Origin of the sequence: Streptomyces sp. HUAS 31, assembly GCF_028198125.1 — a bacterium.
Lineage (GTDB): Bacteria > Actinomycetota > Actinomycetes > Streptomycetales > Streptomycetaceae > Streptomyces > Streptomyces chartreusis.
Map to the genome: position 1 here is coordinate 744,632 of NZ_CP116353.1, position 57,671 is coordinate 802,302.

Sequence of the window (57,671 nt, forward strand, 5' to 3'; positions counted from 1 at the left end):
GTTCGATCCCATCGCCATCAGGGCCAGTCGTGCGTAGCGGTCGGCCTGTTCGGGGTCGTCCGCGATGAAGCAGGCCGACGCCATGGACAGATGGTCGAAGATCTTCGAACGCTCCCGCCCGTCGACGCGCAGGGCAAGGGCCTTCTCCGCGAAGTGCTGGGCGTGTGCGGCAGCGCCCGGCTCGTACTCGGCCAGCGTGCGGTAGGCCAGGGCCTGCATGCCGTACAGATCCTCGTCCTTGAAGGTCTGCATCCAGCTCGGCGGGGGCACGTCGCTCCGGTCGGAGACGAAGAGGTCCTCCGCGCGTCCGAGGGTGCGGCGCATGGCCTGGCCCTTGCCCATCGACGCCTGCGCCCAGGCCTCGATGGTGTGGAACATGGCCCTGGTGCGCGGCAGCACCTCGTCGCCGGAGCCGGACTGGGCGAGTTTCATGAGGTCGAGTGCGTCGTCTGGCCGGCCGAGGTGCACCATCTGGCGAGCCGCTCTGGAGAGCGCCTCCCCGGCGCGCGGCCGGTCGCCGCCCTCTCGGGCCGCATGGGCGGCGATGACGAAGTACTTCTGTGCCGTGGGCTCCAGGCCGACGTCGTGCGACATCCAGCCCGCGAGGACGGCGAGGTTGGCGGCGACGCCCCACAGGCGCCGCTGGAGATGTTCGGGGTGTCGGTAGGCGAGCATGCCGCCCACCTCGTTGAGCTGGCCCACGACTGCCTTGCGTTGCAGCCCGCCGCCGCGGGCCGCGTCCCAGGCCCGGAACACCTCCACCGAGCGCTCCAGTTCCTCGATCTCCTGCGACCCGATGGGGGCGGCCTCGTAGCGGTCGAACCCGGCGGGGTCGGCGTGCAGGGGGTCGTCGAACTGGGGGGCGTCGGCCTTGAGGGCCGGGTCGGAGTGCAGCCAGTCGTGCATGGCGCTGCTGAGTGCGGATCCCGCGGCGAGCGCGGCACCCGCGCCCACCAAGCCGCGTCGGTTGAGCATGAGGTCCATTCCCGTGAATTCGGTGAGGACCGCGGCGGTTCGCTCGGGCGCCCACGGCACACCGTCGGGATGCTCCACATTCCCGGCGTCCTGCCGTTTCCCCGTACGCCCGTGCCGGACCAGACCGAGGTCCTCGATGGTCACGACACGGCCGAGACGCTCGGTGAACAGAGTGGCCAGCACCCGCGGCACCGGATCGCGCGGGATCTCTCCCATGTCGATCCACCGCCGCACCCGCGAGGTGTCGGTCGACAGCTGGGGGTGGCCCATGGCCGCCGCCTGCCGGTTGACCAGCCTCGCGAGCTCGCCCTTGGACCAGCCGGCCAGGCCGAACAGGTCCGCCAGGCGGGTGTTGGGTTCTCCGCTCACGTCAAGCCCCCAGGTTCTCGGCTGAGTTGACAGTAGCCCGGTGAGAGTTGCCCCGGGACTATTCGCCAGGGTTCGCCAGGGTGCGCCAGATGGTGTGCCACTGGGCAACGGGTGTCAGGTAGGAACGCGCCACCCCGACCCGGTCGCCTTTGAACAACGGGCCGCACTCCCCAGGGTGCACCCGGGGGACCGGGCCGGGTAGCGCAATACGTCGAAGGCACACGAAGGGATCTGTTTCTCCCATGTACGCAGCATCGTCCTCCGTGTCCGCCCCACCCCGGTCGCTGCGTGCCCGCCCGGCGGGTGGCGGCCCCTACCTCGCCCCCGCGCGGCCGGCGGCCGCCCCCGTGCTCGGCGCGGGCCGACCGCTGCGCGCCGCGGGGCTCGGCACCCAACCGCTCAGCGGGAGACTCGACTTGTCCGGCCCCCAGGGCGCCCAGTTGCGTACGGCGATCGCGTCGGTGCACCGGATCTGCCCGGAGTTCGCGCCGGTGCAGGTGCTGCGCCGCAGCGGGCGGTCCGTACTCATGGTCGGCACGACCGGGCGCAGCACGGCCGTCGCCAAGTGTTTACTCGATCACTCGCCGGCCTGGGCCGAGCGGATCCGGCACGAGATAGCGGCATACCGCTCGTTCGTCCGGCACCGCCCCCCGGTGCGAGTGCCGAGACTGATCGCGGCGGATCCGGACAACTGCACGCTCGTGATCGAGCGGATGCCGGGCCGGGTGGCGGCACTCCAGCGGCACCCGACGGAGGTGCCGCCGCGTGCGGACATCAAGGCGGCACTCGGCGCGATCTGCCGGCTGAACGCCTGGCGGCCGCCGGCGGGCACGTTCGACGCGCCGCTGGACTACGCGGCCCGGATCTCCCGGTACCACGAGCTGGGGCTGCTCACCGACCGGGACATGGGTGATCTCCAGAAGCTGCTGCACGGCATCGCGGCGACCGCGGGTCGGCAGGGCATGGGCCAGTTCTGCCACGGCGACGCGTTGCTGTCGAACATCCTCCTTTCACCGGCCGGTCCAGTGCTGGTGGATTGGGAGCACGCGGGCTGGTACCTGCCGGGCTACGACCTGGCGACGCTGTGGGCGGTGCTCGGGGACGCACCGGTGGCACGTCGGCAGATCAGCCAGATCGCGCAGTCGGCGGGTCCGGCTTCCCGGGACGCGTTCCTGGTGAACCTGATGCTGGTGCTGACCCGCGAGATCCGTACGTACGAGACGGCCGTGCAGCGTTCGATGCACGACTCGACCCCGGCGGCATCGGGAGTGGCCCACCCGGGTGCTGCGCCGTCCGGCGAGGAACAGCGGCTGCTTCTGCGGCGGCTGCACGACGACTGCCAGCTGGCCCGGCGGGCCGTGCGTGCGGCGGTCGGCACTCGCTGACGGGGACGGTGGTCCGCGGTGCGCCCTGGAGACAGGCGTACCGCGGGCTTTCGTGCGTCCGGCTCCCTTCATGTGTCCGAGCGCTTTCATGTGTCCGAGCGCTTTCGTGCGTCCGAGCGCCCTCGTGTGTGGGGCCGCCTTCATGTGTCCGGACGATGGAGATCTGAGCGGGCCCTCGGTGTGCCCGGGCGCAGCCATTGGGGTACGCCTCTGACGCCCCGCAGGCCAGGGGGCCGGCGGCACGAAACTCCCGGGAATCCCGCTTGACAAGGGAATTCACGCAGCTCTTGGCATGATTGACGGATCGTCGGACAGCCGGTACCACAGACCCACGCCCGGCCCCGCACGGCTCATCGCGCCCGACCGTCCCAGGAGGCTGCATTGCGTGGATCCGTCACCGCCTTGGCCGCTGCGACACTGCTGTTCCCCTTGATCGGCGCGGCCCCGTCCGACTCACAGGGCTCGGAGCACGGCCTCCAGTCGGCCTTCACCTCCGCCGCCGCCCGGTACCACGTACCGCAGAGCGTCCTGCTCGGCGTCTCCTACCTCCAGTCCCGTTGGGACGCGCATGCCGGAGCGCCCAGCGTGACCGGCGGATACGGCCCGATGCATCTCACCGACGCCCGGACCGCGCTCGCCGAGTCCGGATCGCATCACGGCGACGGCGCGGAGGACGCGCGCGGCGACGGTGCCCGCAAGGCGCTGGCCCCGAAGGCGAAGCTGCCGAAGAGCTCCGAGATCCCGGCCCGCCTCAGGACGCTGCCCAGGGCGGCCGAGCTGACCGGGCTGAGCCGGGAGCGGCTGCGTACGGACCCGGCCGCCAATGTGGCCGGCGGTGCCGCGCTGCTCGCCGCCGCGCAGAAGGAGCTCGGCGAGCCGCTGAGCTCGGATCCGGCGGACTGGTATGCGGCGGTGGCCCGCTTCTCCGGTGCCGACGACACCGCGACGGCGGCGGCGTACGCGAACGATGTCTACGCCGTGCTGCGCGCCGGCCAGGAGCGTGAGACGGACGGGGGCCAGTTGGTGGCACTGGCCGCGCAGCCGGGCCTGTCCCCCGACACCGGGCAGCTGCGCCGGGCCGGCCTTCGCACGCTCAAGGCCGGGGAGACCGAGTGCCCGCCCACGGTGTCGTGCGAGTGGATCCCGGCGCCGTACGAGGAGTTCGGCGACGGTGACTACGGCAACCACGACATGGGCGGTCGTCCGACGACGCAGGACATCGACTACATCGTCGTCCATGACACGGAGGGCGCCTGGGAGGGTGTCCTCACCATGGTGCAGGACCCCACCTATGTGTCGTGGCAATACACATTGCGCTCCACGGACGGCCACATCGCCCAGCATGTGAAGGCGAAGGATGTGGCCTGGCACGCGGGCAACTGGTACGTCAACTCGAAGTCGATCGGTCTGGAGCACGAGGGTTTCCTCGCGCGGCCGGACGCCTGGTACACGGAGGCGATGTACCGGTCCTCGGCCCGCCTGGTGGCGTATCTCGCCAAGCAGTACGACATCCCGCTGGACCGGCAGCACATCCTCGGCCACGACACGGTGCCGGGCCCGACGGCGGCGAACGTCAGGGGCATGCACACCGACCCGGGCCCGTACTGGGACTGGCGGCACTACTTCGAGCTGCTCGGCCGGCCCATCGAGCCGAGCGCCGGCCCGAACGGCGGACTGGTGACGATCCGCCCCGACTACGCGGCCAACCGGCCCGAGTACACCGGCTGTGTGACCGCAGGTCAGGCCTGCGCGGACCACGGTTCGAGCGCGGTGCGGCTGTACTCCGGGCCCGGTGAGACGTATCCCCTGATCAAGGACCCCGGGCTGGGCTCGACCCCGACCAAGGGCGTCAACGACCTGTCCTCCCGGGTGTCGACCGGGCAGCAGTACGCGGTCGCCGGCCAGGAGGGTGGCTGGACGGCGATCTGGTACCTGGGCCAGAAGGCGTGGTTCAAGAACACGAAGGAGAGTCCGGCCGCGGTGAACGCGTCCGGTGACGTGGTGACACCGAAGGACGGCATGGCGAGTGTCCCGGTGTACGGACGCGCCTATCCCGAGTCCTCGGCCTATCCGGCGGACGTGCCCGTGCAGTCGGTGTCGCCGTTGCCGTACACCTTGCCGGCCGGCCAGCGGTACGCGGTGGGCGGCAAGGTGCCGGGCGAGTACTTCTACGCGGTGGACTTCGACCAGGCTTCGCACCGGGTGGTGGTCGGCAAGGACCTGTACTACGAGATCCAGTACGGCCACCGGGTGGCGTTCGTGCGGGCTGCGGATGTGGACCTCGTGGCTTCGGGTTCCTAGCGGATCGGTCCTGTGGCGGGCGTCAGTCCTGCCTTTCCCAGGTGTAGTGCCGCCCCGCCACCGCCCTGAAGGAGTGCTGTCCGGTCCCGAACAGGTCGCTGCGGACGGTGAGTTCACGGGTTCGGGACGCCTTCAGGGCGATGCGGGTCGCCCGGCCGTCGGTCCACTCGACGTCGAGGGTGGCGCCGCCGCGGGCGCGCAGACCGCGCACCGAGCCGGACGGCCAGGCGGTGGGCAGTGCGGGGAGCACCTCGATGATGTCGTGCTGGCTCTGGAGCAGCATCTCCACGACACCGGACGTGGCGCCGAAGTTGCCGTCGATCTGGAACGGCGGGTGGGTGTCCCAGAGGTTGGGCAGGGTCGAGGACTTGAGCTGTTCGCCGAGCATGGTGTGGGCGTGGTCGCCGTCGCGCAGCCGCGCCCAGAAGTTGATCTTCCAGGCCTTGGACCAGCCGGTGCCGCCGTCCCCGCGTGCGGTCAGGGAGACCTCGGCGGCCCGTGCCCATGCGCTGCCGGGTTGGATCTGCCGCCCTGGGTGGAGGGCGAACAGGTGCGAGACATGCCGATGGGTGTCGGCGGGGTCGTCCAAGTCCTGTTTCCACTCTTGGAGTTGACCCCAGGAGCCGATCCGCAGACCGGGGTCGAGCCGTTTCAGGGCGTCCTCGACACGGCGCCGGAAGTCGGGCGTGTCGCCCAGGGTGCGGGCGGCTTCGAGGGTGCTGGTGAACAGGTCGTGGACGATCTGCTGCGACATGGCGGCGCCGGCCGTGAAGTCGCCGTGCTCGGGTGAGTAGCTGGGGGTGACGACGAGGGTGCCGTCGCGCGGGTCGGTGCGCAGGTTGTCGAGCCAGAACTCGGCGGCCTCCTTCATCACCGGGTACGCGGTGGAGCGCAGGTAGTCGGTGGAGCCGCCGAATCTGTAGTGCTCGTACATCTGCTGGGTGAGCCAGGCGGCCGCCTCGGGGAACCAGAACGAGGTCGCCCAGTCGTGCACGCCGGTGAAGCCGTACGGGTTGGTCTCGTTGTGCACGACCCAGCCGCGCGAGCCGAACATCTCCTGTGCGCTGCGGCGTCCGGGTGCGCGCAGGGCCTCGACGAAGCGGTCGTAGGGCGCCGTCGTCTCGGCGAGGTTCGCGGCCTCGGCGGGCCAGTAGTTCATCTGGAGGTTGATGTTGACGTGGTAGTCGGCCGACCACGGGGGTGTGGTGCTGTTGTTCCAGAAGCCCTGGAGGTTGGCGGGCAGGGAACCGGGGCGTGAGGAGGCGATGAGCAGGTAGCGGCCGTACTGGAAGTACAGGGCTTCCAGGGCACGGTCCGTCGCGCTCGTGCCCCCGGTGTACGTGGACAGCAGCCGGTCCGTGGGAAGGTCGGCGGGGAGCGACTGGCCGATGTCGAGGGCGACTCGGGCGAAGAGGGCGCGGTGGTCGCGGACGTGCCGGTCGAGCAGGTTCTGGTGGTTCCGGCCCGCGCGTCGCACGGCTCGGGCGACGGCGGCGTGCGGGTCCGGGCCGCGGTAGTCGGGGTAGGTGTCGGCGTAGTCCGTACCCGCGGCCAGGACGAACCAGGCGCTGTCGGCGCCGGTCACGGTGAGGGTGCCGCCCGCCCCGGAGGTCACGGTGCCGCCCTCGGCGTACACCCGGACCTGTGCCTCGAAGCGCAGCCCGTTGTCGGCGAGGGCGCCCCGCACGGTCAGGGTCCCGTCGGCGGCGGTGGCGGTGAAGTCGGTGCGGGGCGAGGTGTGGCGCAACGTGAAGGTGACACTGCCGGGACGGTCGGCGCCGAGCCTTCCCACGATCACGCCATCGGGGTAGGACGCGAAGAACTCCCTTTGGTGGCGCACGCCTTGGTGGGTGTAGGAGACGGAGGCGATCGCGTTGTCGAGGTCGAGTTCTCTGCGGTAGTCCGGCGGGGGCGTGGCCGGTGCGGCGGGCAGGTCGAGGTGGAGGTCGCCGAAGGTCTGGTGGGCGCCGTAGCCGACCCGTGGCTGGCCGAGGCGGTCGGCGGCGGACTCGGGGTCGAGGGTGGTCCCCGTGTCGAGGTCGTCCTGTACGGCGGTGATCGCGCCGGGTCGGGGCGCGCGCCAGTTGCCGTGGTCGTAGCCCTGGGCGGAGCCGGGGCCGCCGGTCCACAGGGTCTTCTCGTTGAACTGGAGGTGTTCGGAGGCGAGGGTGCCGAACACCATGGCACCGAGTGCACCGTTGCCGATGGGTAGCGCCTCGCGCTCCCAGTCGGCGGCCGGGGCGGCGTACCAGAGCACGGACGGCACGCTCGACACATCGGAGGAATCGGCGGCACTGGCCTCTCCGACTCCTGCTCCCAGAGCGAGCCCTCCGGCTCCTCCGACCACCGCTGCTGCCTTCAGAGTCGTTCTTCGGGTGATCCCTTGCGGCTCATACGACATGACCCCTGACGCTAGAGATCCGATGACTCAGCGGCAAGGGTCATGACAAAGTCAAACAGGGGCCGGTCCGGCCGGGGAGGCGAGGGGAGACGATTCAGCCCTGCTGGAAGAGCTCCGCGGGCAGCGGCTTGAGCAGGGCGTACAGGTCGTCGGTGATGGGGCGGTCCCAGGCCGCGATGGTGACGAGCACATTGTCGCTGCGGTCGAACTGCACGCAGGAGATCCGGCTCTCGGAGAGCTTGAGGCGCCGCACGATCAGGAGGTTGTCGCCCTGCATCACCGGCACGTCCTCGCTGCCGACGACGGTGACCTCCTCTTCGTTCTCCAGCGCCAGCAGCAGCTGCGCGACCTCGAACGGGATCTCGTCCTGCTCCACCTCGCGGGCCGGGGAGCCCTCGGGCAGATTGCCGATGATCATCGCCGGACCGCGGCCGCCGAAGAGGTCGTAACGCAGGAAGACGCCCTGGCAGCTGCCGTCGGGGGCGGGCAGCAGCCCGGCGCCCAGGTTGCCGGGCCAGTCGCCCGGGTCCATGGCCAGTACGTCGAAGTCGGGCCCGGCGGGCGTGGCGCTGCGGCGGCGGAGGAACGACATGTCGCCATGGTACGTGGCCGAACCCGTTCCATGACGTGAGGGCAGCCGTTGGAGACGTGCGCCCCGGTACTTCGACCAGCGGGAGTTGGCCGCTGCATGTCCCCCTACTCCTCCGCCGGCGCGGGGGGTACCACCGCCACCGGGGCGGCGGCGTGGAGCAGGACCGCCTGGGTCACCGAGCCCATCATGCGGGCGGGCGCCAGAAGGCGGCGCCGGTGGCGGCCCACGACGACGAGGGCGGCGTCCCCGGAGGCGGCGACGAGGTGACCTGCCGCGTCGCCCGGGACCGCGTAGGACTCGGCGCGGACGTCCGGGTGGCGTTCGCGATGCGCGGCGAGGAGGCCCTCGGCGAGGGTGCGGGTCTCAGCCTCGACGGCATCCTGGTCGGCCAGCGGCGGCACGACCTCCGCGGCGACCGCGGACCACAGGTGCAGTGGCCAGGCGTAGGCGGCGACGGCCTGGACGCGGGCTCCGCGCCGGGCCGCCTCGGCGAAGGCGAAGGCCAGCGTGGCCTCGTCCGGACTGTCGACCTGGAGTCCGACGACGACCCGCGGACCCGGCTCGAGCGGCAGCGCGGCGTCGTCCACTTTCCGGCCCGGCTTCGGCACCACGACGACCGGGCACTCGGCGTCCCGCGCGGTGATCATCCCGCTGGAGCCGAGCAGCAAGCCGGCGAAGCCGCCGCGGCCCCGGCTGCCCAGGACCAGCAGCTGGGCGGTCGAGCCCAGTTCGGGCAGCACCGTGCCGGCCGCTCCCGCGAGGGCCGCGTACTCCGTGGCGGGCCGCTCGACGCGCCCCTCCAGATACCGGCGCACCCGGTCGAGCACCGGGTCGTTCTCGGAGGACGGCTGCCCGGACGGCATGGGCCCGGGCCCGTCCCAGGCGGCGTACTGCTGCACGTGGACCAGCCGCAGCGGTGCCTCGCGCAGCAGTGCGGTCTCGAAGGCCCAGTCCAGCGCGACGAGACTGTCGTCAGAACCGTCGACCGCCGCGACGACCGGCATGGTGCTCATGGATTCCTCGCCTCCGGAGTACGACCTTCCTGGTTCCGGGTCCAGCCTGACTCAGGCGTGGGCCCCGCAGGGGTTCTCAAGGTCGCGTGTCCGGGAAAACGGCAGGAACACCCCCGGATCGGCCCGAAGGCGGCCGGCGTGCGGGGCCACCGCCCGCCGGCTCATCCCGCCACGGTCCTCTCGCGGCACCGCCGCGTCAGGTCAGGTCGAACTCGCCCTCACGCGCGCCCGACACGAACGCGCCCCACTCGGCGGGTGTGAAGATCAGGGAAGGGCTCTCCGGGCGGCCGCTGTTGCGCATCGCGATGAACCCCTCCACAAAGGCGATCTGGACATCCCCCAGGCCACGGCTGCTCGAGTGCCAGTCGGCGGTGCTGAGGTCCAGTTCCGGCTTGTCCCAGCCCGTGAACGGCTGCTGCTGGATGGTGGTGCTCTCGGCCACGTCCGTGCTCCTCCCGATTCGCGTCGTCCGCGGGTCAGCCTAGCGATCGGTCCCGGGTGCCAACAGGCCACGTGAGGGGGACCTTTGCGGAGGCCTCTCCGCGGACGTCCGGGAGCTCGCTCAGGCGTCCGGGGGCTCGGCGCCCACGAGCCACATCGCGAAGAACTGCGACCCTCCGCCGTAGGCGTGCCCGAGCGCCCTGCGTGCCCCTTCCACCTGGTGTTCCCCGGCCTGGCCGCGCACCTGGAGGGCGGCTTCGGCGAAGCGGATCATGCCGGAGGCCCCGATGGGGTTGGTCGAAAGGACGCCGCCCGACATGTTGACGGGCAGATCGCCGTCCAGCTCGGTCACCCCGGCCTCGGTGAGCTTCCAGCCCTCGCCCTCGGCGGCGAAGCCGAGGTTCTCCAGCCACATGGGCTCGTACCAGGAGAACGGCACGTACATCTCGACGGCGTCGATGTCCCGGCGCGGGTCGGCGATGCCCGCCTGGCGGTACACGTCGGCCGCGCAGTCCTTGCCGGCCTGCGGAGACACGGCGTCCTTGCCGGCGAAGAGGGTGGGCTCGCTGCGCATCGCGCCGCCGAGCATCCACGCGGGCGGCCGGGGCGCGCGGGCGGCTCCGGCCCGGTCGGTGAGGACCATCGCGCAGGCCCCGTCGGAGGAGGGGCAGGTCTCCGAGTAGCGGATGGGGTCCCACAGCATGGGGGACGCCTGGACCTTCTCCAGGGTGATGTCGTGCTCGTGCAGATGGGCGTACGGGTTCTTCAGCGCGTTGCGCCGGTCCTTGTACGCGACCAGCGAGCCGATCGTGTCGGGCGCGCCGCTGCGCCGCATGTAGGCGCGCACGTGCGGGGCGAAGAACCCGCCGGCCCCGGCCAGCAGCGGCTGCTGGAAGGGGATGGGCAGGGACAGTCCCCACATGGCGTTGGACTCGGACTGTTTCTCGAAGGCCAGCGTCAGCACGGTGCCGTGGACGCGGGCGGCGACCAGGTTGGCGGCGACGAGTGCCGTCGATCCGCCGACCGAGCCTGCCGTGTGGACGCGGAGCATGGGCTTGCCGACCGCGCCGAGGGCGTCGGCGAGGTACAGCTCCGGCATCATCACGCCCTCGAAGAAGTCGGGCGCCTTGCCGATGACCACGGCGTCGATGTCCGCCCAGCTCAGCTCGGCGTCGTCGAGTGCGCTGCGGGCCGCCTCCCGGACGAGCCCGGCGATCGACACGTCCCGGCGTGCGGCGACGTGCTTGGTCTGTCCGATGCCTATGACGGCCACGGGCTCCTTGCTCATCGCGGATCCCCTTCGAGTACGGCGACCAGGTTCTGTTGCAGACAGGGGCCGGACGTGGCGTGTGCGAGCGCCCGGTCGGACTCGCCCCGGTGGATGCCGGCGGCGGCCTCGCCGATGCGGATGAGGCCGGCCGCCATGACGGGGTTGGCGGCGAGCGCCCCGCCGGACGGGTTGACGCGCACGCCGTCGCCGAGGCGCAGCGCCTTGCGCAGGACGACCTCCTGCGCGGTGAACGGCGCGTGCAACTCGGCGGTGTCGACGGGCCGTTCGAACACGCCGGCCTTCTCGGCGGCCAGGCGGGTGGACGGTGAGTCGGTGAGGTCGCGCACACCCAGGGCGTGGGCCTCGATGCGATGGTCCAGGCCGCGGATCCAGGCGGGCCGATCGCACAACTCGCGGGCCCGCTCCCCCGCCGCGAGGATGACGGCGGCGGCTCCGTCGCCGATGGGCGGGCAGTCGCCGGTACGCAGCGGTCGTACGAGGTAGTCCCCGTGCGGCACCGAACCGCGCAGCTGGGCATGGGAGTTGGCGGTGGCGTCGGCCCGGCTGCGGGCGGCGACCGCGGCGAGGGCGGGTTCGTCGGTGTCGCCGGCGTCGATGAGGGCCTGGGCCTGGAGGGCGGCGAGGGCGACGGAGTCGGGCCAGAGCGGGGCGACGTAGTACGGGTCGAGCTGGCGGGTGAGGACGTCGCGCAGCGGGCCGGGGGAGGACTTGCCGTAGGAGTAGACGAGCGCGGTGTCGGCGTCCCCGGTCAGCAGCTTGGTCCAGGCCTCGTACAGCGCCCAGGCGCCGTCCATCTCGACGTGCGACTCGGAGATCGGGGGCCAGGCGCCCACGCCGTCGAGGGCGAGGGTGAAGGAGAAGGCGCGCCCGGCGAGGTAGTCGCTGGAGCCGGAGCAGGTGAAGCCGATGTCGGCGGTCTTCAGGCCGGTCTGCGCCAGCACCTCGTGCAGGACGGGCATGAGCATCTCCACCTCGGAGAGCTCCTCGCTGGTGCGCCGGTGGTCGGTCTGCGCGAAGGCGACGACGGCGATCTCGCGGTTCACAGCAGCTCCCTGTAGGTGTCGTAGTCCGCGTCGGGCTCGCCCGTGGGCCGGTAGTGATCGGGGAAGCGGGAGTCCGCCGTCCACACGGGTTCGACCCGCAGGCCCATCCGCACCTGGTCGTAGGGGATGCCGCCGATCCGGGCGTGCAGGGCCAGGCCGGCGCCGTCGAGGGCTATGTGGGCGTAGACGTACGGCACTTCGATGTCGAGGTTCTTCGCCTTGATGTTGACGATGCAGAACGTGGTGACTGTGCCCCGGGGACCCACTTCGACCTGTTCCGATGTGGCGAGGCCACATGTGGGGCAGGCACCCCTCGGCGGCACGTACACCTTGCGGCAGGACGGGCAGCGTTCGCCGACGTTGCGGTGTTCGGCCAGGGCACCGAGGTAGGCGGACTGGGCGCGGCCGGGTGAGTAGGTGTAGTCGAGCCTGGCGCGGGCGACGATGCCGGTGATCGGGTCCGCGAACTCGCCGCTGTGGGCGGAGGGGTCAGCAGTGTCCCCGGCACCCTCGGTGCTGTCGTCGTACGGCTCGAAGCAGGCGATGTCGGTGATGGCGCCGGAGCGTTCCTCGGCCCAGCGGACGCGGACCCGCATGCCGGTGTGCACGGCGTCGGGCCCGGGGGCGTCGAGGGCGTGCAGGAGGGCGGTGTCGGCGCCGTCGAGGCGTACCAGGACCCAGGCGAAGGGGGTGTCGAGGGGCTGGTCGCGGCGTGGGGCGTGGTTCCAGGCCCACGTGGTGACGGTGCCCGTCGGGGCGACCTCGACCAGGTCGCGGATCTCCTCGGCGGTGACGGGGTCGTACTCGACGGGCGGGACGAGTGTGCGTCCGTCGCCGGTGCGCACCCCGAGCACGACGCGTTCGCGCAGGCCGGTGAGGAAGGCGCTCTGGACCGGTCCGACGGAGCGGGTGAAGGGGAACTCGACGGTCAGCGGCGCCTTGAGGACTTCGGGCATCGAGGGCGTGCCTCCTTCGGAGGTCGGGTGCGAGAGGGGCGCCCCGAAAGGGGCGCGAGGAACTGCGCGACCAGCCACATACGGCCCGCCGCTTCCAACCGGCCTGGGCCGGCGCAGCGCTACGCGCGCTTGTAGACGGGTGACCGCTTCTCCGCGAAGGCGCGGGCGCCTTCCTTGGCGTCGGCCGTGTCGAAGATCGGCCAGCCGCGCTTGAGTTCGGCGGCGAGGCCGTCGGTCTCGGTCATCTCGGCGGTGTCGTACACGGACGCCTTGACGGCCTCGACGGCCAGCGGACCGCAGGCGTTGATCTGTTCGGCGATCTCCAGGGCCTTGTCCAGTGCCGTGCCGTCGGGGACGACATGCCCGATCAGGCCGATGTCGGCGGCCTCACGGGCGCTGTAGGGGCGTCCGGTGAGCAGCATCTCCATGGCGTGGGTGCGTGGGATCTGCCGTTGCAGCCGGACCGTGGAGCCGCCGATCGGGAACAGGCCGCGCTTCACTTCGAAGAGCCCGAAGGTCGCCGACTCGCCCGCGACGCGGATGTCGGTGCCCTGGAGCATCTCGGTGCCGCCGGCGACGCAGTACCCCTCGACGGCGGCGATCACCGGCTTGCGGGGGCGGTGGTGGCGCAGCATCGCCTTCCAGTGCAGATCGGGGTCGGCCTTGAGCCGGTCCCGGTGGCGCTCGCCCTCCATGCCTTGACCTGCCAGGGCCTTGAGGTCCATGCCCGCGCAGAACGAGCCGCCCGCGCCCGTGAACACGACCGAGCGGATCGTGTCGTCCGCGTCGGCTTCCAGCCAGCCGTCGTACAGACCGACGAGCATCGCCAACGAGAGCGCGTTCTTGGCCTCCGGCCTGTTGAGCGTGAGCACCAGTGTGGCGCCTTCGCGCCGCACGGTGAGGTGTTCCGTCCCACTCATCGCCCGTCTCCCCTCTGAAAGAACGAGAACAGGTTGCAGGAGGCGCCGGGGCACTTCAAGGGTTTTCTGACAGGTAGTCAGATTTCTTGTGCGCGGACCCTTCACAGTTGTGCCGGGCTTTGCTCTGATGACCGGCAGCCGGTGGAGAGCCAGGGCAGGAGGAACGGTGGAGTACAACCTTGCCGACCTGTTCGAGTCGGTCGTCGACGCGGTCCCGGACCGCGAGGCGCTCGTGTACGTGGATCATCCGGGCTCGGGTGCGGAGCGCCGCCTCACCTATGCGGAGCTGGACGCGGCGGCCAACCGGATCGCCCACCATCTGCTCGACAGCGGGATACGTCCCGGCGAGCATCTGGGGCTCCATCTCTACAACGGCATCGAGTACCTCCAGACGGTGCTGGGCTGCCTCAAGGCGCGGATCGTCCCGGTCAACGTCAACTACCGCTATGTGGAAGAGGAGTTGGTGTACCTCTACCGGGACGCCGATCTGGTGGCCCTGGTCTTCGAGGCGGAGTTCACGGACCTGGTAGCGGCGGCGCTCCCCCGCGTGGACGGGCTGCGGCACCTGGTGCGGGTGGGAACCGTGGCTCCGGGTGCGGCCGAGGCACCGGTCGTGGCGGCCGAGACACCGGTCGTGCCGGCCGAGGCACCGGTCGTGCCGGCCGTGGCCTTCGCGGACGCCGAGGCCGCCGCGTCGCCCGAGCGGGGGTTCCCGGCACGGTCGGGGGACGACCAGTTCATCATCTACACCGGCGGCACGACCGGCATGCCCAAGGGCGTGATGTGGCGCCAGGAGGACCTGTTCTTCTCGGGGCTGGGCGGCGGCGCGCCGACGGGTGAGCCGGTGCAGAAGCCGGAGGAACTCGCCGAGCGCGTGGCGGCCGGCGGGGACGGCATCACCTTCTTCCCCACCGCCCCGCTGATGCACGGCACGTCCACGCTGACGGCCTTCATCGGCTTCAACTTCGGCCAGCGCATCGTGATCCACCGCAAGTACGCGCCGGAGGAAGTTCTGCGGACGATCGAGAAGGAGAAGGTCACCAGCGTCTCGCTGGTCGGCGACGCGATGCTGCGACCGCTGGTCGACGCTCTGAACGGGCCCATGAAGGGCACGGACTGCTCGTCGATGTTCAGCGTGTCCTCGTCCGGGGCGATCATGTCGGACACGGTGCGCCGGCAGTTCCAGGAGCTCGTCCCGAACGTGATGCTCCTGAACAACTTCGGCTCCTCGGAGTCCGGCTTCAACGGTACGGCGACCGAGGACTCAGGGCCTGAGCGCGGCTTCCGTATCCGGGTCAACTCCCGTACACAGGTGGTCGATCCGGCCACGTACGAGCCGGTCGCCGCGGGCGAGGTGGGCCGGGTCGCCCAGTGCGGCCATGTGCCGCTCGGCTACTACAACGACCCCCGGAAGACCGCCGAGACCTTCTTCCGGAAGGACGGCAAGCGGTGGGTGCTGCTCGGTGACATGGCCACGGTGGACGAGGACGGCATCGTCACCGTGCTCGGACGCGGCTCGCAGTGCATCAACACCGGCGGCGAGAAGGTGTACCCGGAGGAGGTCGAGCAGGCGCTCAAGTCCCACCCCGACGTGTACGACGCGCTGGTGGCCGGAGTGCCGGACGCGAAGTGGGGACACCACGTGGCGGCGGTGGTGCAGTTGCGCACGGGGGCGGTGCGGCCGACCCTGGCGGACATCCAGACGCACTGTCGTTCCCATCTCGCGGGGTACAAGATCCCCCGCCAGCTGGTGATCGCGGACTCGATCCGCCGCTCCCCCAGCGGCAAGGCGGACTACCGCTGGGCGCGCGAGGTGGCGGTGTCCGGGGACGGGTGAATCCCGCCGCGGGTTCGGTTGAACCTAAGGTGACGTGCGGACGTACTGATGGTGGCAGGCTCGGTCATCGACCGGTGTTTGCCATGCCATCGCAAGACCGCACGGAAGGACCGCCGAGTGTCGCTCTTCACTCGCTCCCGTCAGCCGCTCGACACCGCTGAGGGCGGGGCGGATTCGGAGGACGATACGGGCGGGGCGGGGGTGGCCGGAGAGGCGTCCGGGGCAACCGAAGCGGCCGGAACGGAATCGGATGAAGGTGCCGAGACGGCTTCGGGTCACGGTGCCGATTCGGCTTCGGGTCAAGGTGCCAGGACGGCTGAGGCCGTTGCCGGCGAGCGGGATGGGGGCACCGAGAAGGCCGACGGAACAGAGGAAGCGGCCGACCCTGCGGAGCGCTCCGACTCCCCTCCGCCGGGCTGGTTCGGCTGGCGGCGCCGCTACCCCCGTACCGCACGCGGCGTGACCATAGGCACGACCGTACTGGCCGGCGTGCTCGTGCTCTTCGCACTCCTCGTGCCGAACCGTCTCGAACGGCTCGGCCCGGAGGCGTTCTTCCGGCTGCCGGCCGAAGGGATCCTGCTCGCGGGCCTGCTGCTGGCGGTGCCGCCTCGGTCACGGCGGCTGATGTCGGTGGCCGCGGGCGCGCTGCTGGGTCTGCTCACCGTCCTGAAGTTCGTCGACATGGGCTTCTACTCGGTGCTGGCCCGCCCCTTCGACCTGGTCCTGGACTGGATCCTGCTGGACGACGCCGCGGAGTTCGTCCGGGAGTCCTTCGGCCGTACCGGGCAGGTGCTCGCGGTGGTCGGGGTGATCGTCCTGATCGTCGCGGTGCTCGTCCTGATGACGCTCGCGACGGTGCGGGTGACGAACCTGATGGTCGGCCATCGGGCCGTCGCCACGCGCACGACGCTGATCCTCGGCACCGCGTGGATCACCTGCATGACCCTGGGCATCCAGATCGGCGGGGTCCCGCTGGCCACCAAGGGCAACGCCGACTTCGTGAACAACCGGATCGAGCAGGTCCAGGCTGGCCTCAAGGACGGGCGGGTCTTCGAGAAGCAGGCCGCGGTCGACGCGTTCGCGAAGACGCCGCCGGACCAGCTGCTGACGGGGCTGCGCGGCAAGGACGTGCTGTTCACGTTCATCGAGAGCTACGGCCGCGTCGCGATCGACGACCCTGCGATGGCGCCGGAGATCGACTCGGTGCTGAAGGAGGGGACGAACTCCCTCAAGGCGGCCGGGTTCCAGTCGCGCAGCGCGTGGCTGAAGTCGCCGGTGACGGGAGCGGGCAGCTGGCTCGCCCACTCCACGTTCCTGTCCGGCCTCTGGATCAAGAACCAGCAGCGGTACCGCAGCCTGACCACCAGCGACCGGGCGACGCTGGGCAGCTACTTCAGGAAGACCGGCGCATGGCGGACGGTCGGCATCGTGCCGGGCGTGCGGCGGGCCTGGCCGGAGGGCAAGTTCTTCGCGCTCGACCACATCTACGACTCCGAGCACCTGGGATACAACGGCCCGTACTTCAGCTGGACCCCCGTGCCCGACCAGTTCAGCCTGGAGGCGTTCCAGCGTCTTGAGCACGGCAAGAAGAACCGCGACCCGATCATGGCGGAGATCATCCTGGCCTCCAGCCACAACCCCTGGTCCCCCATCGCCCGCATGACCGACTGGGACGAACTCGGCGACGGCTCGATCTTCAACCAGATCAAGAAGGAGGGCACCGACCCCAAGGAGGTCTGGAAGGACCCCGAGCGCGTCCGCACCGAGTACCGTCACGCCATCGAGTACTCGCTGCACAGCCTCACCGAGTGGGTCGAGCGGTACGGCACCGACGACACGGTCCTCGTCTTCCTCGGCGACCACCAGCCGGTCCCCACCGTCACCGCCGGCAGCACCAGCAAGGACGTTCCCGTGACGATCGTCGCCCGCGACCCGAAGGTCCTCGACAAGATCGCCGACTGGAACTGGACGGACGGCCTGAAGCCCGCCGAGAACGCCCCCACCTGGGGCATGGACCGCTTCCGGGACCGCTTCATGACCGCGTACGGGCCCCGAGGGGACTGAGCGGCGGCCGGCTGGGCCGTTCGAGGAACCCCGGGAGGAGCTCGAACGGCCTAGCACCGCGCGCTCGTGGGCCGGTGGCGTACCTACGGTCGCCTTGACGGTTGTCGATCGGCAGTCGTCGAGACCGCAGGACCGAGAGGCAACGCCCGTGAAGCGACGCGTCCACGCGATATGCACGACCGCGATCACCGTTCTCGCCGTCACCGGCCCGGCGTCGCACCTGGCTCACGCCCGGGGCGACATGGACTGCCGCGACTTCGTCTTCCAGGAGGACGCGCAGGCGGAGTTCAACCGCGACCCGCGCGACCCCAATCGTCTGGACGAGGACCAGGGCCGGGACGACGGCATCGCCTGCGAGGTCCTGCCGCGCCGCAGCACGATCGATTCACCGTTTCCCACGGTCTCGCCGCTTCCCACGATCACGCCGCTTCCCACATTCACCCCGCCCCCGACGAGCTCGCCGCGCCCCACGCAGGGCGTCCGGGGCGGGCTGGGCGGTGCCACCGGGCCCGCGGACTTCGAGCTGGTGCTCGGCGCCGGCCTGGCCGTCGGCGCGCTGGCGCTGGCCGCCGGTTATGTGGTGGTCAGGCGTCGACGCCATCGCTGATCACCGCTCGTGGTGACAGGCCGGTCGCCGGTCTGTGCGACGGCCGCGCCCGAGCCGCCCTGTCGGCCACTCCCTGAGCCGGCCACCCCCTGGGCCATCCCACGAGCCGGCCACCACATGAGCAACCCCGCTGAGCCACCCCGCTGAGCCACCCCGCTGGGCCACGCCCGAGCCGGCCGCCCCATGAGCCACCCTGGGGCCATCCCCGAACTGCCCCTGAGTTTTCCCGGGCCTCCCCCCTGACCTCTCCCGGACCTCCCCCTGACTCAGCCCTGATATGTGTCAGGAATCTTTGACAGGTCCTCGGAGCGACTGTCAGCGTTTTCTGACAGGTACGACGGAAAGGGGCCGCGATGCCCGAGGTCCCGCCTCCGGCACCGACGGGCGACGAGTTGCTGAAAGTGCTCTCCGCGCTCGGCAATCCGCACCGCATGCGGATCGTCGCGGCGCTCTTGGAGAGCCGTAACTACGTCAGCGCGCTGGCTCGTGAGATCGGCATGGGCCGCCCGCTGCTGCACATGCATCTTCAGCGCCTGGAGGCCGCCGGACTCGTCGTCGGCACGCTCGAGCTCTCGGAGGACGGCAAGGCGATGAAGTACTTCGACGTCACCCCCTTCTTCTTCGAGTTGACGCCCCACGTCATAGCCCGGGCGGCCGCGACGATCACCGCGACCGACGCTGACCGGACCGCGAAAGAGGAAGCGAAGTGAATGAGGAAGTGGTGACGCTGGCCGCCGGAGCCGACGAACTGGGCGTCCTGGTCGGCGCCGTGGGCGCGGCCGGATTTTTCAGTCTGCTCATCGTGATCGTCTGGCAGGGCGCCGCCACCTGGCGGGCCCGGATGCTGGCCGCCCGCGAGGAGCAGTACAAGCAGCTGGCGACCAAGTACGCGCAGCTCCTGGAGGACACGGTGGTGTTGCAGCGCCGCACGGCCGAAGAACAGCGGCAGACCCTGGACGAGCTCACCCGGACCCGGCTCTCGGTCGGCTCGATGGAGAAGATGATGCGCGAGGTCGAGTAGCGGGCGACCGCACGGCCGGGAGTACGCCGACTCCCGGCCGTGGTGAGGAACCCGGGCGGACGCGCTCGGTCCCGTCTCGACGTGATCGACGTCGGCGGATTCGCTCAGGACCGGCCGAGCACGTCCCTGCCGTCGACCGCGTCGTACGCCGGGTCCGCGGCCGCGTCCGTAGCCGACTCGGCCGGAGCTTCGCCGCCCTCGGGGGCGGCAGGGACCGCCGCCGCTGCCCGGCCCGTGCGCCACCGCGTGACGCGGGTCGCCAGCGGTTCGGTGTAGCGGGCGGTGAGCGGGCCCACGATCACCAGGATCAGAACGTAGGCGGTGGCCAGCGGGCCGAGCGACGGCTCGATGCCGGCGGTGACGGCGAGTCCCGCGATGACGATGGAGAACTCACCGCGAGCCACCAGGGTTCCACCCGCCCGCCAGCGGCCCTTGGCCGAGACTCCGGCGCGCTTGGCGGCCCAGTATCCGGTGGCGATCTTCGTGCACGCGGTGACGAGGGCCAGCGCGAGCGCGGGCAGCAGCACCGGCGGGATGCTCGCCGGGTCCGTGTGCAGACCGAAGAAGACGAAGAACACCGCGGCGAACAGATCCCGCAGGGGTGCCAGCAGGTTGTGCGCGCCTTCCGCCACCTCGCCGGACAGCGCGATGCCGACGAGGAACGCGCCGACGGCGGCCGACACCTGGAGCTGCTGGGCGAGTCCGGCCACGACCAGGGTGAGGCCGAGCACGACCAGGAGCAGCTTCTCCGGGTCGTCGCTGGAGACGAAGCGCGAGATGTGCCGGCCGTAGCGCACCGCGAGCAGCAGCACGAGCCCTGCGACACCGAGCGCGATGGCGAGGGTGGCGCTGCCCGCCGCGAGGCCGGCGCCCGCCAGGAGGGCGGTCACGATCGGCAGATAGACCGCCATGGAGAGGTCCTCCAGGACGAGGATGCTCAGGATGACCGGTGTCTCTCGATTGCCGAGCCGCCCGAGGTCGCCGAGGACCTTCGCGATGACACCGGAGGACGAGATCCAGGTGACGCCGGCCAGTACGACCGCGGCCACCGGGCCCCAGCCGAGCAGCAGCGCCATGACAGCGCCCGGCACCGCGTTGAGCGCGGCGTCGACGAGTCCGGCCGGGTACTGGGTCTTGAGATTGGAGACGAGGTCGCTGGCCGTGTACTCGAGACCGAGCATCAGCAACAGCAGGATCACGCCGATCTCGGCACCGATGGCGACGAACTCCTCGCTGGCGCCCAGCGGAAGCAGTCCGCCCTCGCCGAAGGCGAGTCCGGCAAGGAGGTAGAGGGGTATCGGTGAGAACTGGAACCGTCCGGCGAACCGGCCGAGCAGGCCCAGGCCGAGGATGATCGCGCCGAACTCTATGAGGAAAACCGCGGAGGAGTGCATCGCGGCTCACTCCCGCCCGAGTATCTCGGCGGCCGCATCCACACCCTCGCGGGTCCCGATCACAATCAGCGTGTCACCACCCGCCAACCTGAAGTCCGGCGTCGGTGAGGGGATGGCCTCGGCGCGGCGCAGCACGGCCACGATGGACACGCCCGTCTCGGTGCGCATCCGGGTATCGCCGAGCAGCCGTCCGTTCCAGTGCGAGGTGGCGGACAACTCGACGCGCTCGGCGACGAGGCCCAGCTCGGTGGTGGACAGCAGATTGGGGCTGTGGTGCGCGGGCATCAACGCGTCGATCAGCGTGGTCGCTTCGGCGGAGCTGAGCCGCACCGACAACGCGCAGGCGTCCGGATCGTCCTTTCTGTACGCGCTCAGCGTCCGCGATCCGTCCCGGTGGGCGACCACGGACAAGCGGCGCTGTTCACGTGTGGTGAGGTCGTAGCGGACTCCGATGCCGGGCAATGGCGTACTGCTCAGGCGCGGAGCACCCATAGCGGTCCCCCCTCAGTCAGGTGTCTCTTCCAGCAGTCTTTGACGAAACTTTAACGACCACAGGGCACCAAAGCCGAACTCAGCCCGTCCTTCGCCCGCTCTCGCCCAGGAACACGGCGACCCGCCGCACGAACCAGTCCGCGTCGTCGAGCCACGGATAGTGCCCGGCACCGGGCTGCACGGCGAACTCGCCGTTCGGGAAGACCTCAGCGGCACGACGGGCGAGCCCGGGGCATGGGCCGCCGTCGAGTTCACCGGCGAGCACGAGCACCGGGGCGGTGAACCGGGCGAGTTCGGAGCGGGTCGCGGGTGGGTCGTAGGCGCCGGCGGAGCCGTAGATGCCGGCAGCCTCGTCGTTGAACTCGTACTCGGCTCGTGCGTCGTGTTCCTGCGCCGCTTCGTCCCACCGCCCGTAGAAGAAGGGTGCGATCACGGGGTCGAAGCCGGCCGACCCGGCAAGCCATGCCTCAAATGCCGGAAATACACCCATAAACCACGATTCATCCGCCCTCAATCCGGCAGCGGCCAGCCGCTCTTCCGCCGCGACCGGCATCCCCAGCGCCCATGGGATCGCGGTGACGAGCGTGAGCTTCGCCACCCGCTCCGGATACCGGGCGGCGTACAGCATGGCCAGACTTCCGCCCGCCGAGTGCCCGAGCACATCCATGTGGGCCAGCCCCATGTGGTGGCGCAACATCTCCACGTCGTCCACCAGGCGATCGCAGCGGTATGTGGCCGGATCCGCCGGCACCGCGGAGTCCCCTGTGCCGCGCAGGTCGAGCAGCACGAGCTGCCGGTGTGCGGAGAGTCCACCCAGGTCGCCCAGGTAGGCGGAGGCGCGCATGGGCCCGCCGGGCAGGACGACGAGCGGTTCGCCCTCGCCCCGTAGGTGGTAGGCGATCTCGGTCCCGTCGGAGGCATGGAAGGTGGGCATACCGTCGATCTTGGTCGGCGGCGGCCGGCAGGCGCAATGGGGCTCCACGGACCAACGGATAACCGCAGGCCCCGGGCGCAGAAAGTGCGCCCCGCCCCCTTGCCTGATCATTCATCGCCTGAATTACTGATCCTGAGCAACGCAGACCGAATGATCGGTCGTCCGGATTGATGCGGTTGGCGAGGGAGAGCTCCTCATGGCGGACGCGACGGACCTGCTGGACTCGGGCGAACGGCTCGCCCCGGAGGCGCTGCGCGCGTTGCAGCTCGAGCGGTTGCAGAAGTCTCTGCGGCACGCCTACGACAACGTGCCCTTCTACCGGGAGTCCTTCGACAAGGCAGGCGTACGGCCGGAGGACTGCCGCTCGCTCGCCGACCTGGCGCGCTTCCCGTTCACGGTCAAGGCCGACCTGCGCGAGAACTACCCGTACGGGATGTTCGCCGTGCCCCAGGACCGTATCCGCCGCCTCCATGCCTCCAGCGGCACCACCGGCCGCCCCACGGTCGTCGGCTACACCGATGGCGACCTTTCCCTGTGGTCCGACATGGTGGCCCGCTCCATCAGGGCCGCGGGCGGACGTCCCGGGGACAAGGTGCATGTGGCGTACGGCTATGGGCTCTTCACCGGTGGTCTCGGCGCACACTACGGTGCCGAGCGACTGGGCTGTACGGTCATCCCCGCATCCGGCGGCATGACGGCCCGCCAGGTCCAGCTGATCCAGGACCTGCGGCCCGAGATCATCATGGTGACGCCGTCGTACATGCTCACCCTGCTCGACGAGTTCGAGCGCCAGGGCGTCGATCCGCGCGGAACGTCGCTGCGCGTGGGCATCTTCGGTGCCGAGCCCTGGACCGAGCAGATGCGCAGCGAGATCGAGGAACGTTTCGCGATCGACGCCGTCGACATATACGGGCTGTCCGAGGTGATCGGTCCCGGTGTGGCGCAGGAGTGTGTGGAGACCAAGGACGGGCTCCATGTGTGGGAGGACCACTTCTTCCCGGAGATCGTGGATCCGATCACCGGTGAGGTGCTGCCGGACGGTGAGGAGGGCGAGCTGGTGTTCACCTCGCTCACCAAGGAGGCCATGCCGATCATCCGGTACCGCACTCGGGACCTGACGCGGCTGCTGCCGGGGACCGCCCGGGTGTTCCGGCGGATGGAGAAGATCACCGGGCGCAGTGACGACATGGTCATCCTGCGCGGCGTGAATCTCTTCCCCACCCAGGTCGAGGAGATCGTGCTCCGCACGCCGGGCGTGGCGCCCCACTTCCAGCTGCGGCTCACCCGGGAGGGCCGCCTCGACGCCCTCACCGTCCGGGCGGAGGCCCGCCCCGACGCGTCCCCGCAGACCCGGGACGCCGCCGCGCGGTCCATCGCGGCGGCCGTGAAGGACGGCATCGGGGTCTCGGTCACCGTGGAGATCGTCGAACCCGAGTCGCTGGAGCGGTCGGTGGGCAAGATCCGACGGATCGTGGATCTCCGGCCCCGCTAGCCGCCGGCCCGCCGACTCGCCGACTCGCCCATTCGCCTATTCACCTATTCGCCTATTCGCCTATTCGCCTATTCGCCAGCGAACCGGTCCCGCAGCTCCCGCTTCAGGATCTTCCCGCTCGCGTTGCGCGGCAGCTCGTCCACGAACACCACCCGCTTCGGCGCCTTGAAGTGGGCGAGCTTCTCGCGCGCGTGGTCGATGAGTGCGGCCTCGCTCACCTCCCCGCGCGGCACGACGACCGCCGTGACGGCCTCGATCCACCGCTCGTCGGGCAGGCCGATCACGGCGACCTCGGCGACGCCTTCGTGGGTGTACAGGGCGTCCTCGACCTGTCGTGAGGCGACCAGTACGCCGCCGGAGTTGATGACGTCCTTCACCCGGTCGACGATGGTGAAGTAGCCGTGCGCGTCCCGCACCGCGAGGTCCCCGGAGCGGAACCAGCCGTCGCGGAACGCCTCGGCGGTCTCCTCGGGCTTGTCCCAGTAGCCCTCGCACAGCTGCGGGGAGCGGTAGACGATCTCGCCGGGCGTGCCGTCGGGGACGTCCTTGCCGTCCTCGTCGACCACGCGCGCGTCGACGAACAGCACGGACCGCCCGCAGGAGTCCATGCGGCCCTTGTGCTCGTCGGGGGCGAGGACGGTGGCGAGGGGACCGATCTCGCTCTGGCCGAAGCAGTTGTAGAAGCCGAGCCTCGGGAGCCGTTCGCGCAGGCGTTCCAGGACGGGCACGGGCATGATGGACGCGCCGTAGTACGCCTTGCGCAGGCCGCCGAGGTCGCGTTCGGCGAAGTCGGGGCGGTTGGCGAGGGCGATCCACACCGTGGGCGGGGCGAACAGGCTGTCCACGCGGCCGGCTTCGATCAGGTCGAAGAGCCGGTCGCCGTCGGGCGCGTCGAGGATGACGTTCGTGGCGCCGACCGCGAGGTACGGCAGCAGGAACACATGCATCTGCGCCGAGTGGTAGAGCGGCAGGGAGTGCGCCGGGCGGTCGCCCGCGCTGAGATCGAGGGCGGTGATGGCGCTCAGGTACTCGTGGACCAGGGCGCGGTGCGTCATCATCGCGCCCTTCGGGAGGGCGGTCGTGCCGGACGTGTACAGGAGCTGGACCAGGTCCTCGGCGCGCGGCTCGGGCCCGTCGTACACGGGCGCCGACTCGAGGCGCGCCAGGAGCGAGTCGTCGGCGTCGCGCAGGGGCAGCGTACGGACGTCCCCGGGCAGCCGGCCGGCGAGGCCGGGGTCGGCGAGGACCAGGGAGCTGCCGGACTGGCCGACGATGTAGGCGAGGTCGTCGCCGGTCAGGTTCTGGTTGACCGGGACGTGGACGAGGCCCGCGCGGGCGCAGGCGAGGAACGCGATCAGATAGGCGTCCGAGTTGTGGCCGTAGGCGCCCACCCGGTCGCCGGGAGCGAGTCCCCGGTCGAGCAGGACGCTCGCCGCGCGGGAGACCGCCTCGTCGAGTTCCTCGTACGTCCATGTGCGGTCGGCGTACTCCACCGCGGTCCGTGCCGGGGTCCGCCGCGCGCTGCGCCGCAGCACCCCGTCAACCGTGCTGCCCTGTCCCTGCGTCATGACTCATGATCCTCGGTCCGTCACCCGGGCGGGTCAAGCACCCCGGGGGCACGTTGGACAGACCAGTGGGTACGCTCAACCGCTCCTTCCCTCAATGACGTTGGGAGGCACGATGCGCACCACCCGCGTGAGACGACTGGCCGCCGGGGCAGCAGCCCTGCTCATGGCCTCGGCGGCGCTGCCGGCCGCCGCGGCCGAACGGCACGGTCGTCAGGAACATCCCTCGCACGGCGGCATGTCCGCCGTGATCCGCTACACCGAGTACGGCATTCCGCACATCGTCGGCAGGGACTACAAGTCACTCGGCTTCGGCACCGGTTGGGCACAGGCCGCCGACCAGGTGTGCACGCTCGCGGACGGGTTCGTGACCGTGCGCGGCGAGCGTTCGCGCTTCTTCGGACCGGACGCGGCGGCCGACTCCGCGCTCTCGTCGGCGACCAGCAACCTCTCCAGTGACCTGTACTTCCGGGGCGTACGCCAGACCGGCACGGTGGAGAAGCTGCTCGCCGAACCGGCGCCGCGCGGGCCCAGTCGCCAGGTCAAGGACCTGATGCGGGGCTTCGCGGCCGGGTACAACACATGGCTCGCGCAGAAGCGGATCACCGACCCCACATGTAGGGGCGCCACATGGGTACGGCCGATCACCACACAGGACGTGGCCGCACGCTTCTACGCCATCGCCGTGCTCGGCGGTCAGGGCGGCTCCGTGGACGACATCACCGCCGCCGAGCCGCCCACCGGGTCCGCCGCCGGCAGCAGCGGGGCCGCACCGGACGCCCAGGCGCTGATCGGAGCCGTGCGCGAGCGGACCGCGGACGCGAACATGGGGTCCAACGCGGTCGCGTTCCAGGGTGACACCACGGCGAACGGCCGCGGTCTGCTGCTGGGCAACCCGCACTACCCGTGGCACGGCGGGCGCCGCTTCTGGCAGGCGCAGCAGACGATCCCCGGCGAGCTGGACGTCGCCGGTGCGGCTCTGCTCGGGTCGCCGACCATCGCCATCGGTTACAACTCCCGTGTGGCGTGGAGCCACACCGTCTCGACCGGTGTTCCGTTCAGCCTGCACCAGCTCACCCTCGATCCGGCCGCCCCAACCGTGTACCTGGTCGACGGCAAACGGGAGCGGATGAAGAAACGAACTGTCACCGTCGCGGTCAAGGGCGCGGCACCGGTGACCCGTACCCAGTGGTGGACCCGGTACGGCCCCGTCGTGGCTTCCGAAGGGGGCGATCTCCCGCTGTCCTGGACGACGACCACGGCGTACGCGTTGAACGACCCCAACGCGGCCAACATGCGGTTCGGCGACACGTCGCTGGGCTTCAGCAAGGCGCGCGGCACGGCCGATGTGCTGGCGTCGCTCGCGCGGCATCAGGGCCTGCCGTGGGTGAACACGATCGCCGCGGACTCCTCGGGGCATTCCCTGTACACGCAGTCGCAGGTGCTGCCCCGGATCACCGACGACCTGGCGGCACGGTGCTCCACCGCTCTGGGCAAGGTCACCTACCCGGCGGCGGGCGTGGCGGTCCTCGACGGCTCCCGCGGCGACTGTGCGCTCGGCAGCGATCCGGACGCCGTGCAGCGCGGGACGTTCGGGCCGTCGCGCATGCCGACGCTGAAGGACGCGCCGTACGCGGAGAACTCCAACGACAGTGCGTGGCTGGCCAACGCCGACCGTCCGCTCAGCGGTTACGAGCGGATCTTCGGCAACATCGGCACCCAGCGTTCACTGCGCACCCGCGGTGCGATCGAGGACGTGGCGGCGATGGCGGAGCGGGGCGGTCTGACCGTCCGGGACCTGGAGCGCCAGGAGTTCAGGAACCGGGTTCCGGCGGCCGACCTGGCCGTGGCGGACACCGCGAAGGCGTGCGTGGCACTCCCGGGTGGCACGGCGACGGGCAGTGACGGCAAGGCGGTTGACGTCTCCGCGGCGTGTGCGGTGCTCGCGCACTGGGATCGCACCATGGACACCGGCAGCCGGGGCGCCCTGCTCTTCGACCGGTTCTGGCGGAAGCTGTCCGCGAAGGTGCCGGCCGCCCAGCGGTGGAAGGTGCCGTTCTCCGCGGCGGACCCGGTGCGTACGCCGAACACGCTCAACACCGGTGCGCCCGGCTTCGCCACGGCCCTCGCGGACGCGGTCGCCGAGCTCCGCGCCGCGGGCATCGCGCTCGACTCCCGTCTCGGTGAGCACCAGGTCGTCGTACGGAACGGTCAGCGCATCCCCGTGCCCGGCGGCACGGAGGGGATGGGCGTGTGGAACAAGATCGAGCCGGTGTGGGACCAGGCACGGGGCGGCTACACGGAGGTGACGACCGGCTCCAGCCACATCCAGGCGGTGGGCTGGGACGGCAGCCGCTGCCCGGTGGCCCGCACGCTGCTGACGTACTCGCAGTCCTCGAACCCGAACTCGCCCCACTTCAGCGACCAGACCCGGTTGTTCTCCGGTGAGAAGTGGGTGACCGCACGGTTCTGTGAGAAGGACATCCTGGCGTCACCCGAGTTGAGGGTGGTGTCGGTGCGCGAAGGCAGGTAACAGGGATGCGGTCCCGCCCCTTCCCACGGGCGGGACCGCATTTCGGCGCCACAAGAGTGACCCAGGCGAATTGTTTCTCTGCTTCTCTGTGCTTCTGTGCGCCCCCCTGCAGAAAGGATTCGCGAAGGCGAAAACCGATTGAACTGGGCAGGACATGTCTCAGGCGCCAACACGGTGGAACGTTCACCGACTTTCACGTGGCAATTGAGACAGGGGGCTTGCAATGAGTCACGTCGTGCCTGAAGCAGGACACGCCTGGAGGGTGGGGGTTGCGCCAGGCATATTCCCCACCGTATCCCACGGTATCGCTTTGTTTCGGCGGCCGCTGGATTTTCTGAATTCCTTACCCGCGCACGGGGATCTGGTCGAGGTGCGCCTGGGTCCCGTGCGCGCCTGGGTGGTCTGCCACCCGGAGCTGGTCCACCAGGTCCTCATGGACGCGCGCACCTTCGACAAGGGCGGCCCGCTCTACGACAGGCTGCGGACGCTCTTGGGCGACGGCGTCGGCACCTGCCGTCATCAGGCTCACCGGCGGCAGCGCAGGCTTCTGCAACCCGGCTTCCGCAAGGCCCGTGTCGCCGACCAGACGGGGCTGATGGGCGAGGAAGCGGAGTCGCTGTGCCGCGAGTGGCGGGCGGGGCAGGAGGTCGACGTCAGCGCGACGCTGCTGACGCTGTCGGCACGGGTGATCAACCGCCTCCTGTTCTCCGACTCGCTGGACGCCGCGACGGCCGCCGAGATGCACAGGTGCCTCGTCACCATCGTGCGCGGCCTGTTCCTGCGGACGGTGGTGCCGGTCGATGCCCTGTTCCGGGTTCCCACGCCCGCGAACCGGCGTTTCCGGCACGCTTCGACCCGTCTGAGCGCCATCGTCGACGCGGCCGTCGCCGATCGCCGACGGGGTGAGCCCGGAACTGACCGGGACGACCTGTTGGGAGTGCTGCTGACGGCCGCGCGCAGCAAGGACGAGGCGGAGGCGATCACCGAACGGGAAGTCCGCAGCCAGGTGTTCACACTGATGTTCGCCGGAGCCGAGAGCACTGCCCTGTGCCTCACCTCCGCCTTCGACCTCCTGGCCCGCCATCCCGAGGACGAACGCCGCCTCCACTCCGAGGTCGACGCCGTGCTGGCCGACGGACGGCCGCCCGGCCCGGACGAGCTGCCACGACTCGTCCACACCCAGCGCGTTCTCACCGAGACCCTTCGCCACCGTCCGCCGGGCTGGCTCTTCACCCGGGTCACCACCAAGGACACGGTGCTCGCCGGGCACCGCCTCCCGCGGGGCGCAACCGTCCTGTACAGCCCGTATCTCCTGCACCACGACCCCGCCTCGTTCCCCGAGCCCGACCGCTTCCTCCCCGACCGCTGGCTGCCGGGGCAGGCTCCGGCCGTCCCGCCCGGAGCGATGATTCCGTTCGCTGCGGGCACCCGGAAATGCATCGGCGAGACATTCGCGCTGACGGAGGCCACGGTGGCCATCGCGTTCATCGCCCGCCACTGGCGTCTTCGTCATCTTCCCGGACACGTCGAACGGCTCCGCCCCGCGGCGTCATTGGGGCCGAGGGATTTGGTGATGGTCTGCGAACCGCGGTCACAACGGCCGGCGGGCCCACCGCCCGAGGGGGCTCTCGTATCCAGGGCAATGCCGAACACCGAAGTCCACGAACCCCGAGCGGCAGGAGGCGACGATGTCCATGACGCATGAGGAAATCACGCTCGCCGCTCCGGCCGGAATTACCGCGGTCAATCTGCGGGAGCTGATCGACGCGAACCTCTACATGCCCTTCCCGTTCCAGAGCAATCCTCACGCGTCCCGAGCGGCAACCGGCGTCGAGAAATGGCTCAGCAAATGGGGCCTCACCGATGAACCGGAAGTGGCGGCCATGATCTCCCGTACACGCCCCGCCGAACTCGCCGCCTACAACAGCCCGGCCATGGATTCCGGCCTGCTCCAGATCATGGCCAACCAGATCGCCTACCAGTTCGTCTTCGACGACCGGGCCGAGGACGTCGGCCGGCACGAGCCCGGCCGACTGCTGCCCATGCTGTGCGAGAGCGTCGGGATACTGCGCGACGGTCAACCGCCGGACACCCTGCTCGGGGCCGCGCTGGCCGACCTCCATCGGCAGGTCCAGGAGCGGTGCACACCCGCTCAGGCCGAACGATGGGCCTGGACCAGCCGGGAGTACGTGCACGGTCTGCTGTACGAAGCGGTGAGCCAGACCGACTCCGTCCCCTTGGAGGGCGGCCTTTGCCGGTCCATACGTTCCCTCATCGCCGGTGTCGAGCCGTTCCACCCCCTGTGCGAGGCCCAGCAGCCGTTCGAGCTGGCGCCGCAGGAGATCCGTCACCCGGCCATGCGTCGCCTGGCACGACTGTCGGCCGACGCGGCCGTATGGATCGCTGATCTCTTCTCCGCGGTGAAGGAGCAGCGGACGGGTGGCATGGTCAATCTGGCCCTTGCCTATCAACGCGCACACCGGTGTTCTCTGCCGACGGCCATCACGCTGGCCATCCGGCGGATCAACGGCACCATCAGCGAGTTCGAGGAACTCTACGGCGAGATCAGGCCGGAGTTGAGCCCGGCCGGGGTCGGCTATGTGGAGGGCATGGCCGGCTGGATCCGCGGATGCTACTTCTGGTCCCGTACCGTGCCGAGGTATGCGGACACGACGGCGGCATCCGCGGTGCCCTGAGCCTCTGCCCGAGGTGCCCTGAGTCTCTGCCCGACCGGCACCCGCAGCACCGATGGGGCTTGGAGTCCGAGCGAAAACGGGTCAGTTTATCCCATGAGAGCCTGAACGCATCAACTCCGAGGAGAATTCACCCTTTCCTGCCGACCTCCTGTTTCAACCCGACCAAGGGGCGTCCGTGAGGGCGTACTCTCGCCCCCGTTCGGTGGGGAGCAACGACAGGAAGCGGTCGAACATGGCCCATGGGCTGCGGCAACCTCTGACCAAACACCGGCCACTACTCGAACGCGACCAGGAACTCCGGGCACTCGATGCCGCGCTGTCGGGCCTGCACGACACCGTCGACGGCGTGGCCCGAGTGCCACAGGGCGGGTTGCTCGCCTTCACCGGTGAGGCCGGGCTGGGCAAGACGACACTTCTCTCGGTGGCGCGGGCCCGTGCCACCGAGCTCGGATTCACGGTCGCGTCGGGCAGGGGCGGCGAGAAGGAGCAGGGTCTGGCGTTCCGTGTCGTACGCCAGGTCATGCAGCCCGCCCTGGCCGGCATGAGCGAACCGGAGCGCCGGGATTTCCTGGACAGTTGGTACGACATCGTCGGCGCCGCGCTCGGACTCAAGGCGACGGACGCCGCGCGGACGCCGGACCCGACCGGGGTGCGTGACGGCCTCGACTGGGTCATGACCCGCCTGACGCTGCGGAACGCACCGCTCGTCCTGCTCCTGGACGACCTGCACTGGGCCGATGCCGAATCCCTCGATTGGCTCGCCTCGTTCGCGCCCAGGGTCGCCGACCTCCCGCTCCTGATGGTCGTCGCCTATCGCCCCGACGACCTCCCGCCCGACGCGACCTCTTTCCGCACCCTCGTGGAGCGCAACGAGGAGCGCCCTCACGCGCTGTGGCCGCTCGGCAAGAGCGGTGTGGCGCGGATCGTCAGGAACGAAGTGGGCGAGGCGGCCGAGGACGAGTTCTGCGACGAGTGCTGGTCAGTCACCGGCGGCAGCCCGTTCGAGACCGTCGAGTTGGCCATCAGGCTCCGCGAACGGCAGTTGAGGGGCACCCAGGACGAACTGCATGTGGTCGGAGACGTCGCCGCGGCGCTCAAGGGCCCCGGACTGATCGAGCGCCTCCACCGGCTCGGCCCGAGCACCGTCCGCTTCGCCTGGGCCGCCGCCGTACTGGGCGGGTCCTTCTCCGCCGAACTCGCCGCCGGTATCGCGGTGGTCGGCAGCGAGGAAGCCGCCGAGGCGGCTCGGAAGCTGCGCGACTCCCGCATCCTCGCGGACGGCGACGGGCCCGGGCACAGCATGGAGTTCGTCCACCCGTCGATCGCCACGACGATCTACCGCGACATCCCGCCGGGCCTGCGCGTCGGCATGCACAACGCGGCCGCCGACGCCGCCCAGGCGGCCGGGTTCGGCCCCACGGCCGCCGCCCGGCATCTGCTGGAGGTGCCCTGCGACGGCCGGCCCGAAGCTGTCTCCGTCCTGCGCGCCGCCGCGCGTGAGTATCTCCGCGCCGGGGCACCTGAGGCCGCCCGGCGTGTGCTGACCCGAGCGCTGCGGGAACCACCCCCGGCTGAGGACCGCGCCGCGCTCCTGCACGAGCTCGCCGGTTCCACCTTCCTGATCGAGCCCACCGCCACCGTCTGCCACCTCCAGGAGGCACTGACGCAGCCGGACATCGACCCCGACCTGCGTGCCTCCATCGTCTACCGGCTGGCCCAGGCGCTGGCTCACACCGACCGGCTGACCGAAGCCGCGGCCGTGGCCGCCGACGAGGCACGACGTGCTCCCAACGCGCGTATCAAACTGCGTATGCAGGCCGACCACTTCGTATGGAGTGCGTTCCGCGCCGACGAGCCCGACTCGTCCGCCCGCTCGCGCCGGCTGGCACGGCTGGCCGACAAACTGCCCCGCCGCGGCCTGGAGGAGCGCTACATCCTCGGACTGCGAGCCTGGGACGCCCTGGTGCGCGGCGAACCGCGTCAGACCGCCCTCGATCACGCCGAGGAGGCACTGAACGGTGGAATGAGCTGGACCGACGAGAACCGCGGCTTCGAGGTGCCCGTCGCGGTCGCCCTGCTCTTCATGTACTGCGACCAGCCGTGGCGTGCCGAAGAACTGTTCAGCAGCGGTATGGCCGAGTGCGAGCACAAGGGGTGGCGCGGCTCCCACCTGGCGCAGGGGCAGACCCTCTCCGGCTACATCCGCTACCGTCGCGGCTGCCTCGCCGAGGCGGAGGAACTGGTCAGGGCCGGGCTGCGCACCGCCGAGCGCGTCGAAGGCGCGGTACCCGCCCAGTGGTTCGCCATCGGCATCATGATCCAGATCCTGCTGGCCCGGGGACGGACCGTCGACGCCCGTCGGCTCGCCGACGCGTACCACTACGGCGACGTGGTCCCGAACGCCGTCATCTTCCCCGATCCCCGCACGGTGTACGCCGAACTGCTGCTGGCCGAGGAGCGGTACTCCGAGGCGGCACGGCTGCTGTCCGCCGTCGGGAACTGGCTGGAGTCACGGCACTGGCACAACCCGGCCTGGTGCCCGTGGCAGCTGGACCTGGCCTCCGCTCTCGCCCACAGCGCGCCCGACCGGGCGGTCCGCCACGCCCAGGACGCCGTCAAGCGGGCACGGGACTTCGGCGCGGCCTCCGCGATCGGCCATGCGCTCCACATCGAGGCCGAGGTGACCGGCGGTCCAGCCTCGCTCGAACTGCACGCCGAGGCCGTCGAACACCTGGAGCGCTCACCCGCGTCTTACGAGTTGGCGCTCGCGCTCGTGGGGCACGGCGCCGCGCTGTCCCGCGAGGGACAGGTGCAGGAGGCCGCCCATCGGCTCTACCAGGGGCTGGAATGCGCCGTTCACTGCGGTGCCGAGGCCCTCGCCGCCCGGGCCAGGCAGGAGCTCTCGGCAGCCGGCCTGCGACCGCTCCCGCTGCGCTACGCACAGACGGACACCCTCACCGCGCAGGAACGGCAGACCGCCGAACTCACCGTCCAGGGCCGCCAGGAGGCGGTCATCGCGAAGGAACTGCGCCTCACCGAACAGGGCGTACGGCAACTGCTGTCCAGCGTGTATCGCAAGATCGGCACCGACGCGGCGGGCCTCGCCCGGGCGTTGAAGACCTTCCCGCACCCTCGGACGTGACCCGCGATCGCCCCGCGGCCGCGGTCAGACGGCCCGCGTACGCCCCTCCCAGTACGGGTCCCGCAGCCGCCGTTTGTACAGCTTGCCGTTGGGGTCTCGTGGCATCTCGGTGATGAAGTCGACGCTCTTGGGGCGCTTGTAGCCGGCGAGCCGGCCGGCGCAGTGGTCGAGGATCGTGGCGGCCAGGGCGGGACCCGGCTCGTGGCCCGGGGCCGCTTCGACGACGGCCTTGACCTCCTCGCCCCAGTCGTCGTGCGGGATGCCGAAGGCGGCGGCGTCGGCGACGGCCGGGTGGGCCAGCAGGGCGGACTCGATCTCGGCGGGGTAGATGTTGACCCCGCCGGAGATGATCATGTCGATCTTGCGGTCGCGGAGGAAGAGATACCCGTCCTCGTCGAGGTAGCCGAGGTCGCCGACGGTGAAGAAGTCGCCGATGCGGTTCTTCTTCGTCTTGGTCTCGTCCTTGTGGTAGGCGAAGCCACCGGTGTTCATCTTGAGGTAGACGGTGCCGAGTTCACCGGGTGAGAGCCGGTTGCCGTCGTCGTCGAAGATCGCGAGTTCGCTGATGGGCCATGCCTTTCCCACCGTGCCTGGCTTCTTCAGCCAGTCCTCGGCGGTCGCGAAGGCACCGCCGCCCTCGCTGGCGGCGTAGTACTCCTCCACACAGGGGCCCCACCAGTCCAGCATCGCCCGCTTCACATGGTCCGGGCAGGGGGCCGCACCGTGGATGGCGTGCCGCATGGAGGTGACGTCGTAGCGGGTCCGTATGCCTTCGGGCAAGGCCAGCAGGCGGTGGAACTGGGTCGGGACCATATGGGTGTGCGTGCACTTGTGTGTGTCGATGACACGCAGCATCTCCTCGGGTGTCCACTTGTCCATCAGCACCAGCCCGTGCCCTATGTGGAGGGACGCGCCCGCGAACTGGAGCACGGCGGTGTGGTAGAGCGGCGAGCAGACGAGGTGCACGTTGTCGTCGAACGGCTTGATGCCGAAGATGCCGAGGAAGCCGCCCAGGTACGCCTCCTCGGGTGGCTTGCCGGGCAGCGGGCGGCGGATGCCCCGGGGGCGGCCGGTGGTGCCGGACGTGTAGTTCATGACCCAGCCGAGCGTGCGGTCCTCGGGCGCCGAGTCCGGCTGTCCGTGGAGGAGTTCGGCGTAGGGGCGGAAGCCCTCGACCTGGCCGACGGCGTAGCGGTGGGTGGCCGGGAGTCCGGCCTCGTCGGCGGCCTCTCGGACCGGACCGGCGAAACGCTCGTGGGTGATGAGCACCTTGGCACCGGAGTCGGCGACGATCCAGGCGATCTCGGGGCCGACGAAGTGGTGGTTCACGGGGACCAGGTAGAAGCCTGCCTGGGAGGCGGCCAGGTACGCGGTGAAGAACTCGACTCCGTTGGGGAGGACGACCGCGAAGGCGTCGCCGCGTCGCAGGCCGGCCGCGCGCAGGCCGTGGACGAGACGGTTGGTGGCGGCGTGCAGGCGCCCGGCGGTCCACCGCTCGCCGTCGGGGGCGACGAGGACCTCGCGGTCGGGGTCGGCGGTGGCCTGGGCCCAGAAGCCGACGGGCGGGGTGCTCACGGCGTCTGCCGCGGGGGTGCTGGTCACTGGCCGCTCCTTCCGGCGATGCGGTTGATGCGGTCGACGGCCTGCTCGAAGCCGCGGGTGAGATCGTCGAAGACGGCCTGGACGCTGCGTTCGCTGTTCATCCGGCCCACGATCTGTCCGACGGGTGTGCCGAGCAGGGGCTCGACCTCGTACTTCTGGATGCGGGAGACGGCCTCGGCGACGAGCAGTCCCTGGAGGGGCATGGGGAGGGTGCCGGGCCCGTCCGGGTCGTCCCAGGCGTCGGTCCACTCGGTGCGCAGCTGGCGTGCGGGCTTCCCGGTCAGGGCGCGGGAGCGGACGGTGTCGCCGGAGCCTGCGGCGAGCAGCTTGGCGGTCAGCGCGGTCGAGTGCAGGTCCGCTTCCGTGGTGGTCAGCCACATGGAGCCCAGCCACACACCTTGAGCGCCGAGACTGAAGGCGGCAGCCACCTGTTGTCCGCTGCCGATGCCGCCGGCCGCGAGTACGGGCAGCGGGTCGACCGCCTCGACGACCTCCGGGGTGAGCACCATGGAGGCGATCTCCCCGGTGTGGCCGCCCGCCTCGTAGCCCTGGGCGACGACGATGTCGATGCCCGCCTCCTGGTGCTTGCGGGCGTGCCGGGCGCTGCCCGCGAGGGCGGCGACGAGTACACCGCGGTCGTGGGCGCGTTCCACGACGTCCGCGGGCGGTGAGCCGAGGGCGTTGGCGAGAAGCTTGATCGGGTAGTCGAAGGCGACGTCGAGCTGGCCTCGGGCGACCTGCTCCATCCAGCCGGTGATCCGCCAGCCGGCGGCCTCTCCCTCGGCCAGTTCGGGCACGCCGTACTTGGCGAGGGTGTCTCTGATGAACTGCCGGTGCCCTTCCGGGATCATCGCCTCGACGTCGGCCTCGGTGACGCCCTCGACCTTCTTCGCCGGCATGACGACGTCCAGGCCGTAGGGCCGGCCGTCGACATGTGCCTCGACCCAGTCGAGGTCGCGTTTGAGGTCGTCCGGGGCTGTGTAGCGGACCGCGCCGAGCACTCCGAAGCCGCCGGCCCGGCTGATGGCCGCGGCGACGGCGGGGAACGGCGTGAAGCCGAAAATGGCGTGCTCGACTCCCAGTTTCTTGCTCAGCTCCGTCTGCATGGGCGCAGGATGCCGCAGTCCTCCGGACGACGGAAGGCCTTTTCTGATACACCGTCAGATCTCTTGTGGTGAACGCACCGTTGACACCGCCCACGCCTGACACGAAAGTTTCACCACGCAAGGTGATCCCGGAAAGATACTTTCAGGCGGAGCGGCGGGAGGAACCTCGATGACCGAAGGCGGCAACAGACTGACCCGGCGTCAACTGGGCAGGACGGCTGTGGCTCTGGGCGGCGCCCTGGCCATCGCACCCTTCCCCGCCGGACCCGCGGCGGCGGCCACCGCCTCCTCGCGTCACCGCACCACACTGCGCCACGGCTCACCCGAACGGGCGGGCCTCCTCCCCGACCACCTGCGCCGGCTCGTCACCGACGCCGAGGCGTTCCTGGGCCCCTCCCCCAAGCACCCCTGGTACGCGGGCGCCGTGCTGCTCGCCGGCCGCGGCGGCACGGTGGCGCTGCACGAGCCGATCGGCATGGCGGTGCGCTATCGGTCGTACGACGAGAAGACCGACACCGGCGTCGAGTTCCCGGCCGACCAGCAGCTTCCGATGGCCGAGGACACCGTCTTCGACCTGGCCTCGGTCTCCAAGCTGTTCACCTCCATCCTCGCCGTGCAGCAGATCGAGCGCGGCGCCCTCGGCCTGGAGGCCACCGTCGCCTCCTACCTGCCCGACTTCGGCCGCGCGGGCAAGCAGGACATCACGCTCCGTCAGCTCCTCACCCACACCTCGGGGTTCCGCGCCTGGATCCCGCTGTACAGCGCGCCGACGTACGAGGGAAAACTCGAACTCATCTGGAACGAGGCGCCGCTGAACCCGCCGGGCACCAAGTACCTCTACTCGGATCTGAACCTGATCTCGCTCCAGCTGGTCCTGGAGAAGATCACCGGCCGGGCGCTCGACGTCCTCCTCCGCGACGAGATCACCGGCCCGCTCGGGATGCGCCGCACCCGCTACAACCCGCCAGCCGCCTGGAGACCCGGGATCGCGGCCACCGAGGACGCCCGCGCCCCCTGGTCCGGCCTGGATCGTGGGCTCGTATGGGGCGAGGTGCACGACGAGAACGCCTTCAGCCTCGGCGGGGTCGCGGGCCACGCCGGCGTGTTCTCGAACGCGTGGGATCTCGCGGTCCTCGGCCGGACGCTGCTCAACGGCGGCGCCTACGGCCGATCCCGCATCCTGGAGCCGGAATCGGTGGAGCTGATGTTCACCGACTTCAACACCGCCTTCCCCGGCGACGAGCACGGTCTCGGCTTCGAGCTCTACCAGCACTGGTACATGGGCGCGATGGCCACCCCGCGCACCGCGGGACACACCGGGTTCACCGGCACCTCGCTGGTGCTCGACCCGACGACCGACTCCTTCCTCGTCGTCCTCGGCAACTCGGTGCATCCGGTGCGAAGTTGGCGCTCCGGATCGGCCCCCCGGGTGGCGGCCGCGAACAACATGGCGCGCGCGGTCGCGGTTCGCCCACGCCACGGCCGTACGGCATGGTTCTCGGGCATGGCGGCGGACACGACCGCGACCCTCGCGCTCCCCGCGCTCGACACGTCGTCCGGCGACGCCGCGCTGTGCTGCGCCCTGTGGTGGGACACCGAACCCCAGGCCGACGTGCTCGCGCTGGAGGCGACGACGGACGGCGGGACCACCTGGCGGCCGCTGCCCTTCACCACGACCCGCCACGGCGGGGAGCCGCAGCCCCGTCCGGCCGGCACCGTCACCGGCTGGTCCGGCCGTGTGTGGCACCGGCTCACGGCGGAACTCCCCGCGCACCGGCAGCTGGGTATCCGCTGCCGGTACACCACCGACCGGCTGTACGTGGGCCGGGGCGCATACCTCGACGGCGTGCGCGTCGAGGCGGCTGACACCGTCCTGTTCGACGACGCCAGGCCGGCCGACGCGGCGCGGATCAGCGCGAGCGGCTGGGCCGCGTCGGCGGACTGAGGGTTCAGCCGGGGACGTCGAGGCGTTGCGTGCCGAGGACGGACAGCAGCCGTAGCGCCTCCTCCGACGGCGTCCCGGGCGTGGCGGTGTAGATGACGACCCGCTGGTCGCGGTCGGCGAGGTCGAGGACGTCGCAGTTGACGGTGACGGGGCCGACGACGGGGTGGTCGAAGGTCTTGACGAGCGTGGGAGCGGGCGCCACGTCGTGGGCCGCCCACAGCCGGGCGAAATCCGCGCTGCCGTCGAGGAGTTCGCGGATCAGCCCTTTCAGTTCCGGGTCGTCCGGATAGCGGGCTGCGGCGGCGCGCAGCTGCTGCGCCGAGTTGCGCGCGAACTCGGTCACGTCCGAGACGCCGTAGAGCCTGCGTCCGTCCCGGTGCGGGCCGAGGAAGGCGCGCCGGACGAGGTTCCGGTCGGCGCGCGGCAGGGCGTAGAAGTCCTCCATCAGGGCGGCCGCGAGGTCGTTCCAGGCGATGATCTCGAACGTCGCCGAGATCACCGTCGCCGCGGCGTTCGGGAGCCGGTGCAGCAGGTCGACGATGCTCTGGCGGACCTCGCGCGTCGGTCCCGGCGGCGGTCCCGGCGGGGCCCCGGCGAGGTGGTGGAGATGGGTTCGCTCGGCGTCGGACAGGCGTAGGGCGCGGGCCAGCTGGGCCAGCACCTCGCGGGAGGGGTGCGGGGCGCGGGCCTGTTCAAGGCGGGTGTAGTACTCGGTCGAGATGAAAGCCAGCTGCGCCACCTCCTCGCGGCGCAGACCCGGCGTACGCCTGCGCGAGCCGGCCGGCAGCCCCACGTCGGCGGGGGCGATGCGCTCCCGGCGGCTGCGGAGGAAGTCCGCCAGTTCTCTTCGGTCCACATCTCCAGTGTGCGCGCGACGCCGGGCGCCCAGCCAGGTACCGCCGGTGCCTGGCTGTGCCTCGCGGCCGGTCGCAGGCTCGACGGCATGAACACCACACCTGACATCTCGACCGGCATGACCAACACACCCGACATCTCGACCGGTCTCGATGACACACCCGTCACCGCGGCCGGCCTGCTCTCCGGCAAGGTCGCGTTCGTCACCGGTGCGGGCCGGGGCATCGGTGCTGCCGCCGCTCGGCTGTTCGCCCGGGAAGGGGCCCGGGTGCTGCTCGCGGCCCGTACCGAGGCGCAGCTCAAGGCGGTCGCCGAGGAGATCCGGACGGCCGGCGGCACCGCGGACCACGTGCTGTGCGACCTGGCCGACGCCGACAGTGTCCGGGCCGCCGTCGACCGGGCCGTGGAGCTTTACGGGCGGCTGGACGTCGCCTTCAACAATGGTGCGACGATCCAGCCGCCCGGCCCGATGGACCAGCTCTCGGACGCCGAGTTCGACCGCGTCGCCACCGTCAACCTCAGGGGACCGTGGCTGGCGATGAAGGCGGAGATCGCCGCGATCCGCGCGACCGCCGGACGCGGGGCGATCGTCAACAACTCCAGCGTCGGAAGCCTGGCGGCAAACCCCGAGCTGCCGGTGTACGGCGCGATGAAGCGGGCCGTGAACAGCCTGACCGCCTCGGCCGCGGCCACGTACGGCCGTGAGGGCATCCGCGTGAACGCCATCGCCCCCGGGCTCACCCTCACCGACATGGTCGACCAGTGGGAGACCCACTCCCCCGGCATCATCGACCGGATCACCGCGCAGAACCCGCTGGGCCGGGCCGCCGCCCCGGAGGAGATCGCCCAGGCCGCCGCGTGGCTCCTGAGCGACCGCGCCTCCTACGTCACCGGCGTGATCCTCCAGGTGGACGGCGGCACGCGCGCCTAGCCGGCGTCGAGGTGGACAGCGGCACACGCCCCCAATCGCCGTCCAAAGGAAAACGGCTCCCACGCCCAATCGCCGTCCAAGGGAAAGCAGCACCCACGCCCAACCGCCGTCCAGGGGAAAACGGCTCCCCCGCCTAGTCGCCGCTCTCCAGCACCGCCATGGCCGCGTTGTGGCCCGGCACCCCGCTCACCCCTCCGCCGCGCACCGCGCCCGCCCCGCACAGCAGCACGTTCGCGTGGCGGGTCTCCACGCCCCAGCGGCCGGTGCCCTCCTGGGCGTACGGCCAGGACAGGTCCCGGTGGAAGATGTTCCCGCCGGGCAGCCGCAGGTCGTGGTCCAGGTCCAGCGGGGTCTTCGCCTCGATGCACGGGCGGCCCTCCTCGTCCGTCGCCAGGCAGTCGGCGATCGGTTCGGCGAGGTGGGCGTCGAGCTGGGCCAGCGTCGACTTCAGCAGTTCCTCGCGTACGGCGTCGTTGTCGCGCGCGAAGAGCCGGGCCGGTGTGTGCAGGCCGAACAGGGTGAGGGTCTGGTAGCCCTGTTCGACGAGGTCGGGGCCGAGGATCGTCGGGTCCGTGAGCGAGTGGCAGTAGATCTCGGACGGCGGCGCGGCGGGGAGTTCACCGGCGGCGGCCTGGGCGTGGGCGCCGGCCAGCTGGTCGTAGCCCTCGGCGATGTGGAAGGTGCCGGCGAAGGCCTCGCGCGGGTCGACGGACCTGTCGCGCAGCCGGGGCAGCCGCTTGAGCAGCATGTTCACCTTGAGCTGGGCGCCCTCGGCGGGGGTGGGCGGCGTGTCGCCGGTGAGGGCGGCCAGTGCCTGCGGGGAGGCGTTGACCAGGACGTGGCCGGCGGCGGCGACCCCCTCGCCGTCCGCCGTGCGGTAGGTGACCTCGGCGTTACGGCCGTCCGTGTCGATCCGTACCGCCTCGTGCCCGGTGACGATGACCGCGCCCGCCTCGCGCGCCGCCGTGGCCAGGGCGTCGGTGAGGGCGCCCATGCCGCCGACGGGGACGTCCCAGTCACCGGTGCCGCCGCCGATCACGTGGTAGAGGAAGCAACGGTTCTGCTTCAGCGAGGTGTCGTGGGCGTCGGCGAAGGTGCCGATCAGGGCGTCCGTGAGGACCACGCCCCGCACCAGGTCGTCCGTGAACCGCTCCTCGATCGCGACGCCGACGGGCTCCTCGAAGAGCAGCCGCCAGGCCTCCTCGTCGTCCACCCGGCGGCGCAGTTCCTCGCGGCTCGGCAGGGGTTCGGTGAGCGTCGGGAACACCCGCCGGGCGACCTCGCCGGTCATGCCGTAGAAGCGCTGCCATGCCGCGTACTCGCGCTCGCCGCCGGTGAGGCGGGCGAACGCCTCCCGGGTGCGGGCCTCGCCGCCGCCCACCAGCAGTCCCGTCGGGCGCCCCGCCCGTTCCACGGGGGTGTACGAGGAGACGTCGCGCTTGCTCACCCGGAAGGTCAGGCCGAGGTCCCGCACGATCTTGTCGGGCAGCAGGCTGACCAGGTACGAGTAGCGGGACAGCCGTGCGTCGACACCGGCGAACGGCCGCGTGGACACGGCGGCGCCGCCGGTGTGGTCCAGCCGCTCCAGCACCAGCACGGACCGCCCGGCCCGGGCCAGGTAGGCGGCGGCGACCAGGCCGTTGTGGCCGCCGCCTACGATGACGACGTCGTACGTACCGTGTGCGCGGGTTCCCTCGTGTGCAGGCATGGTTCTTGGTAACACGCGATGATCTAGGTCGGCCATAGGTGGGACGACCGGGCGTCGGTCACTGCCCGCCGGTCGCCCGCTGCTGCCTCAGTACCGCCACCCTGCGGTACAGCTCGACCGCCTCCGCGCCGCGGCCGAGCTGTTCGAGGCAGTGGGCCTCGTCGTTGCGGCTGGCGAGGGTGTCCGGGTGGTCGGGGCCGAGGACGTGTTCGCGGGCGGCAGCCACCCTGCGGTACTCGGTGAGCGCGTCAGGCCAGCGGCCGAGCCAGCCGAGGCTCACGGCGACCTCGCGGCGGCTGACCAGGGTGTCGGGGTGGTCGGGGCCCAGCACCCGTTCCCGGATCGCGCACACGTCGCGGGACTCGGCGAGGGCCTCCTCCCAGTGCCCGAGACGGCCGAGGTTGACGCCGAGGCCGTGGCGGGCGCGCAGGGTCTCGGGGTGGGCGGGGCCGTGGACGCGGGTGCGGTCGTCGACGAGTTCGCGGTAGAGGCGGAACGCCTCCGCGCTGAGTCCGAGACGGCCGAGGCTGATGCCGACCTCGTAGCGGGCGGCGAGGGTGTCGGGGTGGTCGGGGCCGAGTGCCTGGGCGCGGGCCGCGGCGACCTCACGGTAGGTCTGGAGCGCCTCCGCCCAGCGCCCCAACTGGCCAAGTGCGTAGGCGACTTCGTATCGGGTTACCAGGGTGTCGGGGTGGTGCGGGCCGAGGATGCGGGCGCGAGCGGCGGCGACCTCGTCGGCCATGCGGTACGAGTCCTCCAGGCGCCCGAGTCTGCTGAGGCTGAAGGCGAGGTTGTGGCGGCAGCGCAGCGTGTCGGGGTGATCGGCGCCCATGGTCCGCTCGCGCGCCGCGAGCACCGACGTATAGACCTGGTGGGCGTCGAAGTGCCGCCCCAACTGGCCCAGTACGTACGCCATTTCTTGTCGCGCGGCGAGGGTCTCGGGATGGTCCGGGCCGAGCGCGAGGCTGCGGGCGCGGGCGACGTGCTTGTACTCGCGCAGGGCGTCGGCGGCGCGGCCGGTGCGGCTGAGGGTGAAGGCGACCTCGTAGCGACTGGCGAGGGTGTCCGGGTGGTCGGGGCCGAGGAGGTGCTCGCGCTCGGCGGCGACGGCCCGGTGCACCTCGCCCGCCTCGGTCCAGCGCCCCAGCCGGCCGAGGCTCAGCCCGGCGTTGTGCCTCCCGGCGAGCGCGGCGAGCGTCGCCGCGGACGGGGCGGGCCGCCCCTCGGGCACGGCGGTCTCCGCGGGCCCGCCGGTCGTGGGCCGGGGGATCCACTCGCCGGTGAGCCCGGCCCCGGCGTCCGGGGGTGTGGTCCGCAGTCCGGCGCCGGTGGCCTTGTGGCCGGTGGTCATACCGCGGGTCCAGGACGGCAGCCGGGGCTCGCGGGTGACGGGCTCCGGGGCCCTGAGGGCGGGCTGCGGGGTCACCACGGTCGGCACGTACGCGGGTGTCGTACGGCCCAGACCGATCCGGCGGCCCAACTCCCGCCCGTCGTGCGGACGTTCCTCGGGGCGCTTGGCCAGCAGGTCCAGGATGACCTGCTCGAAGAACTCGGGCAGCTCGGCGCGGTGGCTGCGCGGCGGGCGGGGCGGGGTGTCGCGGTGGCCGACGAGGATCGCCCACGGGTCGTCGAGGTCGAACGGCGGCACTCCGGTGGCGATCTCGTACAGCACGCACCCGAGCGAGTACAGGTCGCTGCGCTGGTCCACGTCCTCGCCGCCGATCTGTTCCGGCGACATGTAGTGCGGGGTGCCCATCGCGATGCCGGTGCCGGTCAGCCGGGAGGTGAAGCCGATGTCGTGGGCGAGACGCGCTATGCCGAAGTCGCAGATCTTCACCGTGCCGTCGGCGAGCCGCATGATGTTCGCCGGCTTCAGATCGCGGTGCACGATGCCCTGCTGGTGCGTGTAGGCGAGGGCGGCGGCGACCTGGTCGGCGATCTCGACGACGTCCGGGACGGGCAGCGGATGGTGCCTGTTGTCCTCCAGGAGCTGGCTGAGGTTGCGGCCCTGCAGCAGCTCCATGACCAGGAACAGTATGCCGTCGGACTCGCCGAAGTCGTGGACGACGGTGACGCCGCGGTGCTGGAGGGCCGCGGCCACCCGGGCCTCGCGGCGGAACCGCTCCCGCAGTACACGGGTGAAGGACTGGTCGTGGTGGGGTCCGAGCGGTTTGAGGCACTTCACGGCGACATGCCGGCCCAGCGACTCGTCGCGCGCACGCCACACCTCGCCCATGCCGCCGCGCCCGATCGGATCGAGCAGCCGGTACCGGCCCTGGATCAGCCTGCTGTCCCCCATCTACCGCGCTCGCCCCCCGTGCTGGTCCGCCCGCCCTCCCCCGACTCGTCCAGTATGGCGAGCTGTCGTCCGAGTTTGTACGGTGCCGGGCGCGAGCCGGGACCGAGCCGTGCCATGGCGCGCAGGATGTGTTTGGGCGGGAGTTGCCAGCGCAGACGTGCGGGAATGCAGCGCAGCAGGGTGCCCGTGGCACGCAACTGGCGGGTGACGGTGGCGGGTTCCGGGGCCGGTCTGCCGTACAGCTCGTGGGCGTATGGCGGCAGGGCGGCGTACGCCAGATTCGCCACGCGCCGCCACAGCACCTCGCGCGCCGGGACGAGCAGGGGGTGCGTCGGCGGGCGGAGCAGGAAGTCGTCCACAGCGCGTGCCTCGGGTCCGCACGCCAGCTCGGGGCGCACCTGCTCGAAGTACGCCGCCAGCTGCGCCCGGTTCGCCGGTACGGCGTCGGGGTCGAGGCCCACCAGGCGGGCACTCGCACGCTGTTCGGCTATGTACCGGTCGGCGTCGGCGTCGGTGAGACGGAAGCCGGAGCGGCGTCCGACCTGGAGGTAGGAGTCGATCTCCGCGCAGTGCACCCACAGCAGCAGTTCGGGTTCGTCGACGCCGTAGCGCTCTGCCGTGTCCGGGTCGGTGGCGCTCAGCATGCTGTGGATCCTCCGCACGCGCGCGCCGGCCTTCTCGGCGGCCTCGGTGGTGCCGTACGTGATCGTCCCGACGAAGTTCGCGGTGCGCAGCAGCCGACCCCAGGCGTCGTGCCGGAAGTCGGAGTTCTGCATGACGCCGCGCACCGCGCGCGGGTGCAGTGCCTGGAGATACAGCGCGCGGATCCCGGCGACCCACATCATGGGGTCGGCGTGCATCTGCCAGGTGACCGAGTTCGGGGTGAACAGCCCGGGATCGCCCATGCCCGAAGGCTAACGCCGGACCCGCGGCATCCCCAGACCGATCCACGAGATGATCTCGCGCTGGATCTCGTTGTTGCCGCCGCCGAAGGTGAAGATCACGGCGGAGCGGTAGCCGCGTTCCAGTTCGCCGTGGAGGACGGCGCCCGCCGAGCCCTCCTTCAGGGCTCCCGGTGCGGCGACGATCTCCATCAGCCAGGCGTAGGCGTCGCGGCGGGCCTCGGAGCCGTAGACCTTGACCGCGGAGGCGTCCTGCGGGGTGAGCGTGCCGTCCTGGACGGCGCTGACCATCTGCCAGTTGAGGAGCTTGAGCGCGTCGAGCTTCGCGTGGGTCTGCGCGAGGCGGCGGCGCACCCAGGGCAGGTCGATCACCCGGCGGCCGTCGGCGAGCTTGGTCTCCATGGCCCAGCGCTGGACGTCGTGCAGGGCGCGGATGGCCATGGTGCCGTGGGCGGCGAGGGTGACGCGCTCGTGGTTGAGCTGGTTGGTGATCAGTCGCCAGCCCTGGTTCTCGGCGCCGACGCGGCGGGAGACGGGGACGCGGATGTTCTCGTAGTAGCTGGCGGTGGTGTCGTGCGAGGCGAGGGTGTTGATGAGGGTGCAGGAGTAGCCGGGGTCGGTGGTGGGGACGAGGAGCATGGTGATGCCCTTGTGGGGCGGGGCGTCCGGGTCGGTGCGGGTCGCGAGCCAGACCCAGTCGGCCGTGTCGCCGTTGGTGGTCCAGATCTTCTGGCCGTTGACGACGTATTCGTCGCCGTCGCGTACCGCGCGCGTCTTCAGGGACGCCAGGTCGGTGCCCGCCTCGGGCTCGCTGTAGCCGATCGCGAAGTCGATCTCGCCGGAGAGGATCTTCGGCAGGAAGTACGACTTCTGCTCGTCCGTGCCGTACTGCATGATCGTCGGGCCGACGGTGTTGAGCGCCATCAGGGGTAGCGGTACGCCCGCCTGGGCGGCCTCGTCGAAGAAGATGAACTGTTCGATGGTGGTCAGGCCGCGCCCGCCGTACTCCTTGGGCCAGCCCACCCCGAGCCAGCCGTCACCGCCGAGCCGGCGGATCGTGCTGCGGTAGTGGCGCTTCTGCGCTGCCGGGTCGGTGAAGCGGGTCTGTGCGAGGTCCGGCACCAGTTCGGCGAAGTAGTCGCGCAGTTCGCTGCGCAGCCGCTGCTGCTCGGGTGTGTATTCCAGATGCACGGCGCCTCCAGGCTCCCCAAGGGCGGTCCTGACGGCGCACACCGTAGAACGTGTTCCAGAAATTGGGAACGGTCAGGCAAGGGTCCCCATGAACTCGGTACACGCCTTCGCGCACCTGCGGCACGCCTCGGCCGTCTCCGCGCCGCCGGGAAACGCGTCGAAAGCGTGCGCGCATTCGACGCACACGGAGCGGCACCACTCCAGCTGGGCGCGGATCGCGGCCTCGTCGAGGAGGTTCTGCTCGGACAGCACATGGCAGGTCGCGTCGCAGACCTCCGCGCACATGATGCCCTTGCGCCGCAGGACTTCCATCTCCCCGGTCCCGTCCGGATCCACCAGGCTCGCGCGCAGGGCACAGGCCCGGGCGCAGTCGGTGCAGGCCTGGGCGCAGGTGAAGCGGTCCTCCAGGAACTGGACGAGCTGTTGCTGGGATGTCGTCGTCGTCACACGGGCCGGGTAGCCGGAGGGGATGGGGCCAAACCCGGGTTCTTCGGGGCCCGCGCTTCACCCGCCCTGCGCAAACCTCCGCGCGAGGTCGCGATGGTGCTCCGCCGCCCGGCCCGCCTCCGCCCCCGTGACGACGGCGCCCGGCATCGCACCCAGCCGCTCGATCTGCTCGGCGAGGCGGACGTGCTGGTCGTGGCCGTGCTCGCGGCAGGTCAGACAGGTGACGCTCTCCGGCCGTGCGGAGGTCATCGCGTACGGCACCCGCAGCCCACAGCCGGTGGTGACCGTCTCCGGCAGGTCACCGACCAGGCCGAACGTACCGGCCAGCAGATTGCGCACCCGGGCGTCGTACTGGGACACACGTCGGTCGACGTGGATGTGTGGATCGGCACCGTCCATGAGCCCATCCTGCCCGGCCGCCGGTCGTCCGCCCATGTGCGGTCGTGATCGGTTGTCCGGGGTGCGGCACGCGTCGACGGTCAGTACGGTGCTGTTCGATGCTGTTCGGGTGTTCGAGTGTTCGGGGACGATGCGGGAGGCGGCATGAGCGACGGCAAGGCGGAGAAGCTGCCCCGCAAGCAGTACGAGAAGGAACTGCTGCGTCTCCAGACGGAGTTGGTGCGGCTTCAGGAGTGGGTGCGCGCGGCGGGCGCTCGGCTGGTCGTGATCTTCGAGGGGCGGGACGCGGCCGGCAAGGGCGGCACCATCAAGCGCGTCACGGAGCACCTCAACCCGCGCGTCGCCCGGATCGCGGCCCTGCCCAAGCCGACCGAGCGCGAGCGCACCCAGTGGTACTTCCAGCGGTACGTCGAGCATCTGCCGGCCGCCGGGGAGATCGTTCTGTTCGACCGCAGCTGGTACAACCGGGCCGGCGTCGAGAACGTCATGGGGTTCTGCACCAAGGAGGAGTACCAGCTCTTCCTGCGCCAGTGCCCCATCTTCGAGCGAATGCTGGTGGAGGACGGGATCCTGCTGCGCAAGTACTGGTTCTCGGTGAGCGACGAGGAGCAGCAGGAGCGTTTCCGCCGTCGGCTGGAGGACCCCCTGCGCCGCTGGAAGCTGTCCCCGATGGACCTTCAGTCCATCACCCACTGGGAGGACTACTCGCGGGCCAAGGACGAGATGCTGGTGCACACCGACGTGCGCGAGGCGCCCTGGTACGTCGTCGAGAGCGACGACAAGCGCCGGGCGCGGCTGAACATGATCGCCCATCTGCTGGGGTCGGTGCCGTACCAGGACGTGCCCCCTCCGGTCCTGGAACTCCCCGAACGTCCGGAGTCGACCGGCTACCGTCGACCGCCGCGCGAGCTCCAGAACTACGTCCCCGACCACGCGGCGAATCTCTGAGCCTCACGTCCCCTCGGTCCGCACCACGGCCACCGGGCACTCGGCGTGGTGGAGCACCGCCTGGCTGACCGAGCCCAGGAGCAGCCCGGCGAAGCCGCCCCGCCCGCGCGCCCCGACCACCACGAGACCGGCGTCCGCACTGGCCTCGATGAGGGAGTGCCGCACCCGTCCGCGCACCAGCCTGCGGACCACTTCGACGTCGGGGTACAGGTCGCCCAGCCCGCCCAGCGCCTCGGCGAGCACCCGCTCCTCCTCGTCACGCAGCCGGTCCTCGTCGTACGTCACGAAGGGCGGGTCGGCGGGGGCGCCGTACGCGCGCTCGTTCCGCACGCTCCAGGCGTGCAGCGCCTCCAGCCGTACGCCGTGCAGGGAAGCGTGGGCGAAGGCGTACTCGACCGCGCCGCGCGCCGCGGGCGAGCCGTCGACGGCCAGGAGGACGGGCCCGGCCGGGTTGGGCCTGCGGCGCACCACGAGCACCGGGCAGGCGGCGTGGGCGGCCATGTGTCCCGCGGTGGAGCCGAGCATCAGCGCGCCGAACCGGCTCAGACCCCGGCTGCCGACGACGGCGAGGGACGCGGTGCGCGACTCGATCTCCAGCACCGTGATGGGTTCTCCGACGACGACCTCGCGGGTGATGTCGACGCCGGGCCCGGTCTCGTGCGCCCGCTGCTGGGCCCTGGTGAGCGTGCCGTCGATCAGCTCGCGCAGCCCGGCGGCGCTGCTGGGTTCCCAGGGCCGTCCGCCGGGCGGGATGTGCGCGCCGGGCCGGCCGAAGGCGTGCACGAGCCGCAGCCCCACGCCCCGGAGCCCGGCCTCGCGCGCCGCGACCTCCACGGCCGCCATGCTCGACGACGAGCCGTCCACCCCTACGACAACCGGGCCGACCATCGCGTTCCCCTTTCCGGGCAGTCCGCGGACGCCGGGCGGCCCGCGCGGGCCGGCACCGGGGCGCGCCGGGATCCCGGAAGCGCCGTACGGCCGTTCCGCGCGGCGGCCGCTCCGGCCGAGCCCGCCGACCGCCACGCCGTCAGGCCGTTCCGCGTGGCGGCCGCTCCGGCCATGCCCGTCGACCGCCGTCCTCCCAGCCTCCCCCCACCCGCGGCATTCCGCACCGGCCCGGGCCGCCTGAACGAGACCGGCCGGGAGAGCGACGGCGGCAGCAGGCGGGGCCCACCTGGCGCGTCGGCGCTCCCGGCCCGCCCCCTCAGTCCGGCAGCACCAGCCGACCCTTCTCCCCCGGCTGGAGGGACACCTCCCGGTCCGGGAGGCGTACGTCGATGGGTGAGGCGTCGGAGGAGGGGACCTCGATCTCCAGCAGGCCGCGCTCCAGACGGAGCCGTACGCCCCAGTTGTGCTGGTAGCGCAGGGCGAAGCCGTAGGTGGACAGCTCGGGCATCGGCACGGGGTCGAGCCACAGGGCACCGCCCCGGGTCTCCAGACCGGTCAGCCCGCGCTGCACGAGGTCGAGGGTGCCCGCCATGGCGCCCAGGTGGATGCCCTCGCCGGTGGTGCCGCCCTGGACGTCGGCGATGTCGCCCTGGAGGGCCTCCTGGACGAACTTCCACGCCTCGCTGCGCCGGCAGCGGGCCAGCACCCAGCCGTGGACGAGGCCGCTGAGGGTGGAGCCGTGGCTGGTGCGGTGCATGTAGTAGTCGACGGTGCGCCGCCACATGTCCTCTTCCAGCCGGTGGCCCAACCGGCGGAACAGACCCCCCAGTTCGGCCGGTGCGAAGAGATAGCCGAGCATGAGGACGTCGGCCTGTTTGGAGGCCTTGTAGCGGTTGACGGTGTCGCCCTCCGCCTCCAGGATCCGGTCCAGCCGCCGGATGTCGCCGTACCGGCCCCGGTAGCCGTGCCAGTCGAGTTCGGACAGCTCGCCGTAGCCCTCGAACTGGCTGATGACGTCGTCGTGGAAGGGCACGTGCAGCGTGTGCGACACGTCCTCCCAGAGTTCGAGTTCGCCGGAGGTCAGGCCGGTGCGTTCGGAGAGTTCGCGCCGGCGGGGCTCGGGCAGGGTGTCCAGCAGTTCCAGGGTGCGGGCGAGCACCCAGGTCGCCGTGACGTTGGTGTAGGCGTTGTCGTCCAGGCCGGGCCCGTCGGCGTCCGGGTACGCCTCGTGGTACTCGTCGGGGCCGACGACGCCCTTGATGCGGTAGCGCCCCATGGCGTCGTCGTGGACGGCCTTGTCGCCCCAGAAGCGGGCGATCTGCAACAGCATCTCGGCCCCTTTGGTGTGCCGGAACTCCATGTCGCCGCTCGCCTCGCAGTACTGCCACACGTTGTAGGCGATCGCCGATCCCACATGGTGCTGGAGGTGGGAGTGGTCGGCCAGCCAGCGTCCCGAGCGCGGGTTGAGATGCAGCTGCTGGGTCTCCTCGCGCCCGTCGCTGCCGCTCTGCCAGGGGTACATCGCGCCCCGGTGGCCGGCTGCCGCGGCGGTGGTGCGGGCCTGTTCGAGGCGGCGGTGGCGGTAGCGGAGCAGCGCGCGGGAGACCTCCGGGAAGTGCAGATTGAGGTAGGGCAGCACGAACAGCTCGTCCCAGAAGACATGGCCGCGGTAGGCCTCGCCGTGCAGTCCCCGGGCGGGCACGCCCACGTCGAGGTCGGCGGTGTGCGGGGAGAGGGTCTGCAGGACGTGGAACAGGTGCAGGCGCAGGATCCGGCCCGACTCGCCGGGTACGTCGAGTTCGGCGCGGCGCCAGAGCTGGTCCCAGGCCGCGCGGTGCCACGCGGCGAGCGCGTCGAAGTCCGGGGACCGGCCCACCCGGTCGACGGCGGCGTGCAGCGGGTCGCTGATCGCCGGGTCGTGGGAGGTGTGCAGGGCGACGGTCTTGTCGACGGTGACGGTGCGGCCGGGCTCCAGGTCGATCGTCAACTGCTGGATGACACACGGCAGTTCATGGCGCACCACGGCCGGCGCGTCGGCGGTGAGACGGGCCGCGAGGCCGATCCGGACGTCCGAGGTGCGGGTGCGGCAGCGCAGCCAGACCGTGTCCGGGGCGGAGGTCCCGGTGTGGATGTGGGTCAGATGGCGGCCGTCGAGGTCCCGGTAGCGGGCCACGCCGGAGTTGGTGACCCCGCCGTCCAGTGCGGCCTCCACCTCCAGCCGGCCGGAGACCCCATCGACCGTGAACTCGGTACGGAGGGCGGCCACATGTGGGTCGGCCATATGCACCATGCGAAGCTGCCGTACCGTCAACACACGATTGTCGCCGAGGTCATAGCGCGTACGGCGCTCCAGCAGCCCTTCGGCCAGGAGCAGCATCTGCCGGTGTTCGAGTACGTCGGACGTGTCGGGGTCGATCCAGGGCCCCCCGGGGATACGGAAGCGCAGGGGCAGCCAGTTCGGGACGTTGACCATGTCCTCGTTCTCCACCTGGCGGCCCGACACGTCCGAGGTCAGCCGGTTGTAGATGCCGGCCACATAGGTCCCCGGGTAGTGGACATCGTCGGCGGTGCACTCGGGCAACGCGCCTCGGGTGGCGAAGTAGCCGTTGCCGAGCGTGCACAGCGACTCGCGCAGCCGCTCGTCGGCGGGTGTGTAGCCGGCGTACTCCCAGCTCCAGCCGTCCACTTCGACTTCCGTGCCCGGATCCATCGCCTCGGCCTCCCTGCCCGGATCGGTCACTTCGGCTCCCCTCCCGCACAGAGTTCTCCGAGGTCGCGTACGACGATGTCGGCGCCGTGCCGCAGCAGCCGCGCCCCCGTCTCGGCCCCGGCGGCCCGGTCCACGCCGATCACCAGGGCGAATCCGCCGCGTCTGCCGGCCTCCACGCCCGCCAGGGCGTCCTCGACGACGGCGGCGCGGTCGGCGGCCACTCCCAGCCGGCCCACCGCCTCCAGGAACAGGTCGGGCCGCGGCTTGCCCGCGAGGCCCAGCCGGGCCGCCTCGCCGCCGTCCACCAGGGCGTCGAACAGATCGAGCACACCCGCCCGGCTCAACAGCTCACCAGCATGCCGGGACGCGGAGGCGGCGGCTCGCGGCACTCCCGCAGCGCGCAGTGCCTGCACCAGCCGTACGGTGCCCGGGTAGGCGTCGACGACCTGATCGCGCAGCCGGGCCGTGAAGAGGCGCTCCTTGGCCTCCGCGACGGCCCGGACCGTCTCCTCCGACGTTTCGATGCCGCGCGCGGCGAGGAAGGCGGCGGCTCCGTCGAGGCGGGACTTGCCGTCCACGTGGCGCAGATAGTCGTCCCGCACGTCGAAGGGCTGTCGCCGGCCGGGGTCGGCGGGCGGATGGGCGCGCAGGTAGTCGTCGAAGGCGACCTTCCATGCGGCGGCGTGCACCTTCGCCGAGTCGGTGATCACCCCGTCGGTGTCGAAGACGACGGCACGCACATCCCGCAGGACGGGCGCGAGCGGTGTCGCGGAAGGGTCGGGGTTGACCCGGGATTCGCCTGCGCCGGAGGGCCGCCGCACGGTCACGACCGCCGGGGCGGGCCGGGGCGCGCTCGGCGCACGGGGCGCCGTCGCGCGGCTACGGCGTCCGGGGGACGTCCGGCCGCGTCGGCACCATGGAATGCGAGGCGCACGGCCTCCCCACCTCCACTCGACGGTTCACCCGCGCCGGGCGGGATCCGCTCATGGGTACCCGTCCCGCCCATGTTGTCACCTTTGTGCCCTCATGAAGGGACGAACGGGCCCTGGCGTACCCGCCGCCGGCATGGTGTGCTGGAGGTGACGGGAAGGACCCGGACAGGCGCGGGGAAGCGGTTCACGGCCGCGCACCGCGCAATCAGGATCCGCGAGAAGTGGATGGGGCCCTTCCCGCCCCCATGTGCCGTGTCGGTCCCCGCCCCGCCCCGCCCCGCGTGCGTGTCGGTCCCCGCCCTCGTGTGTGACGTGTCAGTCGCCCCGGTACAGGGCCGTCAGCAGCTCGATCGCCGCCTGCGCGGCGGGATGCGGGTCCTCGCGCCACCAGGCCAGCCGTACGGCGATGGGTTCGGCGTCCCTGACCGGCCGGTAGACGACTCCTGGGCGCGGGTACTGGTGGGCCGTCGCCTCGGCGGTCATGCCGATGCAGCGGCCGGTGGAGATCACCGTGAGCCAGTCGTCGACGTCGTGCGTCTCCTCGATCGCCGGACGCGAGTCGGGCGGCCAGAGGTCGGTGGTCGTGGTGCCGGTACGGCGGTCGACGACGAGGGTGCGCCCGCTGAGGTCGGCCAGCCGGACCGAGCGGCGCCTGGCAAGGGGGTCGTCGGCGGCCACCGCGCACAGTCGCCGCTCCAGTCCCACGATGGCGGAGTCGAACCTACGGTCGTCCACCGGCCTGCGCACGACCGACAGGTCGCAGGCGCCCTCGGCGAGCCCCGCGGTGGAGGAGTTGGCGCGTACGAGCTGGAGGTCGGTGCCCGGGTGGGCGGCGGCCCAGCGGCGCTGGAAGGCCGGGGTGTGCCGGCCGAGCGCCGCCCAGGCGTACCCCATGCGCAGCCGGGCGTGCCCCGAGGTCGCCTCCCTGACCAGGCCGTCCACCTCGCCGAGCACGCGGCGGGCGTGCGCCAGGACGCGCAGTCCGGTTCCGGTGGGAGTGACCTCGCGGGAGGTGCGCCGCAGCAGCCGGACGCCCAGAGCACGTTCGAGGGAGGCCAGCGAGCGGGAGACGGCGGCCTGGGAGACGCCGAGGGCGATCGCGGCGTCGGTGAAGGTGCCCTCGTCGACGATCGCGACGAGGCAGCGCAACTGCTTCAGCTCGACATCCATGACTCAAGCGTATAGATGGTCGTGGAAACGCATTTTGCGCAAGGATGGGCCGGTCCCACGATCGGCGTATGCGCACCCGCCCCGCTCCCGCCGCGCCGACGCGCGCGACCCCGCAGGCCACCTCCGCACCGGGCACTTCCGAACCGGGCGGCGGTCGCCTGGCCGGCGTGGCCACGATGGTCGGCAGCGGTCTGTCCAACCAGACCGGCGCCGCGATCGGCTCCCTCGCCTTTCCCGTGCTCGGCCCGGTCGGCGTCGTCGCCGTGCGCCAGTACGTCGCCGCCCTGGTCCTGATCGCCGTCGGCAGGCCGAGGCTGCGGACGTTCACCTGGGCACAGTGGTGGCCGGTGCTGCTGCTGGCCCTGGTGTTCGGCACCATGAACCTCTCGCTGTACTCGGCGATCGAGCGCGTCGGCCTCGGCCTGGCCGTCACCCTGGAGTTCCTCGGCCCGCTCACCATCGCCCTGGCGTCCTCGCGGCGCCGTGTGGACGTGGGGTGCGCGGTGATCGCGGCGGCCGGAGTCGTCACGCTGATGCGCCCGCAGCCCTCGACCGACTACCTCGGCATGGCCCTGGGTCTGCTGGCGGCCGCCTGCTGGGCGTCGTACATCCTGCTCAACCGCACCGTAGGCCGACGCGTGCCCGGGGCGCAGGGCGCGGCTGCCGCGGCCGGTGTATCGGCCGTGATGTTCCTGCCGATCGGTATCGCCGTGGCCGTCCGGCATCCGCCCACGGCCGGCGCCGTCGCCTGTGCGGTCACCGCCGGGGTCCTGTCCTCGGCCGTGCCGTATCTCGCGGACCTGTTCACCCTGCGGCACGTCCCGCCCCGGGCGTTCGGCCTGTTCATGAGCGTCAACCCGGTCCTCGCGGCCCTGGTCGGCCAGGTCGGCCTCGGTCAGGGCCTGGGCGGGCCGGAGTGGGCGGGCATCGGCGCCATCGTCGCCGCCAACGCGCTGAGCATTGTGACGTCCCGGAGTTGAGGGGCTCCGCGGCGCGGTCGGCCGCGGAGCACGCACCGTGCGTCGGATCATGGGCCATGCCCTCCCGCATGCCGCAACCGGGCGGGCGTGCACGTGACCTTCGTTGCCGTAAGCGCGATACTTCGGACAGCAGGGCTCCGGCGACGACATCGACGACATCCACCACGACCACCGACACCCGACGTCCCGCCGCCACGGCGGCCACCTGTCCGGCACCCTCCCGCCGGGACCCTCCCCGACCGCTCGGGACCGCCCACCTCGACAGCCGGCTCCACCCGTTCCGACCTCGGCAGACGCAGGTCGGAGGGCCGCCGCTCACATCACCAGGAGGCACCCATGAAGATGCTGATCAACGTCGCGGAGAACGTGGTCGCGGACGCGCTGCGCGGGATGGCCGCCGCTCATCCCGAGCTGGTCGTCGATGTGGACAACCGGGTGATCGTACGGCGGGACGCCCCCGTGGAGGGCAAGGTCGCGCTGATCTCCGGCGGCGGTTCGGGGCACGAGCCGCTGCACGGCGGATTCGTGGGTCAGGGCATGCTGTCGGCGGCCTGTCCGGGCGAGGTGTTCACCTCTCCGGTGCCCGACCAGATGGCGCGGGCCGCGGCCGCCGTGGACAGCGGGGCCGGTGTGCTGTTCATCGTCAAGAACTACACGGGCGACGTCCTCAACTTCGACATGGCCGCCGAGCTCGCCGAGGACGAGGGCATCCAGGTCGCCAAGGTGCTCGTCAACGACGACGTGGCCGTGACCGACAGCCTCTACACCGCCGGGCGGCGCGGCACGGGCGCGACGCTGTTCGTGGAGAAGATCGCCGGCGCGGCGGCGGACGAGGGACAGCCGCTGGAGCGGGTGGCGGCGATCGGCCGCCAGGTCAACGAGAACTCCCGCAGCTTCGGTGTCGCCCTCAGTGCCTGCACCACGCCCGCCAAGGGCAGCCCCACCTTCGATCTGCCGCCGGGCGAGCTGGAGTTGGGCATCGGTATCCACGGCGAACCCGGCCGGGAGCGGCGGGCGATGATGACGTCGCACGAGATCGCCGACTTCTCGGTGGGCGCCATCCTGGATGACATGACCCCGAGCAACCCCGTCCTCGTCCTCGTCAACGGCATGGGCGCGACACCGCTGTTGGAGCTGTACGGCTTCAACGCGGAGGTCCAGCGGGTGCTCGCCGAGCGCGGAGTCGCCGTCGCCCGCACCCTGGTCGGCAACTACGTCACCTCGCTCGACATGGCCGGTGCCTCGGTCACGCTGTGCCAGGTCGACGAGGAACTGCTGCGGCTGTGGGACGCGCCGGTGAACACACCCGGGCTGCGGTGGGGCATGTGATCCGAGGCCGGACGATCCGAGGCCGGACGTTCCGAGTTCGGACGATCACAACACACCTGTCACGCAAGGAGATCCAGTGCTCGACGCCGCATTCTTCCGCCGTTGGATGACGGCCACAGCCGCCTCCGTCGACCGCGAGGCGGAACGGCTCACCGCTCTCGACTCACCCATCGGGGACGCCGATCACGGCAGCAACCTCCAGCGCGGCTTCACCGCCGTGACGGCCGCGGTGGAGAAGGAGAACCCGCAGACGCCGGGCGCGGTCCTGACGCTCGCCGGCCGACAGCTCATCTCTACGGTCGGTGGCGCGTCCGGGCCGCTGTACGGCACGCTGCTGCGCCGGACCGGCAAGGCGCTCGGGGACGCCGGTGAGGTGAGCGAGACCCAGTTCGCCGAGGCGCTGCGGGCGGGCGTGGACGCCGTCATGACGCTCGGTGGCGCGGCGCCGGGCGACAAGACCATGATCGACGCTCTGGTGCCGGCCGTGGACGCGCTCGGCGACGGTTTCGTCGCCGCACGGGCCGCGGCCGAGGAGGGCGCCCTGGCGACGACTCCGTTGCAGGCCCGCAAGGGCCGTGCGAGCTATCTCGGGGAGCGCAGCATCGGTCACCAGGATCCCGGGGCCACGTCCTCGGCACTGCTGATCGCGGGACTCGCGGAGGCCGTCGATGAGTGACGACAAGGGCGAGCCGTTGGTGGGCATCGTGCTGGTCTCGCACAGCGCGCAGGTGGCCGCGTCGGTGGCCGAACTGGCGCAAGGGCTCGCGGGCGGCGGCACGGCGGTGCCGGTGGCTCCGGCGGGCGGCACCGAGGGCGGCGAGCTCGGCACCAGCGCCGAACTCATCGCCGCGGCGGCGGCCTCCGTGGACCGCGGCGCCGGGGTCGCGGTCCTCACCGACCTCGGCAGCGCGGTCCTCACGGTGAAGGCGCTGCTCGCCGAGGGCGACGAACTCCCGGACAACACCCACCTGGTGGACGCCCCGTTCGTCGAGGGCGCGGTGGCCGCGGTCGTCACGGCGTCCACCGGAGCCGACCTGGCGGCCGTGGAGGCGGCGGCCGCGGAGGCGTACACGTACCGGAAGGTCTGAGGCAGCCCGCGCGGTACGGGGACGGGACGTAGGGCGGTCATCGGCCGAGGCCACGCCGAGCGCACCCCTCCCCCTACGCCACTCCCTCCGCTGCAACACCCAGCGCCGACCGCAGAGTTGCCGTCAGTTCGGCCTCTGCGGTCGCGCGGTCGGGGTCAGTGTCCGCGGTGTGCCACGCGTAGTGCTCGACGGCCGCGCGCAGGGCCGCGTTGAAGATCGCCGCCTGGATCGTCGGACGCAGGTCGTCGGCGGGCAGCCCTGCGCGTTCGGCGAGCGCGCGGGCGAACGCCGGTTCGGCCTCGTCGTAGGTCTGGAGCCAGATCGCGCGCAGGCCGGGTTCGGTGCGGGTCAGGCGTACCAGCGCGCCGACGGTTGCTCGGTCGGGGCCGGCCAGTACGTGCTTCTCGTCCGCGAGTTCCGAGTCGAAGAGTTCGTCCAGGGGTTGCCCCGGGCGCCGGCGCCGCAGACGGTCCGCGATCATGTCGATGCCGGCCGAGAACAGCGGACTCACGCAGCTCTCCTTGCTGGGGAAGTAGCGCCACACGGTCCGCGCGGAGACGCCGACCGCCGCTCCGATCTGCTCGCCCGTCGTCGCGGCCACGCCCTGCGTCACGAACAGGTCCACGGCGGCCCGCGCGATCTCGAGCCGGATCTCGGCCTTGCGCTCCTCCGTGAGCGGCGGCCGTCCCATGGGCCGCTCGGCGGGTCGGCCGACGGGCGAGGTCTTCGAGCGGCTCGTGCTGCCACGGGCTGCGGTCATGGTGTCCCTCCGGCCGG

General features: G+C 71.3%; 46 protein-coding genes (1 of these 46 cut by a window edge). 19 read left to right on the forward strand and 27 right to left on the reverse strand.

The window, feature by feature from the left end; translation table 11 throughout:
- A protein-coding gene (locus tag PGH47_RS03090) for a DNA-binding protein NsdB (RefSeq protein ID WP_271662095.1) crosses the window boundary here: on the reverse strand, window positions 1–1,344 show its 5' portion. The gene continues 150 nt to the left of window position 1, outside the view; only the first 1,344 of its 1,494 coding nucleotides appear in the window; the start codon lies at window positions 1,342–1,344; its stop codon lies beyond the left edge, outside the window.
- Between the two features lie 242 nt (window positions 1,345–1,586).
- Here PGH47_RS03090 and PGH47_RS03095 point away from each other — a divergent pair, with 242 nt between their 5' ends.
- Together PGH47_RS03095 and PGH47_RS03100 are read left to right on the forward strand one after the other, a co-directional pair.
- Complete coding sequence (locus PGH47_RS03095) at window positions 1,587–2,729, forward strand: aminoglycoside phosphotransferase family protein (protein WP_107909879.1); 1,143 nt, start codon at window positions 1,587–1,589, stop codon at window positions 2,727–2,729.
- A 402-nt stretch (window positions 2,730–3,131) separates the two neighbouring features.
- Entirely contained in the window at window positions 3,132–5,030 is a 1,899-nt protein-coding gene (locus PGH47_RS03100) for an N-acetylmuramoyl-L-alanine amidase (protein ID WP_271662096.1), read from the forward strand.
- 22 nt (window positions 5,031–5,052) lie between these two features.
- Here PGH47_RS03100 and PGH47_RS03105 read toward each other — a convergent pair whose 3' ends face one another.
- The 8 genes from PGH47_RS03105 to PGH47_RS03140 all read right to left on the reverse strand — a co-directional run bounded on the left by PGH47_RS03105 (window position 5,053) and on the right by PGH47_RS03140 (window position 13,687).
- On the reverse strand, window positions 5,053–7,287 hold the full coding sequence (locus PGH47_RS03105; RefSeq protein ID WP_271667967.1) for a glycoside hydrolase family 95 protein: 2,235 nt from the start codon (window positions 7,285–7,287) through the stop codon (window positions 5,053–5,055).
- 238 nt (window positions 7,288–7,525) lie between these two features.
- Complete coding sequence (locus PGH47_RS03110) at window positions 7,526–8,023, reverse strand: hypothetical protein (RefSeq protein WP_030958688.1); 498 nt, start codon at window positions 8,021–8,023, stop codon at window positions 7,526–7,528.
- Window positions 8,024–8,127: 104 nt separating this feature from the next.
- The gene (locus PGH47_RS03115; protein WP_271662097.1) at window positions 8,128–9,036 is read right to left on the reverse strand and encodes a universal stress protein; all 909 of its coding nucleotides are present in this window, start codon (window positions 9,034–9,036) and stop codon (window positions 8,128–8,130) included.
- A 196-nt stretch (window positions 9,037–9,232) separates the two neighbouring features.
- On the reverse strand, window positions 9,233–9,478 hold the full coding sequence (locus PGH47_RS03120) for a DUF397 domain-containing protein (protein ID WP_030958393.1): 246 nt from the start codon (window positions 9,476–9,478) through the stop codon (window positions 9,233–9,235).
- A gap of 120 nt (window positions 9,479–9,598) precedes the next feature.
- Complete coding sequence (locus tag PGH47_RS03125) at window positions 9,599–10,765, reverse strand: thiolase domain-containing protein (protein ID WP_271662098.1); 1,167 nt, start codon at window positions 10,763–10,765, stop codon at window positions 9,599–9,601.
- Window positions 10,762–11,811 carry a thiolase domain-containing protein gene (locus tag PGH47_RS03130; RefSeq protein WP_271662099.1) on the reverse strand — a complete coding sequence of 350 codons (1,050 nt, stop codon included), beginning with the start codon at window positions 11,809–11,811 and terminating at the stop codon, window positions 10,762–10,764. Before PGH47_RS03130 ends, PGH47_RS03125 begins: the two co-directional genes overlap by 4 nt.
- Complete coding sequence (locus PGH47_RS03135; protein WP_271662100.1) at window positions 11,808–12,767, reverse strand: Zn-ribbon domain-containing OB-fold protein; 960 nt, start codon at window positions 12,765–12,767, stop codon at window positions 11,808–11,810. The genes PGH47_RS03130 and PGH47_RS03135 overlap by 4 nt, the downstream gene beginning before the upstream one ends.
- Window positions 12,768–12,886: 119 nt before the next feature.
- A complete protein-coding gene (locus PGH47_RS03140; protein ID WP_126901712.1) occupies window positions 12,887–13,687 on the reverse strand; it encodes a crotonase/enoyl-CoA hydratase family protein in 801 nt (266 codons plus the stop codon).
- A 166-nt stretch (window positions 13,688–13,853) separates the two neighbouring features.
- Between PGH47_RS03140 and PGH47_RS03145 the strand changes: the two genes are divergently transcribed.
- From PGH47_RS03145 to PGH47_RS03165, 5 genes are all read left to right on the forward strand, one after another.
- Window positions 13,854–15,524: an acyl-CoA synthetase gene (locus PGH47_RS03145; protein ID WP_271662101.1), complete on the forward strand. Its 1,671-nt coding sequence runs from the start codon at window positions 13,854–13,856 to the stop codon at window positions 15,522–15,524.
- Between the two features lie 117 nt (window positions 15,525–15,641).
- On the forward strand, window positions 15,642–17,588 hold the full coding sequence (locus PGH47_RS03150; RefSeq protein ID WP_271662102.1) for a sulfatase: 1,947 nt from the start codon (window positions 15,642–15,644) through the stop codon (window positions 17,586–17,588).
- Between the two features lie 148 nt (window positions 17,589–17,736).
- Entirely contained in the window at window positions 17,737–18,195 is a 459-nt protein-coding gene (locus PGH47_RS03155) for a hypothetical protein (RefSeq protein WP_271662103.1), read from the forward strand.
- Between the two features lie 353 nt (window positions 18,196–18,548).
- Window positions 18,549–18,905: an ArsR/SmtB family transcription factor gene (locus PGH47_RS03160; RefSeq protein WP_271662104.1), complete on the forward strand. Its 357-nt coding sequence runs from the start codon at window positions 18,549–18,551 to the stop codon at window positions 18,903–18,905.
- Complete coding sequence (locus tag PGH47_RS03165; RefSeq protein WP_271662105.1) at window positions 18,902–19,216, forward strand: hypothetical protein; 315 nt, start codon at window positions 18,902–18,904, stop codon at window positions 19,214–19,216. The genes PGH47_RS03160 and PGH47_RS03165 overlap by 4 nt, the downstream gene beginning before the upstream one ends.
- Window positions 19,217–19,320: 104 nt before the next feature.
- Here the strand turns inward: PGH47_RS03165 and PGH47_RS03170 are convergent, their stop codons facing one another.
- The 3 genes from PGH47_RS03170 to PGH47_RS03180 all read right to left on the reverse strand — a co-directional run bounded on the left by PGH47_RS03170 (window position 19,321) and on the right by PGH47_RS03180 (window position 22,036).
- Window positions 19,321–20,610 carry a cation:proton antiporter gene (locus PGH47_RS03170; RefSeq protein ID WP_271662106.1) on the reverse strand — a complete coding sequence of 430 codons (1,290 nt, stop codon included), beginning with the start codon at window positions 20,608–20,610 and terminating at the stop codon, window positions 19,321–19,323.
- Between the two features lie 6 nt (window positions 20,611–20,616).
- Window positions 20,617–21,102 (reverse strand): cation:proton antiporter regulatory subunit, encoded by a 486-nt coding sequence (locus PGH47_RS03175; protein WP_107909903.1) that lies wholly within the window; start codon window positions 21,100–21,102, stop codon window positions 20,617–20,619.
- Window positions 21,103–21,181: 79 nt separating this feature from the next.
- Window positions 21,182–22,036: an alpha/beta fold hydrolase gene (locus PGH47_RS03180; protein ID WP_271662107.1), complete on the reverse strand. Its 855-nt coding sequence runs from the start codon at window positions 22,034–22,036 to the stop codon at window positions 21,182–21,184.
- A 196-nt stretch (window positions 22,037–22,232) separates the two neighbouring features.
- Between PGH47_RS03180 and paaK the strand changes: the two genes are divergently transcribed.
- Window positions 22,233–23,528, forward strand: coding sequence for a phenylacetate--CoA ligase PaaK (paaK, locus tag PGH47_RS03185; RefSeq protein ID WP_271662108.1), 1,296 nt, complete (start codon window positions 22,233–22,235; stop codon window positions 23,526–23,528).
- 68 nt (window positions 23,529–23,596) lie between these two features.
- Here the strand turns inward: paaK and PGH47_RS03190 are convergent, their stop codons facing one another.
- A complete protein-coding gene (locus PGH47_RS03190) occupies window positions 23,597–25,096 on the reverse strand; it encodes an acyl-CoA synthetase (RefSeq protein ID WP_271662109.1) in 1,500 nt (499 codons plus the stop codon).
- Window positions 25,097–25,208: 112 nt separating this feature from the next.
- On the opposite strand from PGH47_RS03190, the gene PGH47_RS03195 reads away from it, so the two are divergent.
- The 4 genes from PGH47_RS03195 to PGH47_RS03210 all read left to right on the forward strand — a co-directional run bounded on the left by PGH47_RS03195 (window position 25,209) and on the right by PGH47_RS03210 (window position 33,464).
- Complete coding sequence (locus tag PGH47_RS03195) at window positions 25,209–27,626, forward strand: penicillin acylase family protein (protein ID WP_271662110.1); 2,418 nt, start codon at window positions 25,209–25,211, stop codon at window positions 27,624–27,626.
- 385 nt (window positions 27,627–28,011) lie between these two features.
- Window positions 28,012–29,331 (forward strand): cytochrome P450, encoded by a 1,320-nt coding sequence (locus PGH47_RS03200; protein ID WP_443048464.1) that lies wholly within the window; start codon window positions 28,012–28,014, stop codon window positions 29,329–29,331.
- Window positions 29,321–30,322: a (-)-alpha-amorphene synthase gene (locus tag PGH47_RS03205; protein ID WP_271662112.1), complete on the forward strand. Its 1,002-nt coding sequence runs from the start codon at window positions 29,321–29,323 to the stop codon at window positions 30,320–30,322. The genes PGH47_RS03200 and PGH47_RS03205 overlap by 11 nt, the downstream gene beginning before the upstream one ends.
- A 232-nt stretch (window positions 30,323–30,554) precedes the next feature.
- A complete protein-coding gene (locus PGH47_RS03210) occupies window positions 30,555–33,464 on the forward strand; it encodes an ATP-binding protein (RefSeq protein WP_271662113.1) in 2,910 nt (969 codons plus the stop codon).
- Window positions 33,465–33,488: 24 nt separating this feature from the next.
- Here the strand turns inward: PGH47_RS03210 and PGH47_RS03215 are convergent, their stop codons facing one another.
- A complete protein-coding gene (locus PGH47_RS03215; RefSeq protein WP_271667968.1) occupies window positions 33,489–35,039 on the reverse strand; it encodes an acyl-CoA synthetase in 1,551 nt (516 codons plus the stop codon).
- 23 nt (window positions 35,040–35,062) lie between these two features.
- Window positions 35,063–36,172, reverse strand: a complete 1,110-nt coding sequence (locus tag PGH47_RS03220) for an NAD(P)H-dependent flavin oxidoreductase (RefSeq protein ID WP_126902174.1) — start codon at window positions 36,170–36,172, stop codon at window positions 35,063–35,065.
- 169 nt (window positions 36,173–36,341) lie between these two features.
- Between PGH47_RS03220 and PGH47_RS03225 the strand changes: the two genes are divergently transcribed.
- Entirely contained in the window at window positions 36,342–38,117 is a 1,776-nt protein-coding gene (locus PGH47_RS03225; protein WP_271662114.1) for a serine hydrolase, read from the forward strand.
- Between the two features lie 4 nt (window positions 38,118–38,121).
- On the opposite strand, the gene PGH47_RS03230 is transcribed toward PGH47_RS03225, so the two are convergent.
- A complete protein-coding gene (locus PGH47_RS03230; protein ID WP_271662115.1) occupies window positions 38,122–38,973 on the reverse strand; it encodes a helix-turn-helix transcriptional regulator in 852 nt (283 codons plus the stop codon).
- Window positions 38,974–39,090: 117 nt separating this feature from the next.
- Here PGH47_RS03230 and PGH47_RS03235 point away from each other — a divergent pair, with 117 nt between their 5' ends.
- Window positions 39,091–39,903 (forward strand): SDR family NAD(P)-dependent oxidoreductase, encoded by an 813-nt coding sequence (locus tag PGH47_RS03235; protein WP_271667969.1) that lies wholly within the window; start codon window positions 39,091–39,093, stop codon window positions 39,901–39,903.
- Between the two features lie 133 nt (window positions 39,904–40,036).
- On the opposite strand, the gene PGH47_RS03240 is transcribed toward PGH47_RS03235, so the two are convergent.
- The 6 genes from PGH47_RS03240 to PGH47_RS03265 form a co-directional block, all read right to left on the reverse strand.
- Window positions 40,037–41,611: a phytoene desaturase family protein gene (locus PGH47_RS03240; RefSeq protein WP_271662116.1), complete on the reverse strand. Its 1,575-nt coding sequence runs from the start codon at window positions 41,609–41,611 to the stop codon at window positions 40,037–40,039.
- A gap of 58 nt (window positions 41,612–41,669) precedes the next feature.
- Window positions 41,670–43,910, reverse strand: coding sequence for a serine/threonine-protein kinase (locus PGH47_RS03245; RefSeq protein ID WP_271662117.1), 2,241 nt, complete (start codon window positions 43,908–43,910; stop codon window positions 41,670–41,672).
- Entirely contained in the window at window positions 43,892–44,815 is a 924-nt protein-coding gene (locus PGH47_RS03250) for an oxygenase MpaB family protein (protein WP_271662118.1), read from the reverse strand. Before PGH47_RS03250 ends, PGH47_RS03245 begins: the two co-directional genes overlap by 19 nt.
- Before the next feature lie 9 nt (window positions 44,816–44,824).
- Window positions 44,825–46,003 (reverse strand): acyl-CoA dehydrogenase family protein, encoded by a 1,179-nt coding sequence (locus PGH47_RS03255; RefSeq protein ID WP_125527666.1) that lies wholly within the window; start codon window positions 46,001–46,003, stop codon window positions 44,825–44,827.
- A gap of 72 nt (window positions 46,004–46,075) precedes the next feature.
- Window positions 46,076–46,450 (reverse strand): four-helix bundle copper-binding protein, encoded by a 375-nt coding sequence (locus PGH47_RS03260; RefSeq protein ID WP_271662119.1) that lies wholly within the window; start codon window positions 46,448–46,450, stop codon window positions 46,076–46,078.
- 57 nt (window positions 46,451–46,507) lie between these two features.
- A complete protein-coding gene (locus tag PGH47_RS03265) occupies window positions 46,508–46,849 on the reverse strand; it encodes a hypothetical protein (RefSeq protein WP_271662120.1) in 342 nt (113 codons plus the stop codon).
- A gap of 144 nt (window positions 46,850–46,993) precedes the next feature.
- Between PGH47_RS03265 and ppk2 the strand changes: the two genes are divergently transcribed.
- Window positions 46,994–47,797: a polyphosphate kinase 2 gene (gene ppk2 / locus PGH47_RS03270; protein ID WP_271662121.1), complete on the forward strand. Its 804-nt coding sequence runs from the start codon at window positions 46,994–46,996 to the stop codon at window positions 47,795–47,797.
- Between the two features lie 3 nt (window positions 47,798–47,800).
- On the opposite strand, the gene PGH47_RS03275 is transcribed toward ppk2, so the two are convergent.
- The 4 genes from PGH47_RS03275 to PGH47_RS03290 all read right to left on the reverse strand — a co-directional run bounded on the left by PGH47_RS03275 (window position 47,801) and on the right by PGH47_RS03290 (window position 53,497).
- Window positions 47,801–48,685 (reverse strand): universal stress protein, encoded by an 885-nt coding sequence (locus tag PGH47_RS03275; RefSeq protein WP_271662122.1) that lies wholly within the window; start codon window positions 48,683–48,685, stop codon window positions 47,801–47,803.
- A gap of 316 nt (window positions 48,686–49,001) precedes the next feature.
- A complete protein-coding gene (locus PGH47_RS03280; protein WP_271667970.1) occupies window positions 49,002–51,371 on the reverse strand; it encodes a glycoside hydrolase family 65 protein in 2,370 nt (789 codons plus the stop codon).
- A 50-nt stretch (window positions 51,372–51,421) separates the two neighbouring features.
- Window positions 51,422–52,216 (reverse strand): HAD family hydrolase, encoded by a 795-nt coding sequence (locus tag PGH47_RS03285; protein ID WP_271667971.1) that lies wholly within the window; start codon window positions 52,214–52,216, stop codon window positions 51,422–51,424.
- Between the two features lie 426 nt (window positions 52,217–52,642).
- On the reverse strand, window positions 52,643–53,497 hold the full coding sequence (locus PGH47_RS03290; RefSeq protein ID WP_271662123.1) for a LysR family transcriptional regulator: 855 nt from the start codon (window positions 53,495–53,497) through the stop codon (window positions 52,643–52,645).
- A 68-nt stretch (window positions 53,498–53,565) separates the two neighbouring features.
- Here PGH47_RS03290 and PGH47_RS03295 point away from each other — a divergent pair, with 68 nt between their 5' ends.
- The 4 genes from PGH47_RS03295 (at window position 53,566) to PGH47_RS03310 (ending at window position 56,894) form a co-directional block, all read left to right on the forward strand.
- A complete protein-coding gene (locus PGH47_RS03295; RefSeq protein WP_271662124.1) occupies window positions 53,566–54,477 on the forward strand; it encodes an EamA family transporter in 912 nt (303 codons plus the stop codon).
- 336 nt (window positions 54,478–54,813) lie between these two features.
- Window positions 54,814–55,806 carry a dihydroxyacetone kinase subunit DhaK gene (gene dhaK / locus PGH47_RS03300; RefSeq protein WP_271662125.1) on the forward strand — a complete coding sequence of 331 codons (993 nt, stop codon included), beginning with the start codon at window positions 54,814–54,816 and terminating at the stop codon, window positions 55,804–55,806.
- Window positions 55,807–55,882: 76 nt separating this feature from the next.
- Window positions 55,883–56,482, forward strand: coding sequence for a dihydroxyacetone kinase subunit DhaL (gene dhaL, locus PGH47_RS03305; RefSeq protein WP_271662126.1), 600 nt, complete (start codon window positions 55,883–55,885; stop codon window positions 56,480–56,482).
- Window positions 56,475–56,894, forward strand: a complete 420-nt coding sequence (locus PGH47_RS03310; protein ID WP_271662127.1) for a PTS-dependent dihydroxyacetone kinase phosphotransferase subunit DhaM — start codon at window positions 56,475–56,477, stop codon at window positions 56,892–56,894. The genes dhaL and PGH47_RS03310 overlap by 8 nt, the downstream gene beginning before the upstream one ends.
- A gap of 73 nt (window positions 56,895–56,967) precedes the next feature.
- Here the strand turns inward: PGH47_RS03310 and PGH47_RS03315 are convergent, their stop codons facing one another.
- On the reverse strand, window positions 56,968–57,654 hold the full coding sequence (locus PGH47_RS03315; protein WP_376011059.1) for a TetR/AcrR family transcriptional regulator: 687 nt from the start codon (window positions 57,652–57,654) through the stop codon (window positions 56,968–56,970).
- Window positions 57,655–57,671: the final 17 nt, after the last annotated feature.

Bases quoted from the DNA above. Each gene is read 5' to 3' on its own strand.
- PGH47_RS03095 (WP_107909879.1), top strand. From the start codon at position 1,587: ATGTACGCAGCATCGTCCTCCGTGTCCGCCCCACCCCGGTCGCTGCGT.
- PGH47_RS03110 (WP_030958688.1), bottom strand. From the start codon at position 8,023: ATGTCGTTCCTCCGCCGCCGCAGCGCCACGCCCGCCGGGCCCGACTTC.
- PGH47_RS03115 (WP_271662097.1), bottom strand. From the start codon at position 9,036: ATGAGCACCATGCCGGTCGTCGCGGCGGTCGACGGTTCTGACGACAGT.
- PGH47_RS03125 (WP_271662098.1), bottom strand. From the start codon at position 10,765: ATGAGCAAGGAGCCCGTGGCCGTCATAGGCATCGGACAGACCAAGCAC.
- PGH47_RS03135 (WP_271662100.1), bottom strand. From the start codon at position 12,767: ATGCCCGAAGTCCTCAAGGCGCCGCTGACCGTCGAGTTCCCCTTCACC.
- PGH47_RS03140 (WP_126901712.1), bottom strand. From the start codon at position 13,687: ATGAGTGGGACGGAACACCTCACCGTGCGGCGCGAAGGCGCCACACTG.
- PGH47_RS03160 (WP_271662104.1), top strand. From the start codon at position 18,549: ATGCCCGAGGTCCCGCCTCCGGCACCGACGGGCGACGAGTTGCTGAAA.
- PGH47_RS03170 (WP_271662106.1), bottom strand. From the start codon at position 20,610: ATGCACTCCTCCGCGGTTTTCCTCATAGAGTTCGGCGCGATCATCCTC.
- PGH47_RS03175 (WP_107909903.1), bottom strand. From the start codon at position 21,102: ATGGGTGCTCCGCGCCTGAGCAGTACGCCATTGCCCGGCATCGGAGTC.
- PGH47_RS03180 (WP_271662107.1), bottom strand. From the start codon at position 22,036: ATGCCCACCTTCCATGCCTCCGACGGGACCGAGATCGCCTACCACCTA.
- paaK (WP_271662108.1), top strand. From the start codon at position 22,233: ATGGCGGACGCGACGGACCTGCTGGACTCGGGCGAACGGCTCGCCCCG.
- PGH47_RS03190 (WP_271662109.1), bottom strand. From the start codon at position 25,096: ATGACGCAGGGACAGGGCAGCACGGTTGACGGGGTGCTGCGGCGCAGC.
- PGH47_RS03195 (WP_271662110.1), top strand. From the start codon at position 25,209: ATGCGCACCACCCGCGTGAGACGACTGGCCGCCGGGGCAGCAGCCCTG.
- PGH47_RS03205 (WP_271662112.1), top strand. From the start codon at position 29,321: ATGACGCATGAGGAAATCACGCTCGCCGCTCCGGCCGGAATTACCGCG.
- PGH47_RS03210 (WP_271662113.1), top strand. From the start codon at position 30,555: ATGGCCCATGGGCTGCGGCAACCTCTGACCAAACACCGGCCACTACTC.
- PGH47_RS03220 (WP_126902174.1), bottom strand. From the start codon at position 36,172: ATGCAGACGGAGCTGAGCAAGAAACTGGGAGTCGAGCACGCCATTTTC.
- PGH47_RS03225 (WP_271662114.1), top strand. From the start codon at position 36,342: ATGACCGAAGGCGGCAACAGACTGACCCGGCGTCAACTGGGCAGGACG.
- PGH47_RS03235 (WP_271667969.1), top strand. From the start codon at position 39,091: ATGACCAACACACCCGACATCTCGACCGGTCTCGATGACACACCCGTC.
- PGH47_RS03240 (WP_271662116.1), bottom strand. From the start codon at position 41,611: ATGCCTGCACACGAGGGAACCCGCGCACACGGTACGTACGACGTCGTC.
- PGH47_RS03245 (WP_271662117.1), bottom strand. From the start codon at position 43,910: ATGGGGGACAGCAGGCTGATCCAGGGCCGGTACCGGCTGCTCGATCCG.
- PGH47_RS03250 (WP_271662118.1), bottom strand. From the start codon at position 44,815: ATGGGCGATCCCGGGCTGTTCACCCCGAACTCGGTCACCTGGCAGATG.
- PGH47_RS03265 (WP_271662120.1), bottom strand. From the start codon at position 46,849: ATGGACGGTGCCGATCCACACATCCACGTCGACCGACGTGTGTCCCAG.
- ppk2 (WP_271662121.1), top strand. From the start codon at position 46,994: ATGAGCGACGGCAAGGCGGAGAAGCTGCCCCGCAAGCAGTACGAGAAG.
- PGH47_RS03275 (WP_271662122.1), bottom strand. From the start codon at position 48,685: ATGGTCGGCCCGGTTGTCGTAGGGGTGGACGGCTCGTCGTCGAGCATG.
- PGH47_RS03290 (WP_271662123.1), bottom strand. From the start codon at position 53,497: ATGGATGTCGAGCTGAAGCAGTTGCGCTGCCTCGTCGCGATCGTCGAC.
- PGH47_RS03295 (WP_271662124.1), top strand. From the start codon at position 53,566: ATGCGCACCCGCCCCGCTCCCGCCGCGCCGACGCGCGCGACCCCGCAG.
- dhaK (WP_271662125.1), top strand. From the start codon at position 54,814: ATGAAGATGCTGATCAACGTCGCGGAGAACGTGGTCGCGGACGCGCTG.
- PGH47_RS03310 (WP_271662127.1), top strand. From the start codon at position 56,475: ATGAGTGACGACAAGGGCGAGCCGTTGGTGGGCATCGTGCTGGTCTCG.
- PGH47_RS03315 (WP_376011059.1), bottom strand. From the start codon at position 57,654: ATGACCGCAGCCCGTGGCAGCACGAGCCGCTCGAAGACCTCGCCCGTC.